The organism is Micromonospora sp. DT48, from assembly GCF_049844495.1.
In the GTDB taxonomy this organism is placed as follows: domain Bacteria; phylum Actinomycetota; class Actinomycetes; order Mycobacteriales; family Micromonosporaceae; genus Micromonospora.
Map to the genome: position 1 here is coordinate 1 of NZ_JBNCLE010000022.1, position 56,649 is coordinate 56,649.

Consider the following 56,649-nt stretch of genomic DNA (forward strand, 5'->3'; position numbering starts at 1 on the left):
GCGCCCGCTGGTTCCACCAACGCGCACGGCTAAGCAGGGACTACACCCTGGTCAGCTAGCAATTGGCGGCTGCCGTACTAGCAGGTTCTTGATCGCCTGGCTAATCTCGTTGGTGGTTTGGTCATCCTGGCCGCCGTGTCCGGCTCGCCGTCTGTTGTGGAACTGCCTGGGCGGCGATGCTGCAGCCGGGGTCGACCAAGTGCAGGCGCTGCCCTGCCACTGCCGAAAACCTAACCCGCCCCGGTAGGAGCCCGTGCAAGGGAGGTAACGGATATCGGTAGCGCTCGCTCGATGCGGCCTGTCGCGCGGCTGGCGATCACCGCGGCATGATGATCGACCGTCCTGCTGCGACTGGCGCGTACCCTTGCCGGATCCGATGGGCGTGACGATGCCCGCGGCCGACCACCTCAGGTTTTGCCAGGAGAAGAAGCCCTCCCCGTCCTCCTTCGCGGCGAGGGCTTGGAACGCGACATCCGGGTTGACGCGGTCGGCGTACATCACCGACATCGCCCCGACGAGCCCGTAGATGATCACGGCGCTGGTGGCGATGCTGTCCATCCGCTGGTCCTGGCGCGCCGGAGTGGAGAGCTTGTCGTACTCGGGGAGGACCTTCACCCAGGAAGTCCCAGGCGCTGATCAGCCAGCTGGACTGTGCTTCGACGTCCGCCTGGGTGACGAGCCCGCCCTTCCAGGATCTCGATCGCCCTGCTTATGGTGTTGTAGACGGTCATCTTGTGCGAACTGGCCGAAACCGAGTTCGACAGGCGATGTTGTCCTGGCCCAGATGCTCGCTGCCGTTGACGAGTCGACTCGGCTCACGATGGAGGTTCTTGATTACTGTCAGGCGCATTGACCTGCGGCTTCTCTGCGCCGAGCCAGGGATCCCACACTAAATCGATCGGCTGCCGGTTATGGCAAAGCGGGAGCGAGGACGAGCTTCGGCGGCGCAAACGACCGTAGCTGATCGCGCAACAGGGCTGGGTAAGCAGGTGGATGATCGCAGCGCACAAACGTGGATCGTTGCGAGTGCGGCAGTGACCGTCATGTCGGCGCTCCGATCAGCTGGGGCACCGGCGCGCCGTCCTGCTCGTTCTGATGTGGGTCCGTGGTGACGGCTTCGATCAACGGTAGCCACCGCGACGGGTAGCGGCGGAGAGATTCGCCGCGCCAGTTGGGCACGTCGGCGGTGACGGTGACGAGGAGGTCCTCCCGTGCCCTGGACGCCATGACATGAAGGACTGCGAGTTCGTCGCGGATCTGGTCCGGGTCGCTGGATTTGATCGCGGCGTAGTGGGGCATGAACGCCTCCTCCAGTCCCACGATGATGACCTTGGTGAACTGCTGGCCCTTGCCTGAGTGGCCGCTGAGCAGGTGCAGTCCGGCACCGGTGGGCAGGTCCGGGTCGCCGGCAACCCGGATGGCGGCAAGTGAGTCGGCCAGCGAGGTCTCGTCGGTGCGTTCGTGCAGGGACACGCAGGCGGAGGTGATGTCGTCGCGTAGGTCCAAGTCGTCGGGGTCGACGGCTTCGTGGCAGCGGCGCTGCAGCTCGTCGATGCGGGCTTCGTCGGTATCCGCGGCGGCAATGGCGGCCGGGGCGTGGGTGCGCAGTAGCTCGACAACGCGGGCGGAGTACATCGGGTCGTCCCAGATCTCGGCTGCGATCCCGGCGGTGCGGACAGCCTGGTCGACGTAGGCGCGGCGTGTGCCGGCGCGGGCCATCACTCCGATGCTGGCCGTCGGGTCCTCGGCCAGCCAGGTCTGGACCTGGTTGATCACCGCGTTGGCCTCGGCGTACACGTCGGGTGACCGAAGAATCGCGACCCGCCCGCGGCCCTGCCACTTGTCGGGCTCGGCGCACTCCAGCGGCTGCCCGCCGAGTTCCGTCGCGAGAGAGCTGACCGCGCCCAGGACGGCGGGTGATGAGCGGTGTGAGCGGTCCAGCCGTACGACGGTTGGGTTGCGGGCGCGGATCTGGGCGAATACCCAGTCGGGGTCGGCCCCGGCGAATCGGAAGATGCCCTGCGCTTGGTCGCCGCCGAAGACTATCTTGCCGCGGCCGAGTTCATGGACCATGAGGTACTGCAAGGGGTTCAGGTCCTGTGCTTCGTCGACGAGCACTGCGGTGTACCGGGCCCGGTACAGGTCGAGAACGGCCGGCAGCGCCAGCAGCCGGACGCCATAACGCAGTACGTCGTCAAAGTCGAGTCGGCCCTCGGCGTCCAGGCGCTCCTGGTAGGCCATCGCCGCCGGAAGCCCGCAGACGCCCAACCGGGCATGGACCTCCTCGTCGGTGATGAGGGCGCGCTTGGCGGCCACCAACGCGGCCGTGAGCACATCCACCTTGATGCCATGCACGCGGGCGGTGGCGCGGCACAGCTCTTTCAGCCATCCGTCTTGCGGAGCGAGGAGCAGCGGGTTCCCGCCGATGGTGGTGCCGTGGTTGCGAAACAGCCGGTGGGCGAACGAGTGAAACGTGACCACGTCGACGTGGCGGCGCGCCGCCACCGTACCGAGGTGCGTGCGGATCCGGCTGTCCAGGTTCGTCCGCGCCCGTTTGGTGAACGTCAGCGCGAGGATCTGATGGGGTTGGCGCACCTCGCCGGTGCGGACCATCTCGGCGGCGTGCAGCGCCAGGCGTTCGGTTTTGCCGCAGCCCGGCGCGGCGAGCAGTAGCACCTCGCCCACCGGCAGGCGAATCTCGTCCGCGTCGTCAAATTCTCGAGGGCGGGATGTCGCGGTCATAGTGCCCCAAGCCGTTTCATCAGGTCGACGATCACTGGGATGGCCGATGCATCCACGGCGGTGACCTGGGTGGCGAGCGCGGCGGCGACCTTGATCTTTCCCTGGCGACACCAGTCGGCCAGCGACTCCTCGGTTATGTCCTTCTCGTCCGAAACTCGGCACGCGCCCACAATTGCCCGCCGGGCATACATCCCCGACGCTTCCAGCGCGTCGAGAACGCGCGGGACACCCAGGCCGCGGACGTACTCGTCCTCCAGGTCGCTCCGGCTGATCAGGACGTTGTGCTGATCAAGGTCGGCGACGGCGCAGCCGAGCACGCCAGCGACAATCGCGGCCTCGGCCTCGTCGACGAGAGTGAACATGGCGATGTTGAACCCGGCCGGACCGAACAGCCTGAGCGGGGGACCGAAGTTGGTGGCGCCGTTGACGACGACCACGCTGATGCCCGCCTGATCCAGGTCCAGGGCGGAAGCACGAGCGAGGGCGTGCAGAAGGACTCGATCGGAGATGCCCTCCACCGCCACAAGCGCGCGGGCGGTCAGCGGTTCCAGCGTGGAGTCCAGCCACGAGTGCTGGCGAAACTTCCAGTCCTCGTCCAGGTTGAGTGGCACCTGACGGATCGCGCCGTCCGGGGCGAAGGCGACGATCTCAGAGGGCCGGAACGCGGCGAGCACTTGTGGAGACTGGGTGGCCAGAATCGCCTGCAGCGCCTCGGCCAGGACCGCGCCGATACGGGCCTGAGCACGCGGGTGCAGGTGAACCTCGGGCTCGTCGACCGCCACGATCCGCGCGGTGCGGCGGTGGACCTGGTGCAGCGCGATCGTGGTTAGGGCGCGGAGGCCATCGGACTGCTCGTGCAGCCGGACGGGGCCACGGTCGGTGCGGATGTGGATGTCCACATCGCCGAGCAGCGCGTCGCCGTCGACCTCGCGCAACTGCACGGACATGTCGTCGGGGCTGACCTGGCGGGGGTACACGGCTGACAGCGCGGTCGCGATACTCCCCCGCAAGGTCACCAGTGCGCTGGCCTTGTCCAGGACCGTCTGGTACTGCCCCAACGCGGTCCGCAAGTCGGCCGCTTCGCTGCCGAGATCCACCTCGGCAAGCAGTGCCCGGGCAGTGCCGGTACGCCCGCCACCGAGTTCACGGTCGGCGGACCGGTCGGCGGGCAAGTAGCTCCAGCCAATCGCGGAAAGCTGATTGGGGCGGACCGGCCGGGCCACACCCACCTTGACGAACTCCCGCTGGACCGTCTTCAGCTCGGGATCAATCTGATCGAGGGTGACGGTGAGCCGGATTGTCAGCCGCAACTGCGGCCCCGCCGAGGTCATCAGCACCTCGACATCGTCGGCGAACCACGCTTTGTCCTCGCTGTCGAGACCGCTCAGTGTCGCCTCGACGACCAGCGGCGCAGCCTGGTCCCGGAGCATGTCCGGCCCGAACCAAGCGTGCAACTGGCTCGTTGAAGCCTTCAGCAGCGCGTTCAGGGTCCGTATGACGGTGGTCTTGCCTACGGCGTTCGTACCCACAAGCACGAGATGACGCCGGACCTCGAAGTCGAGGTCCGGAACTCGGGCATGGTTGACGATGCGCACCCGCGAGAGTCTCACGGGATCCCCCCTGTGTGTCGAAGCCGGCACCAGCATCGGTGGCCCGATCGCTACTGAGCCGCACCCATCGATCGCAGCCGTCATCCCTGCCGTCAGGCCACGGGCGAGGTCGCCGGCCTGCAGAAGCCTGCGGCGGCCGGTGCCTCAGCTATCACACGGGACCGTACCAAGGGCATCGAGGTCTGCCCGGACGGCACGCCGGCCATCGCCGAGTTCGTGATCGACGTGGTCGTGCCGCCGTTCCGATGTTGTACGGATCCACCCCGGGGCACTACCTGCGCACGCGACCGGGAACGAAGCCAGCGTGGACCCGTTCCTCGATCAACGGGCTCCCGCCTGAGGCGCGCTAATGATCTGACTCAGGTGGCTGCTGGCCAAGGTGCACGGGGGGGCGCAGCAATCGCCGGGCTCGGCTCCGCCGACGAGCCGGTACAGGCCAACCCCAAGCGGAGGACGGTAATAGCGTCGGTCCTCCGCTGCCGTGGCAGCGGGCTGTAGTATCAGCGCATGCGCACTCAAAGTGCGCACCGATGCGGAAAATCTGTGTCCGAGGGGCAACACAGATCAAATCCCAACCGGGTCCGACGCTGTCGGCGTCGATCCCGTTGGCCTAACGGTGATCATCGGCGGTGTTCCACGTCGACAACTTGCGGTAGAGGCAGTTGGTGGGGCACCGCCTGCTAGGCCCTAAATGGATGCGTGTTTCCTCGCCAGCGGCGAACCGCCAGCGCCGGCGGCCGTCCGGCGGTGGATCACGTCATCAGCACAAGGTGCAGGCCATACCTCGATCCGATAGTGCTTGACCGGAGCCCGGACGGCCCCGTCGATGTCAGTGTCGCGGCCGTCGGCGTAGACACGAACGCGGTACGTGCCGGGACCCGCAGCGCCGAGGGTTGGCAGGGGTACGACGTCCTCGAATGATCTGATCCGCAGGTATCCGGTCGGTGCGGTGACGCTCACCTCGGCGACTTCCTGCCAGGGCCGGGAGTCGTCGATCCTGTCGTGTGGCTGCTCGCGGCTGACCGCTTGCACCTCAACAGGACCGGTGTGGATGCCCGCGTAGACCAACGCCCCGTGCCCGCACGGATGGACCAGGCCGTTGCCCTGGCCGGGATCGTCCAGGGGCCAGTCATCTCCATCCACGATCCCAAACGTTTGATACGTGACGACCAGCCGTCCGCCGTCGTTGTGTCTCTTTATCGCCACTGATCCTGCCGCAGGCGGCGTGGAGACCAGCCAGGCCGGCTGGACCCCACGGGGGGGCCGCACCCCGCCGCCGTCCCGCCCTTCGATCTCCGCTTGCCTATTTCCTACTTGTACTATAGGAAAACTGGGTGACTACGACAGTCCCCGCACCACCCGCTGCGGAAACCTCGGTCGGCGCGTCGACGACCGCCCGGGGAACACTGGCGCCTCGTGGCGTACGACGCCGCCGGGTCCTGCTGCGGCTACTCGCCCTCGTCGTGCTCTACGGGCTCTGGGAAGTCGCCGCCCGGGCCACGAGCAATCCGACCTTCATCCCCTCCCCCAGTGCGGTGTGGCACCAGTTGGTCCAGACCTCGACCACCCACGGTGGCATTCGCGGTTACAGCGGGCACCTGCTCATCGAGCATCTCGGCGTCAGCCTGCGGCGCATTCTGATCGGCTCCGTGATCGGCGTGGCCGGTGGGGTGCTCCTCGGTGTCGTGATGGGAACTGTCGGTTGGATCCGGGTGGTGATCGAACCGGTCGTCACCTTCGTTCGGGCCCTTCCGCCGCTTGCCTACTTCAGCCTCTTCATCATCTGGTTCGGCATCGACGAGACGCCGAAGCTCTGGTTGCTCTCCATCGCCGCGTTGCCGCCGGTGGCGGTCGCGACCGCGGCAGCCGTCTACTCCGCACCGACCGGTCTGGTGGAGGCCGCGCGGGCGCTGGGCGCCGGTCGCGCTCACGTGATCCGCGATGTGGTGCTGCCCCACGCGCTACCGGAGATATTCACCGGCATCCGGATCGCGGTCGGGGTCGCGTACTCCTCGGTGGTCGCCGCCGAGACGATCAACGGCGTGCCCGGCATCGGTGGCATGGTCCGCGACGCCCAGCGCTACTCCCAGACCGACGTCGTCATTCTCGGCCTGTTCGCCATTGGCCTGTCCGGCCTCATCATCGACGCCCTGCTACGGACCGCCGAAAACCGGCTCATCCCGTGGCGGGGCCAGATCTAGGAGACAACAGATGCGCAAGATAGTCGGCCTGCTCGCAGCCGTGTCCCTGCTGTTGAGCGCCTGCGGCGACGGCGCCGCCAGCGGCGGCGATCCGGGCCGCAAGACCATCCGCATTGCCTACCAGGCCTTCCCCAGCGGCGACCTTATCGTGAAGAACCAGGGACTGCTTGAGGATGCGCTACCCGACTACCAGATCACCTGGACCAAGTTCGACTCCGGCGCGAGCATCAACACCGCCTTCGTCGCCGGCAGCGTCGACATCGCGGCGATCGGGTCGAGTCCGGTGGCGCGCGGTCTCTCCGCGCCGCTGAACATTCCGTATCAGGTCGCCTTCGTTCTCGACGTGGCCGGCGACAACGAGGCCTTGGTGGCCCGCAACGGTTCCGGCGTCACCGACGTCGCCGGCCTGCGTGGCAAAAAGGTGGGGACCCCCTTCGCCTCCACCGCCCACTACAGCCTGCTCGCAGCCCTGGATCGGGCCGGCGTCAAGGAATCAGAGCTCACCATCGTCGACCTGGAACCCCAGGACATCCTGGCCGCCTGGACCCGGGGCGACCTGGACGCGGCCTACTCCTGGTTGCCATCGCTGGATGAGCTCCGGAAGACCGGTACGGTGCTGGTCACCAGTCGCGAGCTCGCCACCGCCGGCAAGCCCACGCTCGACCTCGGCGTCGTCGCCACGGACTTTGTCCAGGCGCACCCTGCTGCAGTCGACGCCTGGCGCAAGGCCCAGTCCCAGGCCCTGAACCTGATCCACGACGACCCCGCCGCGGCAGCGAAGTCGGTCGGCGCCGAACTCAACCTCAGCCCCGAGGAAGCGCAGCGGCAACTCTCGCAGGGTGTCTTTCTCAAGCCCGAAGACCTGGCCAGCCCCGAATGGCTCGGCACCTCCGCGGCCAAGGGCAAGCTCGCTGACAATCTCGTCAGCGCGGCACAGTTCCTCAAGGATCAGCAGAAGATCGACGCGGTGCCGGACCTGGCGACCGTACAGGCAGCGATCTACACCGAAGGACTACCTGATGCCCTCGGCTGAATCCCGCGACACCGCGGCGATCACCGTCACCGACGTCGAGCACAGGTACTGCGATGTCGTCGCCCTCGGCCCCATCGACTTGACGGTGCCGGCGGGCGAGTTCCTCGTGTTGGTCGGCGCGTCCGGGTGCGGGAAGAGCACACTGTTGCGGCTGATCGCCGGCTTCGAGCGGCCCACCACCGGCACGGTCCTGACCGGCGGCGTGCCACCGATCCCAGGGCGCGGCGCCGGCCTGGTTTTTCAGCAACCCCGGCTCTTCCCGTGGAGAACCGTCGGCGGCAACATCGAGCTGGCCCTGCGGTACGCCGGGCAGCCCACCGACGGCGTTGACGCGCTCCTCAACCGGGTCGGGCTGCACGACGTGGCAAAACGCCGCACCTGGCAGATCTCCGGCGGCCAGCAGCAGCGCGTCGCCATCGCCCGAGCCCTCGCCGCCGACCGCCCACTGTTGCTCCTCGACGAACCGTTCGCGGCGCTCGACGCACTCACCCGCGAACGCCTCCAGGAAGACCTCCGCACGGTCAGCACCGCGACCGGGCGCACCTCGATCTTCGTCACACACAGTGTGGACGAAGCGGTCTTTCTCGGCAGCCGGGTCGTGGTGCTCAGCCCTCGCCCCGGCCGGATCGTCCTGGACCTGCCCATCCACCTACCCCGCGCCGGCATCACCCCGGACGACCTGCGAGGCCTGCCCGACTACGCCGCCCTGCGCGCCGAGATCGGACACGCCGTGCGAAGCGAAGGAGCATCCGCATGACCATGGTTCACACCCAGCTCGACCTCGAACCGCTGGGACCACACTTTGGCGCTCTGGTCCACGGTCTGGATCTGGCCATCGCCACCGATGAGGAGATCGTGGCGCTGCGCGCCGCGCTGGTCGACCGCAAGGTGCTCTTCCTGCGCGGTCAGCGCCTCGACGACGATGATCAGGTGCGTCTGGGACGCCGGATCGGCGAACTGACCGCATCCCACCCCGTGGTCGGCGGCGTCGATGACGCACACCCTGAGATCTACGCCCTCGACAGCACGGACAACGGCTTCGCCGACGTGTGGCACACCGACGTCACCTTCATGAAGCGACCGCCACTCGGATCGATCCTGCGCGCCGTCATCCTCCCGCCGAGCGGCGGCGACACCAACTGGGCCGACGCGCAACTGGCGTACGAGTCGCTCAGCGCACCGGTACGGCGGCTTGTGGATCAACTCACCGCGGTACACGACGGCACCCGCGAGTTCGGGTACTACCTGGCCCAGCGCGGGGGCAACGTGTGGGAGGGCCAACGGGTGTCCCGGCTGGCCCCGGTCGAGCACCCGGTCGTCCGGGTCCATCCTGAGACCGGTCGTCGAGGAATCTTCGTGAACCCGGGCTTCACCTCGCACATCGTCGGCGTGTCCGACTTCGAGAGCCGGGCCATCCTGGACCTGCTCTACGCTCACCTCACCAAGCCGGAGCACCTCGTGCGACACCGCTGGTGTGCAGGGGACGTCGCGCTTTGGGACAACCGCAGTACCGCCCACTACGCCAACCGCGACTACGGATCCGCCCGGCGGGTCATGCACCGCATCACCCTGCGCGGCGACGTACCCTACGGACCGGAGGACCAGGAACGTCACCCGTGCCATTCCTTGGCCAGCAGCTCGTAGGAGTTGACCCGGTCGGCGTGTGAGTGGGTGATGGTGGTGATGAGCAGTTCGTTGGCAGAGGTGACGTCGCGCAGCGTCCGCAGGTGGCGCGCGACGGTGCTGGGCGAGCCGACGAACTGGGTGTCAACCCGCAGTCAGTCCACGTCGAGCAGTACCTTGCCGGCCACCCGGCGACCGAGCAGCGCCGCTGCGGCCTCGTCGAGGTCCCGCCAGGAGCCGCGCCAGCCCACCGGCGCCCGCAGGGCACCCTTATGCACGAGGTCCATCAGGTAAGCCAGGTCCTCGCCCGGCGAGGTGACATCGCCAAAGGACCGCAGGGACCGCGCAGCCCCGGAGGCGAAGGTGGAGTTCACCGGAAAGGTGGCGGGCTCACCGGAGGCCCACCCGATGCTGTGCAACACGCCACCAGGAGACAACAGCCGCCAGGCGGCCGGCAGGACGTCTCCACCCACCGTCTCAACGACCACGTCGACCTCATCGTCGATGGCGTCGATGCCGACCACGACCTCGTTCGCGCCGAGCGACACCAGGCCGGCAGCCCGACTGGCGGACCCGACCACCGCGATCACCTCGGCACCCTCACCGCGTGCCAACTGCACGGCAACACGACCCACTCCCCCGGACGCTCCGGTCACCAGCACTCGCCGCCCGTGAAGTGGCCCGGTGGAGCGCAGCGCGCGCAGGGCGGTCACCCCGACAGTCGGCAACACAGCCAACTCGGCGACGTCCATACCGGATGGGATCTCGGCAACGGCGTCGACATCGACGGCCACCCGGTTCGCCCAGGCCCCGGCGCCCAGGGCGATCACCCACGCGCCGACGCGTGGACCAGCGCCCCCGTCGGCGGCCCGTAGCACGCGCCCGACGGCGTCATGTCCGAGCACCGCGCCTGCCGGAAACGCTCTGGCATAGCGGACCTCACCGTGATTGACCGACACATGCTCGACGTTGATCAGGACCTGACCGGGACCGGCGACAGGCTCAGGAACCTCCTCCGGCCGATATCCCGGGCCGTCGTCAGGGGTGGCGATGATCGCGCGCATGAACTCCTCCAGGCTATCCGGACCGGCAGTCCGCTTAGCCTCGGATAATATCCGGACTGACGGTCCGTTTTGAAGGGGAGCCATGACCGAACGTGCCGACGCCGCCCGCAATCGGCAGGCGCTTCTGCGCGCCGCCGACGCGCTGCTACACGACCACGAGCCCGGGCACATCTCGCTCGACCAGGTCGCCGCCGCGGCCGGCGTCGGCAAGGGGACGGTCTTTCGCCGCTTCGGCAGCCGCACGGGGTTGTTCCAGGAACTGCTCGCCGAACGGGCGGCACGCCTCGGCGCGGCCATGGACAGTGGGCCACCACCGCTTGGCCCCGGGGCGCCACCCGGGCAGCGGCTCGTCGCCTTCGTCGACGAACTGGCCCTCCTGGCGGCGGAGAACATCCGCCTGATCTCCGCCCACGAGCAGGCCTGCGCCGCCGACCCGTACAGCGACCCGACCTACCAGAGGTGGCACCGGCACCTGCGCGCACTCCTCGGCGAACTGCGCCCGGACGGCGACGCCGACTTCCTGGCCCACGTCGTCCTCGGCGGATACGACGGCGAACTGGTCCGGCGAATCACCGCCGCCGGTGGTATGGCGCGGCTACGGCTCGCCGTGAGGGATCTGGCCCTGCGGGTCGCGGGCGTCGACCATGTCGCCTGACCCGCCAGCGCTCTGTCCTGATCGTGGGCGAGTTGTCCGCGACCACGGCGCGACTGGTCAGGCCGCGCGGCAGGTCGGTGGTTCGACGTGTTCGGCCAGGCCCGCGTACCGGCCTCGGTGGTAGAGCAGCGGTGAGCCGGCGCCGTGCCGCAGCAATTCCGGCTCGGCGAGGACGATGGCGTAGTCTCCGACGGCCATCCGGTCGACCACACAGCCAGGCAAGAGTGCCCTCGATCAGTGGCACCCCTTCGGGGCCGACCCGCCAGCGGGTCGGCGCGGCGAAGCGGTCGACCCCGCTGGTCGCGAAGGTTCGGGCCACGAAGCGACGCCGGATGAGGCGCATGCTCCGGTTCATGTGGCGACAGTAGAGGCCAGGGCGGCATCAGGGTCAGCACCGCGAAGCCCGTGCCCCATGGGCGAGAAGTCCTTTGGCCTTCCCGAGCCCTGCGAGGAACCCCGGCGATACATGCCCGGCACCCCTGTCTCGACATGCGGACTCATGCGGTGGCGCAGCACCCGCCCGGAGCGGCTGTCGGCGCAGCTCACCCCCCACAGCCGGGAGTCGCCAGGTGGCGGAACTCAGCACATCTTCCGGCTATTCCTATCGTCTTAGTAGGTTCTGGGGGCCAGTTGCCGCACGACCGAGGAGGGGCGTTTGAACGCCGCGCAGTCACCGCCGGTCCCCACCCTGCTCGACGTGCGTCGACGCCGGGCGGATCAGGCCAGGCAGGTCGCCGATGTGCTACGTCACCAGGCGCTGACCGGCTCGTTCGGCACCGGCGCGCTGCCCCGGGAGGACCACCTGTGCCGGGAATTCGCCGTTTCGCGGAACACCGTCCGAGAGGCGCTCTCCCTGCTCGTCGCCGAGGGACTCGTGGAACGGGTCCCGGGCATCGGCACCAGCGTGGTGACCGGCAAGTATCCCCACGGGCTGCACCGGCTCATGGGGCTGGCCGAGACCCTGCACGAGCATGGCGAGATCAGTAACGAGGTACGCGCGGTCGCGGTCATCCGGGCGCCGTCCGCGGTCGCCCGCCGGCTCCGGCTGCCCGAGGGTGAACAGGTCGTCTACCTCGAGCGCGTCCGCTACCTGGCCGGCGCTCCCCTGTCGCTGGATCTGACCTACCTGCCCCGCGACATCGGCGAGCCGCTGCTCGCCGCCGACCTGGCTCGACGCGACATCTTCGGCCTCATCGAACAGCTCACCGGACAGCCGCTGGGCACCGCCGACCTCTCGTTCGAAGCGGTGAACGCCGACCCGCACACCGCCGTCCTGCTCGACACCGCCGACCGGGCCGCTCTGCTGATGGTCGAACGCCTCACTCATCTCGCCGACGGTCGTCCGGTCGATCTGGAGTGGATCAGGTTCCGCGGCGACCGCATCACCATGCACGGCCCGATCCGCCGCGCCCAATCCCATCCCGCCTGAGGAGCAGGTCATGCCGCTGGTCCCGCAACGACTCGATGTTCCGGTCACGATCGACGCCAGCCGGTGTATCGACGGCTGCACTTTGTGCGTCGACATCTGCCCACTGGACTCTCTGGCCATCGATCCCGCCACCAACAAGGCGTACATGCACGTCGACGAATGCTGGTACTGCGGACCGTGCGCCGCCCGCTGCCCCACCTCCGCGGTGACCGTCAACATGCCCTACCTGCTCAGGTGAAGGACCCTGCCATGCGCAAAATCGCCGCCTGCATCACCGTCCTGGCTCTCACCGCCGGTGGCTGCTCCGTCGCCGGCGCCCGGGGCGACGACACCGCCGAGACCGTCGTGGTCGGCTACCAGTCGAAGACCATCAACACCGTCACTGCCGGCACGCTGCTCCGCGCCCAGGGCTACTTCGAGAAGCGGCTGGCCGAACTCGGCGCGAGGACCGGCAGGACGTACGCGGTCACCTGGCAGGACTACGACACCGGTGCCCCCATCACCGCACAGATGATGGCCGGGAAGATCGATATCGGATCGATGGGCGACTATCCGCTGCTGATCAATGGTGCGCGCGGACAGCAGGATGCCGAAGCCCGTACCCACCTGATCTCGATCACGGGGTACAACGCGCGCGGCGGGCTCAACAGCATCGTCGTGGCACCGAACTCTCCGGTGCACACCCTCGCCGACCTGAAGGGCCGCACGGTGTCCGCCAGCATCGGCTCGGCCGGGCACGGCCTGCTCGTGCAGGCCGCACGCAAGGCCGGCCTCGATCCAGGTAAGGACTTCAAGACCGAGAACCAGCAGCCACAGGTCGGCGCGACCGCCCTGGAGTCCGGCTCGGTGGCCGCCCTGTCTCAGTTCGTGGCCTGGCCGGGTCTGCTGGTTCATCAGGGCAGGGCGCGGCTGCTGTACGACGGCGGCACCCTGGGGGTGCCGACCTTCCACGGGGTCGTGGTGCGGGAGAGGTACGCGGCCGAGCGTTCCGACGTGGTGGAGGCGTTCCTGCGCGCCCAACTGGACGCCACCAACTTCCTGCACCGCTCGCCGCTGCAGGCGGCGCAGGTCGTCGCCGACGTGACCGGGTTGCCGGCCGAGGTCGTCTATCTCTACAACGGCCCGGGTGGGGTCGCCACCTTCGACCCGACCGTCAAGCCGGTGCTGCGCGAGGCCCTGGCCCGAGACGTGCCCTTCCTCAAGGAGGTCGGGGTGCTGCAGCAGGTCGACCTGGCCACGTTCGTCGACGACACCCAGTTGCGGGCGGTATACGGCGCGAACTACGACCAGGACGCCGGCACCACCGTCAACCCCGCCCCGATCAGCGGAAACGACCCGGTCTGTGACCGTCCGGTGAACGACCCGGCACTCGCCAGCGAGCTGTGGCCGGCCGACAGTGACCTCACGCAGCCGGCCGCCACACCCACGTGTCTGCTACGGGCTGTGCGGGCTGCCGGCACCAGGTCGCGGGCGGCGTACGTGCCGGACACCAGCACCGGCACCCGGTGGTTCGCGGACAAGTCCGTCTGGGTCCGCGACCCGGCCGCCCCGGAGCAGGAACGGTTCAAACCGTTCAGCACCGAGACCGCAGCGCAGTCCTACCTGGACGCACACGCCGGTTCGCATCGGCTCTCCTACGCCGAAGCGGTGGCTGGTGCGGCATGAGCACGCTGCTGCTGCCGGAGACGTCAGGTGAGGCGCCGACGGGGCCGAGCCTCCCGTCCCGCCGCGCCCGCCATGCGTACCCTCGTGGTGTCTCCTGGGCGGTGCGGGCCGGGTCAGTTACCGTCACGCTCGCGTTCTGGCAATGGGTCACCGCGGCCGACGTCAATCTCGGCATCCGCTTCGACCGGTTGCCCACCCTCACCGAGTTGGCCGCCTCGCTCGGTCATCACCTGGCCAGCTCCCAGTATTACCTGGACATCACACAGAGCCTGGTACGAATCCTGACCGGCTTCGCGCTGGCCGCCCTGGCCGGGGTGTCCGCCGGAGTCGCGGTGGCCCGCTCGCAACTGCTGTGCGACCTGCTTCAACCGCTCTTCGAGGTGGTCCGCCCGATACCTGCCATCGCGCTGGTGCCGGTGGCGATCCTGGTGTTTCCCACCAACGAGCAGGGCATCGTGTACATCACGTTCACTGCGGCGTTCTTCCCGATCCTGGTCAGCACTCGGCATGCCGTGGCCGCCCTGCCCACGGCATGGGAGGACGCCGTTCGCACCATGGGCGGTGGCCGGGTGCGAATCCTGGCCAACGTGGTGCTGCCCGGCATCCTGCCCGGCGTCTTCGGAGGGCTGTCGGTGGGGATGGGCGTCGCGTGGATCTGCGTCATCTCGGCCGAGATGATCTCCGGTGACTTCGGCATCGGCTACCGGACCTGGCAGTCATACACGATCGTCGACTACCCCGGGGTGCTGGTGGGCATGGCGACGATCGGAGTGTTGGGCTGGCTGACCTCCGGTGCGGTGGAACTGATCGGGCGGCGGGCCACCCGCTGGCTACCTGCCCGGGCACGGGGACGGCAGCAATGATCGGGCTACGCACCGAGGGTCTGTCCCTCGGCTACGACGGCAGCGCGGTGATCGATGGCCTCGACCTCGACGTGCGGGCCGGCGAACTGCTCGTCGTCGCCGGCGCCTCCGGATGCGGTAAGTCCACCCTGCTGCGAGCGCTGGCCGGACTGCTGCCGTCCCGCGCCGGCACCATCCGCGCCGACGGGGCCCCGGTTCACGGCCCTTCGCCGGACCGGGCCCTGATGTTTCAGGATGACGCGCTGCTGCCGTGGCGGACCGCCCGACGCAATGTCGAACTGCCCCTGGCTATCCGGGGCGTACCCCGTGCCCAGCGCCGCACCCGTGCCGACGAGTGGCTCGCACGGGTCGGACTCACCGGGCACGAGCACCGACTGCCCGGCCAACTGTCCGGCGGAATGCGGCAACGTGTTCAGCTGGCCCGCACCCTCGCCGGGCAGCCCCGGGCGGTGTTCATGGACGAACCGTTCGGCGCGCTCGACGCGCAGACCCGCGCCGCGATGCAACGACTGCTGATCGGGGTGCTCAGCGCGACGCCCGCCACCGTCGTGTTCGTCACCCATGACGTCGACGAAGCTCTGCTCCTCGGCGACCGGGTCGCCGTGCTCACCCCTGGCGGGATCCAGGAGTTGCTCGACGTTCCGTACCCCCGCGACCCGGCCGCCCGCGACGCAGTCGAGGTGGCCGCCGCCCGTACCCGCATCCTGGCCGCCCTGGAGGCACAACCATGCAGGTCCCGTCCCTGACCGACCGCCTGGAACTGGACTGTGACGTGCTCGTCGTGGGCGGCGGCACCGCCGGCACGATGGCCGCGATCTCCGCCGCCGAGGCTGGTGCCCGGGTCCTGGTGCTGGAGAAGGCGCACGTACGCCACTCCGGCGCACTCGCCATGGGTATGGACGGGGTCAACAACGCGGTCATCCCCGGCAGAGCCACGCCCGAGGAGTACGTCGCCGAGATCACCCGCGCCAACGACGGCGTCGTCAACCAGCGCACCATCTACCAGACCGCCAGCCGCGGCCACGACATGATCCGCCGGCTGGAACGCTACGGCGTGAAGTTCGAGAAGGACGCCCACGGCCAGTACGCGGTCCGCCAGGTGCACCGCTCCGGTAGCTACGTACTGCCCATGCCCGAGGGCCGCGACATCAAGAAGGTTCTCTACCGGGTGCTGCGGGAACGCTCGATGCGGGAGCGGGTGCGCATCGAGAACCGGGTCATGCCGGTGCGGGTGCTCACCGACGCAGGCCGCGCTGTCGGAGTAGCCGGCCTGCACACCCGCACCGGCGAATTCGTCACCGTGACCGCCGGCGCGGTGGTCCTGGCCACCGGAGCGTGTGGGCGCCTGGGTCTGCCGGCGAGCGGCTACCTCTACGGCACCTACGAGAACCCCACCAACGCCGGTGACGGCTACGCCATGGCCTATCACGCCGGCGCCGAGCTGTCCGGCATCGAATGCTTCCAGATCAACCCTCTGATCAAGGACTACAACGGCCCCGCCTGCGCGTACGTGGCAAATCCCTTCGGCGGCTACCAGGTCAACAACCGTGGCGAACGGTTCGTCGACTGTGACTACTGGTCCGGGCAGATGATGGCCGAGGTCGCCCGCGAGATCGCCTCCGCCCGTGGTCCCATCTACCTGAAGCTCACCCACCTGCCTGAGGAGACCATCTCCGCGCTCGAAGGCATCCTGCACAGCACCGAACGTCCCACCCGGGGCACCTTCCATGCCGGCCGCGGCCACGACTACCGCAGCCACGACGTCGAGATGCACATCTCCGAGATCGGGCTCTGCGGCGGGCACTCGGCGTCCGGCGTGTGGGTGGACGAGCACGGCGCCACCACCGTCCCGGGTCTCTACGCCGCCGGCGATCTCGCCTGCGTGCCACACAATTACATGATCGGCGCATTCGTCTTCGGTGACCTGGCCGGGACCCACGCCGCCGGCTCGTTCGTCACGCCGGCCGCCCTCCCGGCCGACCAGGTCGCCGCGGCCCACGCGCTTGTCTACCGTCCCCTCGCCAACCCCGACGGGCTACCGCAGCCGCAGGTCGAGTACAAGTTGCGTCGGATGGTCAACGACTACCTGGCCCCGCCGAAGACCGCGGCCAAGCTCGACATCGCCGTCGAGACCTTCGACCGGATGCGCGCCGAGATCGCCGCGTTGGGTGCGCGGACGCCACACGAGCTGATGCGCTGCGCCGAGGTGACCTTCATCCGTGACTGTGCCGAGATGGCAGCTCGGGCCTCGCTTGTCCGGACGGAGAGCAGATGGGGTCTCTACCACGACCGGGCCGACCTGCCACAGCGCAACGACGACGACTGGTTCTGCCACCTCAACCTCAGCCGAGACGCGCAGGGCACCATGCGATTCCGCAAGCGGCAGGTCGCGCCGTACCTGGTGCCGGTCGAAGGTTTCACCCCGCCGGCCGCCGGCATCGAGGAGGTCATCGCGATTCAGCCGGACCGTCCAGGACGCTCCGACCAGCACACCGTCGCCCACGGCGAGCCGGCTTCCGTGCCCGCCTCCGACGGCGCGGTGCTGGCCGTGCTCCGCCTCGCCGAGCAGCAGCCGAGCCTTGATGTGCTGGAGCCGTACCTACGCGACCCGGACGCCGACGTACGGCGCACCGCGCTGCTGACCCTTACCGAGTCCGCACCCGAGGGCACCGCGCCGGCACTGGTTGCCGCGCTCGCCGACGACGATCCCGGGGTACGCGTCGCCGCCGTTGCCGGCCTGCGGGAACTCGCCGACATCCTGCCGGCCGGCATCGGGCAGTCGCTCCGCGCGTACACCGCCAGCCCGGACGTCACCGTCCGCGCACTCGTCGTGGAACTGTTGCGGGTCACCGGGGCCGGTCAACGTGCCGACTTCACCGCCGCGCTGGACGACCCGGCCGCCACCGTGCGCGTTCATGCGGTCCGTGGACTGGTCCGCCACCACGACACCGCAAGCCTCGCGGCCGTCGCCGCCGATCCGTCCCGGGAGGTACGCATCGCCGTGGCGCACGCCCTCGGTGACCTCGCCGATTCGGCCGCGATCCCCGCCGTGTCGCGGCTGGCAGCCGACCCGGACGTGCTCGTGCGGGCCGCGGCGCTCCGCGCGGCCGCCGCGCTGTGCTGCCCCGAGCCGCTGGTCGCCGTGGCGGTCGCCGGCCTCACCGACGCCGCATGGCAGGTGCGTGAGGGAGCGGCGCTCGGCCTCGCCGGGGCGCCCGCCTCGGTCGCCGTGCCGCCGCTGCTCGACGCGGCGCATGACGGCAACCTCGACGTCCGGCGGGCCGCGGTTCGGGTCCTCGGTAACTGGACGGCCCGACCCGAGGTCGCCGCGCTGCTCCGGGCCGCCGCCGACGCGGACACCGACGCCGACGTCCGCGCATACGCACGCCGAGCCCTGGCCGCACCGGCACCAGTCGCACCCGGCTGAGATCCGGACTCGCAGGCCGCCGCTGGTGGTCGCAACCACCAGCGGCGTCCGGTTCGTCATCCGCGCAACAGCGGTAGAAGCTGGTCGCCCTGGCGTTTGATCTCCGGCAGGTACGGCGTGTCGGAGAGCACGAAGTGGGTGATGCCCAGCCCTTGGTACTTGCGCAGCGACGTCGCCACGTCCTCGGCCGAGCCCACCAGCCAGGTACTGCCCGCACCGCCGCCGCCGAACCTGCCGGGCGTGGTGTAGAGGTTGCCGTCGAGCACCTCGCCCCGGGCGGCGAGGGCGAGCAGCCGCTGCTGGCCCACCGCAGCCCGCCAGCGCGGACTGCACTGGATGTTCCCCACCCGGTCGGCGAGCTGCGCGACCTTCGCCTCGGCGTCGGCCCAGGCCTGTTCGGTGGTGTCCCGCACCAGCGTGGTGATCCGCAGCCCGAACTCCAGCGGGGCGTGCTCGCGCCCGAGCCTGTCACTGAGTTGCGTGAGCCGCTCGATCCGCTCGGCGACGCCGTCGAGCGGCTCACCCCAGAAGAGCTGGACGTCGGCCTCGGTGGCGGCGACCCGCTCGGCGGCGGACGAGGCACCACCGAAGTAGATGCGAGGGTGTTTGCGGTTGCCGCGTACGACCGGTCGGGGCAACACGGTGGAGTCGGCGACGATGAAGTGCCGGCCCTGGTAGGTGACGTTCTCCTGGGTCCAGAGCTTGCGCACGAGCTGGATGAACTCCTTGGTACGGGCGTAACGGTCGGCCTGGTCGCCGTCGCTGTCGCCGTATGCCGCCAGGTTGTCCTTGCCCGACACGATGTTGATCAACACTCGCCCACCGCTGAGCTGGTCGAGCGTCGCAGCAGCAGAGGCGAAGTTCGCCGGGTGCCAGTAGCCGGGGCGGATCGCGATCAGTGGTTGAAAGGTCGTGGTCCGGGCGGCCAGGGCGGTCGCGACCGTGAAGGTGTCGGGCCGCCCCCAACCGGTCCCGATGAGCGCGCCGCCCCACCCGTGGTCTTCAACCGCCTGCGCCTGCTTGGTGAGCGTGTCGAGGCTGTTGTGATTGTCGACGATGTCGTCGCCGCGGTGCCCCGGCTCGACCTGGTTCGGGATGTACCAGAGGAACTCGACGCTCATCAGCGGATCTCCTTGCCCTGTCGACGGTCGCTGTGGGGCTTGTGTCGAAGGCCTTCGCCGGCCTGGGCGCTTGGACTATGACCGGCAGTTCCAGGATTGGTCCGGCTGCGACGGCGCGCCGGACCAATCCCCGTGCTGCCGGCCGCCCACCCGGGCGTCGACACAGCCCTAGCGGAACAGCCGTGATGCGTTGCGGACGGCGTGCGCGGCGACGTCACGGCCGAGTTCGACGCCGGCCTCGTCCGCGGTGCGGGTGTGAATCCCCGACCAGACGCGGGCGTCGACGTTCTCCAACGTGGGACGCCGCCAGTCGCGGTAGGTCCGGGTGGCGCCGGGCTGGCTGGGGCTGTCGATCGTGTACGGCTCCCGCGCTCGCGGCCCGACCAGGGCGGTGAGCACCTGCTCGGCGGCGCCGGAGTAGGTGTTGTGTCCGCTCGGGTAGTCCGGGTGCGCGGGCGTCGTGTGCAGTGGCGTCCAGTCCGGGTCGGCGCCGGCCCGGATGGCGGTGACCGGTCGCCAGCGTAGATAGGCGTACTTGGCATCGGAGGTCGCGATCTGGGTGTCGACGAGCGCCACGTGGAAGATGGCTACGAGGCCTGCCCGCCAGGCGACCGACTGGGTGGACTGCGCGAGCGCGGCGCGGAGAATCCCCGTGTAGAGAGTCAGTGACGAGCCGAGCCAGAAGGTGGCCGTGTCGGTCTGTTGCGGTGTCCGTACCGCGCTGTCGGCGGCGCCGTACGCGCGGACCTCGGCAAGATCCGCGCGGTAGCGTTCCGAGTCGAGCGCGGGCGGCGGACCAGGCCGGTAGCGGTCAGCCCGGTCGAGCAGGAACGGCGTGGCGAAGCGGTTTCCGGCCTGCTGGGCGGCTCCGAAGTTCGGTGGGGTGGGTTGCCAGATCCCGGGTGCCGGTTCGGGCGCGGGGTATGCCGGGTTGACCGAGGCGGGATCGAGACCGTCACCGGCCCGCTGGGCGAGCAACGACCGCGCTTGCGCCTGGCCGGCGGCGATTCCTCGCTCCTCGGCGCGTCCGTCGGGGATCCGATTCAACGTGACCTGTAGGGCTGCGTCGAGGGTTGGGGTGGCTTCAGGTATCAGACTGCTCAGCGCGGTGTGGATCGCGGATGCGAGGGCGGCCTCCTGGTAGTGGCGTGCGGTGCCGATGGGCACGGTACGCACGGCGCGGGCGGCGGCGAGCCAGCCGATCGCCCACGCCCGGCTGTTCGTGACCTGCGGACGGGTACCGGTTGCGATGGTGGCCGCAGTGACGTCGTACCACTCCAGAACGGTGTCGACCTTCTTGGTGGCGGCGGCAGCCGGTGCGGCGGCGGGTAGGCCGACCAGAAGCACGGCGGCCGTGATCCCGGCGACACCACGACGCCACGCGCCTCCTGTCAGAAATGTCATGACTCTTGCACTCCTTCGGGAGATGGGGGAAAGGCTGGTCACCGGGCTCCTCCAGGGAGGGCCGCCGGCGTGGGACCGCGACGGCGAAGTGCCGGGTCGGTCAGGGACGGCGGCTGGTAGCCGGCGTCGGCTGGGTTCAGGGTGGTGCCGGGAGGAACGATGGCGTCGATGCGATCCAGCACGTCGCGGGACAGCGTGACCTTGGCGGCGTCGAGCTGCGATTCCAGGTGGGCCAGGGTGCGCGGTCCGATGATCGCCGAGGTGACTGCGGGATGTTCCAGGACGAACGCGATGGCCAGGTGGATGAGGGAGAGCCCGGCCTCCTCGGCGAGGGTCGCAAGCTGGTCGACGGCGGCCAGCTTGGCGGCGTTCGCCGGCAGGGTCGGGTCGAACCGGGCCGGGAACCGGTCGGCGCGCCGGGAGATCGCGGCGTCGAGCCCGCCGTGGTAGCGCCCGGACAGCCAGCCGCCGGCGAGTGGGCTCCACGGGATCACGGCCAGCCCGTACCGCTGGGCCACGGGCAGCACCTCGCGTTCGATTCCACGCGCCAGGATCGAGTACGGCGGCTGCTCGCTGACCACCCGCTCTCGGCGGCGTCGCTGCGCGATCCACTGGCCTTCCACGATGGCCGACGGCTCGTAGGTGGAGGTGCCGATGTAGCGAACCTTGCCCTGACGCACCAGGTCGGTGAGTGCGCCGAGGGTCTCGTCGAAGTCGGTGTCGGGTTCTGGCCGGTGCACCTGGTACAGGTCGATCCAGTCGGTGTTCAGCCGGCGCAGGCTGTTCTCCACGGCGCGGATGATCCAGCGGCGGGAGTTGCCCCGATGGTGCGGGTTGTCGCCGACCTGGCCGTGGAACTTGGTGGCGAGAAAGACGTCGTCACGACGACCGCCAGCGAGGGCCTTGCCGACGATCTCCTCGGATTCGCCGTGGGAGTAGACGTCAGCGGTGTCGATGGAGTTGATGCCTTCGTCGAGCGCCCGGTGGATGATCTGGATGCCGTCGGAGTGATCCGGGTTGCCCCGTTGACCGAAGTTCATCGCGCCGAGGGTCAGCGAGCTGATCTGGACACCGGTACGTCCGAAGGGCCGATAGTCGACCATGAGAGTCCTTTCTGTGGCTCAGCGCGAAACGGCGGAGAGCTGTTTGGTGTACTGGTTGGCCGGGCGGGGCAGCCCGTAGTGCTCGCGCAGGGTCGTTCCGGTGTAGTCGGTGCGGAACAGCCCTCGGCGTTGCAGGATCGGCACCACGTGGTCGACGAAGGCTTCCAGCCCGGACGGCAGCACCGGCGGCATGATGTTGAAGCCGTCGGCCGCGCCGCTGCGGTACCACTGCTCGATGGCGTCGGCGACCTGCTCCGGCGTGCCCGCGAAGGTGCGGTGCCCGCGCCCTCCACCAAGTCGGCCGATGAGCTGGCGTACTGTCAGTCGCTCTCGCCGGGCGAGGGTGACGATCAGGGTGTATCGGCTCTTGGCGCCCTCGATCTGGTCCTCGTCGGGCAGGTCGGCGGGGAGTTCCTTGTCCAGGTCGAGGTCGTCCGGGTCGACCCGCAGGGTGGTGGCGAGTTGCTGGCGGGCGTACTCCGGTTTGATCAGCCGGTCGAGCTCGTCCTCCAGCGCGCGGGCCTCGGCTTCGGTGGCGCCGATCGTCGGGACGATGCCCGGCAGGATCTTGACGGTGTCCGGGTCGCGGCCGGCCTGCTCGGTACGCCGCTTCAGGTCACGGTAGAACTCCTGGGCTTCGGCCAGGGTCTGCTGGGCGGTGAAGACGGCCTCGGCGTAGCGGGCGGCTAGTTCCTTGCCGTCCTCCGACGAGCCGGCCTGCACCAGCAGCGGGTGGCCCTGCGGCGAGCGGGGAACGTTGAGCGGACCGGCGACCCGGAAGTGTCGCCCCGAGTGGTTCGGCGGGTAGAGCAGGTTGTCGTCGCCCCACCGGCCCGCGTCCTTGTCGCCGAGCGGCGCGGTGTCGTCCCAGCTGTCCCAGAGCTTGAGCGACACCTCGACGAACTCCGCGGCCCGCGCGTACCGGTCCCGGTGGGCGGGTAACGCGTCGAGGTTGAAGTTGCGGGCCGCCTGCTCGCCTGCGGTGGTGACGATGTTCCAGCCGGCGCGGCCACCGCTGATGTGGTCCAGCGACGCGAACCGACGGGCGAGGTTGAAGGGCTCGTTGTACGTCGTCGAGGCGGTGGCGATCAGTCCGATGTGGTTGGTCGCGCCGGCGAGCGCGGCGAGCAGCACGGTCGGTTCGAGCGTGCCGCCCGGCCGCCGGCCGATGCTGTTCCACAGCACCGGGCTGTCGGCGAGAAACAGCGAGTCGAGCTTGCCCCGTTCGGCGATTCGGGCCAGGCGCTTGAAGTGCTCGACCTCGGTCTGCGCGAATGGGTCGCTCTCCGGCAGCCGCCAGGCCGCCTCGTGATGGCCGACGCCCATCAGGAAGGCGTTGAGGTGCAGCATGGGTCATCCTTCCGAGTGGTTGACGCCGAGGGCCTGCAGCAGCGTTTCGCGGTAGGCGAGGAACTGCGGCTGCCGGTGCGAGCGCTGCGCCGGGAGATCGATGGCGAGGTCGACGGCTATCCGTCCGCTGTCGAGCAGCAGCACGCGGTCGGCCAGGGTGATGGCCTCGTCGACGTCGTGGGTGACGAGCAGCACCGTGGGTCGGTGCCGGGCGTACAGTTCGCGCAGCAGATCGTGCATGCGCAGCCGGGTCAGCGCGTCCAGCGCGCCGAAGGGCTCGTCGGCCAGCAGCAGTTCCGGCTCGGACACCAGGGCCCGGGCCAGCGCCACCCGCTGCTGTTCGCCGCCGGACAGTTCATTCGGCCAGGCGTACTCCCGCCCCGCCAGGCCGACCTCGGCGAGGGCCGTCCGGCCGCGCTGGTGGGCGTCGGATCCGCGGAGGCCGAGGACGACGTTGTCCAGGACGTGCTGCCAGGGCAGCAGCCGGGCGTCCTGAAAGACGACCGAGCATTTCTCCGGCACGTCGATCAGGCCGGAGCCGTCGACATCGCTGTCGAGGCCGGCGAGTGCACGCAGCAGGGTGCTCTTTCCTGAGCCGCTGCGGCCCAGGAGGGCGACGAACTCGCCCGCGCCGACCTCAAGGTCGAATCCGTCCAGGACGGCACGACTACCGAAGCCGCGCACCAACTGGTGGACTCGCACCGTGCCGGTGGAGGTCAATCCGCCAGGGTTCGTCGCCACGACAACGCCCTCCTCTGCGCGAGCCGGACGGCGCCGTCGGACAGCAGCCCGAGAAGGCCGTACAGCACGAGCCCGACGATGATCACATCGGTCTGGCCGTACTCGCGGGCCAGTTGCATCATGTAGCCGATCCCGCTCGTCGAGTTGATCTGTTCGACCACGACCAGGGAGAGCCATGCGCTCACCACCGCGAACCGCATGCCGAGCAGGAAGCCGGGCAGCGCGCCGGGCAGCACGATCCGGCGGATGAAGACGACTCGCGGTAGCCGCAGCGACTCACCCAGTTCGACGTACCGGCTGTCGATGCTGCGCAGTCCGTTGTGAGTGTGGATGTAGACCGGCACGAACACGCCCAGCGTGATGGTGATGACCTTCATCTGCTCGCCGATGCCGAACCAGAGGACGAGCAGCGGCAGCAGCGCCAGCGCCGGGATGGCCCGCTTGATCTGGATCGGGCCGTCGAGAAGCGCCTCGCCCCACCGGCTGAGGCCGGCGATAAGCGCGAGCACGGTGCCGATGGCGGTGCCGATGAGGAGACCCAGGCCGGCCCGTTGGGCCGAGATGGACAGGTTGTCCTGAAGGCGGCCGTCGACGATGAGGTCGCCCGCCGTCGTCACCACCGTCCACGGTGCCGACAGGGTGCGAGGGTCGATCCAGCCGGCCGCCGAACCGGCCGCCCAGACTCCCAGGAGCAGGAACGGGCCGATCGCCGCCCCGAACGGGATGGGGCGGCGAGGCTTCAGGCGACGACTCGCCTTGTGGGCGGGCGCCGTCGCCGACTGCCGGGGACGGGTGAGAACCGAGGCCGTCATCGGGCGCTCTCCGCGGCGAGTGCGTCCGCGGCCACGGATTCGTACCGCCGGTCGTACAGGTCCTCGGCTTCGAGCCTGTTGTTCCCGGTTTCCTTGGCCAGCAGGTCGATGGTCTGCTGATGCCGGGCGATGGCCTCGGTCCAGTTCACCGGGATGTCGGCCACGCCGGCGTTCTCGACCAGCCACCTGCCATCCTCGGCGCTGAGTCCCTGGTCCTTGACGTAGTAGCGCTCGATCCACTCGTCCGGGTTGGCCTCCCGCCACCGCCAGGCCCGTGCCCAGGCCTGCACGTACTCGCGGATCGCGGCCGCCTTTCCCGGATCGGTGAGGACAGTGGCCGGCACGTACAGGTGACCCGGGTCGTCCCGCAGACCGTGCGCGATGGTGGTGGCGCCATCGCGGCCGTACTTGGTCTCGTAGCGCTTGACCTGCACGCCCCCGATCGGTGCGACGTCGACCTGGTGACTAGCGAGTGCGGTCGCGTAGACGTCGCCGGTGCTCGGCAACTCCACCAGTTTGACGTCCTCCTTGGTCAATCCGGCCTTGTGCAGCACCCGCAGGACCAGCGCGCCCTGTGCCTGTCCCGGGCTGTAGGCGACCTTCTTGCCGCGGATGTCGGCCAGCGTGGCGACCGCGACACCGGGTGCGATGCCGAGGCGGTAGATGGGGTGGTTCAGTGGGTCCTGACGAAACTTCGCAGCGACGATCTTGGTCGGGATGTTCGTCCAGTGGGAGTGGATCGGCGGGATGTCGGCGACCGAGCCGATGTCGAGGGCCTTGGCCCGGAACGCCTCCAGGGTTTGCGGGCCGCCGCTGATGTTGGCCCACTCCACCTCGAACGTGAACTTCTCCGCCTCGCCGGAGAACTCGATCGCCTTCTGGTGCTCCTTGTCGCCGACGACCAGCTTGGTGCCCTTCGGCACCGAATCGGGCAGCGGCGCGCCCACGGCTAGGGCCGCCTGAGGCGCGTCATCGCCGGCGCAAGCGGTGACGCCGAGCGCGACCGCGCTGAGGGCGGCGGACAGCAACGCCCGACGGTCCAGGATGATTGGCGGCTTCACCTATGACTCCTTCGTGGAGGGGTTGAGGGCGGCGTACCGCCCCTCGTGGTAGAGCAGGGGGGTGCCCTCGCCGTGGCTTCCGGTCAACGGCTGGGCCAACACGATCGCGTGGTCACCGGCGACCACCCGCTGGTGCACCCGGCACAACAACCAGGCGATCGGCGCGTGCAGCAGCGGCACCCCGTGCGGGCCGTACTGCCAGTCGGAATGAGCGGCGAACCGGTCGATGCCGCTGGTCGCGAACGTCCGCGCGACATCCTGTTGGTGCTGACCGAGCAGGTGCACCGCCACGTGCTCCGCTCTGGCGACGGTCGGCCAGCTCGACGACGATCGGGCCAGGCAGAACGACACCAGCGGTGGGCGCAGCGACACCGACGTGAACGAGGTGGCGGTGAATCCCACCGGCGGGTCGCCCGCAACGGTGATGACGGTGACCGATGCGGCCTGTCGCCGCAGCAGACTACGGAAGGTTTCGGGATCGACCGGAACGTCCCGTTCGACAATGACGGCCATGACGTCCTCCTGTTGAGGTACGACGAGCGCGCGCCGGGCAAGCGTGGGCGCGGCGCGTTACAGGGGTGGAACAGGTACCGAGACCTAGCCGGTCGTCGTCGAGCCGGCAGCGCGGTGCGAACGGATCAGGATCGGGCGCTCAGCGGCAGCAGCCGCGCGCACTGGTCCAACCACGACAGCACCCCCGCGACACCGCGACCGCGGTGCCGTCGAGCGGGGTTCCCTGGCTGGCCACACCGGTACCGTAACCCTTAAAACCTACAGACTAAATAGGGATTTCAATGACTGGGACGCCATGCTCCCATGAGCGGTCCGACGGACGTGCTGGCCGCACTCAACAGTCCGCCGGCACACCTGGGCGAAATAAGCAGACACACGTCGGGCACCATCCGGACTTCGCCGGTATCGCCCACGACCAGTTCCCCAGGCGCATTACCGGGCCTCGATCATCGGCGGGGCGAGATGCGCGGTCAGGCGAACGCACCCTTTCGGTGCCGTTACCCGTCCACCGGCACGCGGCTCCAGATGTCGTCGCACTCGGCGCAGACCGCCTCGGGGATCCATCCGGTCCGCATGAGCCCCGCGAAGATCGCGCAGCCCACACAGAACGCGAAGACGGACTCGAGTGTCGCCGCCACGATCACCGCACCGAGGACGAGATACGCCGCGAGGTGCTGCCCGAACCCGAGCGCCAGCACAGCGGCGGTCAGCGTGAGCACAGCGCCGATCCCTTGGGCGAACCGCTTGGGCGGTCCGGCGACGAGCTTGGCCCGTACCGGTAGCCGCGGCGTGATCACCCGTGTGACGAGCAGGCCAAGAGGACTGAGCCTGGGGCCGGCGAGCACCCGGGCGACGAACCCGTACGCGATCAGCGCGATCAGCCAGGGCTGATCCAGCACGATCGTCACCGTGGACAGGATGACCACCCCACCGGCGACGAGCCGGGCGGACACCTCGTTGACAGGGTTGGGGAAGCTGAACAGCGTGCCGGCCATGGCGGCATGCTACCCACCATTCCTATAGATTGAGTAGCCTAACCGCCCTGGAGCTGGTCGGACCGGCTGTCATGTGGTTGCCTCGTGCCGGGTCCGCAGGAAAGCCGCGACGAGCGGTCGCGTGGCCGTCAGCCAGTCAGCGTAGGCCGCAGGGTCGTCGTGCTGACGGTCGATGACGAACAGTCCCCGCCCGGGGACGGTCGCGCCGATCTCGGTGAGCACCGGCCGCAGGGTAAGCTCCGCGGCCAGGTGATGCTGCGGTGCAGCGCCGACGAGCAGCGGGACGGCGAGCCCGCGCAGCCCGGTCCCGCCAGCGAACCGGTCGAGGAAGAGCTTGAGCAGCCCCGTGTAGGTGCCCTTGTACGTCGGGCTCGCCACCACCACGAGGTCGGCCGCACCGACCTCGGCCACCAGGGCGGCCACGCCCGGATCGTCCCAGTCCAGCAGGGCCGGGCCCAGGGTGGCAAGATCGACGGTCAGGTCCGGCTCGCGGCCGGCGAGCTGCCGGGCGACGTACCCCGCCGCGCCGAGGGTACGGCTGGCCGGTCGAGGGTTACCGACCACGACCGCGACCCGGGCGGTCACCGCGTCACCGACTTCTCCGCGAGCGGCGCCGCGCCGAAGGGTACTGCCGGTGCCGCCTGCCGGACCGGCGCCGGGTGCTGCCAGAGACCGCGGCGGGACAGCTCGGGCAACACGCCCTCGCCGAACCGGTACGCCTCCTCCAGATGCGGGTAGCCGGAGAGCACGAACTCGCTGATCCCCGCCTCGACGTACTGCTCGATGAGGTCGGCGACCTGCTGATGGTCGCCGACGAGCGCGGTGCCGGCGCCGCCACGTACCAGCCCGACACCGGCCCACAGGTTCGGATGGATCTCCAGCCCGTCCTTGGTGCCGCCGTTGAGGGCGAGCATCCGGCGCTGACCCTCGGACTCGCTGCGGCGCAGACCTGCCTGGACCTGGCGGATCTGATCCTCGGAGATGCCGGACAGCAGCCGGTCGGCCTCCGCCCAGGCCTCCTCGGCGGTGTCGCGGGCGATGGTGTGCACCCGCAGACCGAAGGCGAGGGTCCGGCCCTGTCGCTCGGCGAGCTCGCGGACCCGGCGCACCTTCTCGGCCACGGCGGCCGGAGGTTCACCCCAGGTCAGGTAGACATCGACGTGCCGGGCCGCCACGTCCAGAGCCGCCGGTGACGAGCCGCCGAAGTAGACACGTGGCAGCGGGTCGGGGATCTGGGTCAGGACCGCGTCGGCGAGCTGGAAGTGCGTGCCCTCGACGTCGACGGGCTTGCCCGACCACAGCGCGCGGATGATCTCCAGGAATTCTCCGGTGCGCTGGTAGCGGGCGTCCTTGTCGAGAAAGTCGCCGTACATCCGCTGCTCGTGGCTCTCGCCCCCGGTGACCACGTTGAGCAGCAGTCGGCCGCCCGAGAGGTTCTGGAAGGTGCCGGCCATCTGCGCGGCGAGGTACGGCGACGTGAGGCCGGGCCGGAACGCGACGAGGAACTTCAACCGCGCCGACACGCTGCTCAGCATCGCGGTGGTGATCCAGGCGTCCTCGCACCAGGCACCGGTAGGGGTCAGCGCGGCCTCGAAGCCCAACTGCTCCGCCGAGCGGGCGATCTGCCCGAGGTAGGCGACAGAGGCTGCCCGGGCGCCCACGTCGGCCGGGGTGCCGTGTCCGCCGCCGACGATCTGCCGGCCGTCGCCGCCGTTGGTCGGTAGGAACCAATGGAACTTCAGTTCGGTCATGAGTTCACACCTGTCCGTGGTTGGGGGGTGGGGTGCCGTCGACGGCCCAGCGACCGAGGTGCTGGAGCTTCCACGCCGCGGGATCGTGCAGGGTGTGGGTACGCGCGTTGCGCCAGTGCCGGTCAAGGTTGTGGCTGGCGCTGGCGGACCGGGTGCCGGCCACCTCGAACAGCCGGCTGCTCGCCTCCAGGGCCGCGTGGGTGGTGGCCGCCCGGGCCGCGGCGACAGCGAGGGATGCGGCCGTCGCGGACTGCGCGGTCAGGTCGGCATTGGCCCGGTCGATGGCCCGGGCCGCCTCGGCCAGCAGCGCCTCGCTGCCGCGCACGGCCAGTTCCACCTCCCCGAAGGCGCGGACCACCAGTGGGTCGTCGGTCGCCCGGTCGACGTGCGCGTCCGGGTAGGGTCGGCTCTTCTCCCGTACGAACCACGCCGCGTCGTGCAGTGCCGCCCGGGCGATGCCGGCGTCGATCGCCGCGTGCAGCACCTGCGCGAACGCGCCGTAGGTCTGCGGCTCCTCGAAGGTGACCGCGAACGGCGTGACGAGGTCGTCGGGCACTGCCACGTCGCGCAGCACCACCGACCCGCTGGCAGTGGTGCGCTGACCCAACGCGTTCCAGTCGTCGATCACCTCGACGCCCTCGTCGTGCCGGCCTACCCACGCGACGTGCAGCGGACCGTCCGGCCCGAGGTGGGCGAGGACGGGGATCCGGTGCGCCAGCAGCGCGCCGGTGGCGTAGAACTTGCGGCCGTTGAGCCGCCACCGCCCGGGGGCCTCGGCGGTCAGCGTGGTGGTGATGTCGCGGACGTGTCGGGTGTTGGCCTCCGACTGCGCGTTGCCGAACCGGCCGCCGGTCAACACCTCGCCGAAGAGGAACTTCTGCTGGCCGTCGGTGCCCCGCAATCGCAACTGGTTGACGTAGACGAAGTGGCTCTGCGGGATCTGGCCGATGTTGGGGTCGCCGGCCGACAGCAGCCGGAACACCTCCACGACCGTCTCCACCGGCAGGTCGGCCCCGCCATGCCGGGCGGGGACGGTGATGGCCAGCAGCCCGGACCCGCTGAGTCTGTCGACCTCCGCCAGCGGCAGGATGCGTCGCGCGTCGCGGTCGGCCGCGTCCCGGGAGAAGTCGGCGGCAAACTCGGCGGCGAGCGCGATCGCCTGCGCCGAGGACAGGACGGGAACATTCGTCATGCCGACTCCCATGGCACCGCGGTGCAGAGCCACCGCGGGTACCGATGCCGAGGTGCCGCGATGACGTCCTCGCTGGGTGCGTGCTCGACGATCCGGCAGTCCTTCGTGACCGTGACGCGGTCGCTCATAGGGATGGATCACTTGGTCGTCTGAGATGAAGGGTGGCGGACGCCCTGGGCGGCAGTTGCAGGAGAACGTGGTGCACCACCGCTGCCGGCCCTCAACGCACTGACCACCCGATGCCAGTCGTCAGGCTGCGGCCGGTACGCCGAGGCGGTCGAGCAGGTGCCGGCGCAGCGCGCCGAAACCAGGGTCATCCGGCGCACGCGGATGAGTCAGCGGCACCGGCGTGTCGTCGACGACCCGACCACCGGCCAGGACCAGCGTGCGGTCCGCGAGCAGCAGCGCTTCCTCGACATCGTGGGTGACCAACAGCGCGGCGAAACCATGCTCAGCGCGCAACCGGCCGAACAGGGCCTGCATCCGCAGCCGGGTCAGCGCGTCCAGCGCACCAAACGGTTCGTCGAGCAGCAACAGGTCCGGCTCGCGGACCAGGGCCCGCGCCACCGCGACACGCTGGGACTGGCCACCCGACAGCTCGGCCGGCCAGGCCCGCTCCCGACCGGCCAGGCCGACCTCGGTCAACGCCGCAGCCGTGCGGCGCGAAACGTCGGAGCCAGGCACACCGAGCGCCACGTTGTCGGCGACCCGCTTCCAGGGCAGCAGCCGGTGCTCCTGGAAGACCACCGCCAGGTTGCCGCGCACCTGCCAGTCGCCGGTCGCGTCCTGGTCGAGGCCGGCGAGTATCCGCAGCAGGGTCGTCTTGCCTGACCCGCTGCCGCCGAGCAGTGCGACCACCTCACCGGAACCGATCGTCAGCTCGATGCCGTCGAGGACCACCGTGTCCCCGAAGACACGTCGTACGCCGGTGGCGGTGACTACGTCGCCTGTAGGCCGCGTCGCCACGTCAGAGTCCTCCTCTCGACCGCCCGCAAGATCAGATCCGACAGCAGCCCGAGCAGGGCGTAGACGAACAGGCCGACGAGGACGACGTTGGTCTGGCTGAACTCGCGGGCCTCCATCATCAGGAAGCCGATGCCGCTCTGGGTGGCGACCGTCTCGCCCACCACCAGGCTCAGCCAGGCGGCCCCGGTCGCCAGGCGCAGTCCGAGGAACAGTGACGGCAGTGTGCCGGGCAGCACGACGTGTCGGATGCGGGCCACCGCACCGAGGCCACAGGTGCGTGCCGCCTCGACCAGCCGCTCGTCGATGTCACGGATGCCGGCGTAGAGGTTGAAGTACATCGGATAGAACACACCCAGGGCCACCAAGGTGACCTTCAGCGACTCGCCGATACCGACCCAGATGATCAGCAGCGGCACCAGCGCGAGGTGTGGCAGCATCCGGGCCATCTGCACAGGCGGGTCGACCAGATCATCGCCGAGCCGCAGCAGACCCGCGATCGATCCGAGCACCAGCGCGAGACCGACGCCGATAGCCAAACCGGCACCGGCCCGGGTCAGCGAGTCGAGCAGATGGGTGGCGAGCGTGCCGTCCTCGGCAAGCTGCCATCCGGCGCGTACCACCTCACTGATCGGAGGGAGTTTCTCCTCCGGTAGCACGCCCACGCGCGACGACGTCTCCCAGAGCACGACGAGCACGACGGGGGTGGTCAGGCGCCGCCATCGCCGACGGTTGGACCGTGCTGCCGGTCGCGCGGTCTTCGGCACGGTGGCCGGCGGTCGGGTGGCCAGCTCCGTCATGTGAAGACCCCGGCGAACTGGGGGTCGACGCGGGCCTTGATGTCGATGGGCTCGGGGATCAGCTCCAGTTCGGCGAAGCCGTCGGCGATCGCCTGCAACTCGTCGCCGATCGCCGCCGAGACTGGGGCCAGCGACTTGGCGCTGCGGTCCAGCGAGCGTTTCGCCACGTCTTCGGGGATCTTGAGTTCGGGCGCGAGCACCCGAGCCCGTTCCTCGGGGTTGTCGATGCCCCACTGGGTGGTGGTGTTGAGTTGGGTCAGCAGGTCGCGTACCTGGTCTGTTTTCTTCTCGACGGCGTCTGGAGCGGCCAGAATGTACTGCCGGTTGCTCGCCAGCCCGGTAGCGTCGGCCAGCACCTTGACGCCGGGCTGCTCGGCGAGGGCGAAGTAGGGATCCCAGATGATCCAGGCGTCGACCTGCCCGGCGTCGAAGGCGGGCCGGCCTTCGGCGGGTTTGAGGTACTGGACCGTGATGTCCTGCAGGGTCATGTTGTTGGCTTCGAGCAGCTTGACGAGCAGCCAGTGCACGTTGGAGCCCTTGTTCAGCGCGACCGTCTTACCCTTGAGGTCGGCGAACGTCCGGAACCCGCTGCTCTCCTTGACCAGCACGGCCTCGCCCTGCGGCACCTCGTCCGAGGTCGCCACGATCTTGAAGGGAATCTTTCCGGCGGCCGCGAAGATGGGCGGAGCCTCCCCGGTCTCGCCGATGTCGATCGATCCGGCCTTGAGCGCCTCGGTGAGGGCCGGTCCGCTCTCGAACAACGACCAGGTCACCCCGGGCGCCTCGTTGCGGGCCTTGAGCAGGCTCAGGCTGCCGTAGCGCTGGTAACCCACTCGCAGCGGCCCATCACCGCCCCCACTGTCCTCCGCATCGCCGCAGGCAGTGAGCGCCCCGGCAGCGACCAAGATTGCTCCGAACGTGGCGAGCGCGCGGCGGCGCCATAGGGACCTGTGCATGCCGCAAAGTCTACTGAACCTATGGGAAAAATGGGAAGTGCGTTCGCCTCGCAGAGTTTCACCAGTTGAGTGCCGGGTCAGCCGGGTCCGAATCGGCCCGAGTCCAAACAATCGGAGATTGTCGACCGCGCTGCCGGTGAAGACGGCGCTCGCTGAAGTCCTGCCCCACTCCCAACCCGGACGACATTCTCGGCGTCGACGGCCAAGGCGCACTCCGCTTTTCCATGACCGCCGTCACCCCGCGCTTCGGCGCGCGGTGTTACCGGCCGCTGCCACCGAGCAAGGTCCCTCATGCAGGTCCCTTGCGCGATCAAGCCCCGCCTCAACCTCCCGGGAAGGCTCAGCTGACCGCTGCCGTGGCTTCGTTGATGAGTGCGTCGACGCGGTCTGACTGGAAAGCATGACCAGGTGAGAGGAGGCGTCGGTGAATCAAGGCTGAGTGACTGAATGGCCGGTCGGTCGCAGGGGCCAATGGTCGGATCGACCCGAGCGACCCTGTCAACGGGTCTGGGGCGTTGGGCTGATCCCTTCAATCGCCAGGTGCAGCAGCCGGTCCGTCTCGGCGGCCGGGTCCGGGTGGTGTTCGGTCGCCAGCGCGAGACCGGTGACCAGCGTGAGCAGGTCCGTGATGGTCACGCCGGTCGCCACCGCGCCGTCCTGGGCGGCGCGCCGGACCAGTGGGTCACCAGCCTCGGTGAGTTGCGCGGAGGCGCAGTGCGCGTGCGCCGCGCCGGGTTCGGTCGCGCAGCTGCGGGCCAGCGCGACCGCCAGTCCCCGGATGGTCGCGGTGGAAGCGGTGACGGCGCCCAGCCAGGTGAGCAGCGCCGTTCGGGCGTCGGACGAGTCGGCGAGATCGCGGGCGTGGTCGCGGAGGGTCTCGATGCGGGCGCGGAAGACCGCCTCCAGCAGTGCATGCCGGTTAGGAAAGTGCCGACGTACGGTGCCAGATCCCACCCCTGCCCTGCGGCCGATCTGCTCCATGGACGCTTCAGCGCCGTACCGGGCGATCTCCTCTTCGGCAGCGGTGAGTAGGAGCGCGTAGTTGCGCCGAGCGTCCGCTCGCTGACCGGGCATGAGGCACCTCACGATTGCTAAGTGGCGGGGCCCGCCGTATCGTACCAGGAATAAACGGCGCACCCCGCCGTTTAGCTTGACCTGCCACGAGGAGACCATGTGTCCATCGATTCCGCACCGGTCCTGGTCGTCGGCGCCACCGGACAGCAGGGTGGAGCCACAGCCCGCGCCCTGCTCGCCGCGGGCGTACCCGTCCGGGCGCTGGTCCGCGACCCCGCCACCGAACGGGCCAAGACCATCGAGGCGTTCGGCGCCGAACTGCGTGCCGGTGACCTGGACGATTGCGACTCCCTGACCAGTGCGGCCCAGGGCGCCCGAGCGGTCTTCTCGGTCCAGAGGCCCCCGATGAAGGACGGCGGACTCGACTTCCCCGGCGAGCACCGCCAGGGCCTCAACCTGATCGAGGCCGCAATCGCCGCAGGCGTACCGCAGTTCGTGCAGACCACGGTCTCCGGCGCCGGGCAGCACACCGAGTTCCCCGGCTGGGCGGAAGGCCGCTGGGCGCCCATGGAGCCCTACTACACCGCCAAGGCGGGAATCCAGGACCGGGTACGCGAGGCCGGTTTCACACACTGGACGCTCCTCAAGCCGGGCTTCTTCATGGAGAACCTGCTGCCCGCGGCGGCGTACCTGTTCCCGCGCGGCGTCGAGGGCGGCCTGGTGACCGTGCTGAAGCCGCAGACCCGACTCTCCCTCGTCGCGGTCGAGGACATCGGCCGGGCCGCCGCCGCGGCGATCGCCGAACCAAAGCGGTTCGACCGGGTCGAGTTGGAACTGGCCAGCGACTACCTGGCGATGAGCGAGATCGCCGAGATCCTCTCCCGCGCCCTGGGCATCGAACTGACCGCGCCCGACATGACGGCCGAGGAGGCTGTCGCCGCGGGCATGCCGGACTGGGCAATCATCGGGCACGAACTCACGGAGGCTGTGGGACAGCCGGCCCGTCCCGAGTACGCTCGCGCACTCGGCATCCCGCTCACGACCTTCGAGGAATGGGCGAACCGACACCTACGGTCCGCGACCTGACCGACAAGACCCAGGGTTGCCGCCACGACCGCAGGTCGCGGACCACTGGAGGTGTGGGACAACCTCGCCGAGGCTGGCGCTCCAGTTGATCTATCCATTCGGCGATCCGCGCGGATGACGCGGCTCGTGGACCAGGGTCTGGCCAGGTGGTGTGCACCGACGGTCGCGCTGGTGTCCTGGTCGGCCAGTTCTGTGGCTGGTCAGGTGACAGGTAGGCCGGCCAGTCCGGCGGCGAGGCCGAGAAGGGCGCTGACTCCGAGTACGCGCAGCACGGACCACTTGAACCGGAAGATCAGCACACCGGCGATAACAGCGATGCCCAGCGGTATCCACCGCACCGTGGCCATCTCCGGCAGTTCCAGGCGCAGCGGCCCACCGGTGACCGTGCGGCTGTCGACGAACAGGGTATGGACCGTGAAGTACAGGCCGAGGTTGGCGATCACGCCCACGACGGCGGCGGTGATGCCGGTCAGCGCGGCGGAGAGGCTGTGGTTGGTACGCAGGCGTTCGACGTAGGGCGCGCCGAGCAGAATGAACAGGAAGCAGGGCACGAACGTGACCCAGGTGGTCAGCAGCGAACCCACGACTCCCGCGACCCACGGGTCGAGGCTTCCCGGGTGATGGTAGGCGCCAAGGAACGCGACAAACTGCACCACCATGATCAGCAGCCCGGGGGTACTCTCGGCCAGCGCCAGACCACGAACCATGTCTCCGGCGGAGAGCCAGCCGTAGTCCTCGACTGCCCGTTGGGCTACGTAGGCCAGGACGGCGTAGGCACCGCCGAAGGTGACCACCGCCGTGCCGGAAAAGAACAGGCCCTGCTGGGTGTAGACGCTGCCGATGCCGGTGGTGGCGGCGACCAGCGTGACCGGGGCGAACCAGGCGACGAGTCCGACGGCGAGGATCGTGGCGGCCCGCCGGGCGGACGGGCTGTCGTGGTGCAGGGCGTCGTCGCGGATCAACGGCGCCGGGCCGTCGGTGCCGTTGCCGCCGTGCCCACCCGCGGTGACGAGGTGCGATCGCCATCGGTGCACGGCCCAACCGGCGAGCGCGGCGAACGCGATGACGACCGGGAACGGCACGCCGAACGCGGCGAGGGCGACGAACGCGACGACGGCGAAGCCGACCAGAACCTTGTTGCTGAGGGCTCGGCTGCCGACCCGCCACACCGCCTGAGCGACGATTACGACCACGGCCGGGGCGAGGCCGGCGAACACGGCGGTGACGGCGTGAGTGTCGCCGTAGCCGACGTAGACCGCCGACAGGGCCAGCAGCGCGAACAGCCCGGGAAGCACAAACAGGGTCCCGGCGACCAATCCGCCTCGGAAGCCGTTGAGGAGCCATCCGACGTAGATCGCGAGCTGTTGGGCCTCGGGACCGGGCAGGAGCATGCAGTAGTTCAGCGCGTGCAGAAACCGGCGCTGCCCGATCCAGCGGCGCCCGTCGACCAGGTGGCGCTGCATGACGGCGATCTGCCCGGCCGGGCCGCCGAAGGTCTGCAAGGAGAGCGTGCGTCCTAAGAGCAGCGCGCGGCGGTAGTACTCGTCGAGCCCGTCGAACTGCGGCCGGTCACAAGTTGGAGCGCAGGTCGGCATGACCGGATCTTTGGATTTGGTCTATGACCTGTGCGAGGTGGTGCGAGGTAGCCCATGCGCGCCAGTTTGAGGCGTTGCCGGGCCCGCCGACGCCCTTCGCCCGCGCCGCAATCTGATGGTCGCCCCAGGAAAAGTCTCGTCCTTCTGGATGCCAGTGGTCGGAGGCCACCAGCGCGTTGCACAGGTCGTACATCGCAGGTCTGTCGGTCTTGCCTTGTGGCCAACGGTAGATCCACCACACCTCATCGTGGGTGTAGCGCAGACTCGGCATAGGTCGCCAGGCAGCTCCGGCCGCTCCTGGATGGGCGATACCGTAGTCCGCGTAGTGGATGCCGAGGTCCCGCACGCGCTGCCACAGTTGCAGGTCCCAGCGCCGTAGCGGTGTGGGCGTGTAGACCGGGAGGTGCGAGATGCTCTGCGGCATGGCGCCGGCGGCGACCGTAATCGAACGCCAAGGGTAGCGCAGAGCCCAGGACACGCATTTGCGGACGATCGGCTCGACTCTGGTCAGATCGCGTTCGGATCGCACTTCGAACACGTCAAGGACCAGGTGGCAATGCTCGATGGTCAGGCCCATCTCATTACGAAGGCGATCCAACGCCTCCTCGGCTTCCCCGTCGTCTGGGTCGCGGGTGTCGCTGCCCAGCCGGAGAAGGGTGTGGCCGCTATGAAGGTCGGCCGCGTGCCACACATCGGCCACCCGCGCCTCAGTGTCGTACAGGTGTAGGACTGGCAGCATCGGGACTCCCCAGGCCGCGAGGTCGTCAGCGATGTCGCGCATGGGCCGACGCACACCCTCGGTTGGATCGGCGAGATGCCGCACATCAACCGCGATCGTCAGATCGGCAGGCACCGACTCGCATACCTGCTTGCCGAATCGGTAGGCATCCTTGGTCGGGCCGTTGACAGTCGGGACCACCTCAAAGATCGGCAATACATGCCGCACCAGTGCAGCGGGCAGGTGCGCGAACGCTCTGAACTCGCCTTCCCGGCCTTTGAGGATGGGCATGTACGTGACCATGAGTCCGTTCCTGCCGGCCTTGCCCCCAGTCAGTCACCTCCATCTATGGTCAACGTTAGGTGACCGATTGACAACTCCCCGTCCTTGCTCTGGGCAGTCGAGACGTCGCGAGCCCAAGGACTTTCGTTCACCACGAAAGCCGATTGAGTCGGCCTCGGCCCCGCAAGACGTTTAAGCCAACGGCCACTGGCACATCCCGGAGCCAAACGTCAGGCGCGCCATGGGTCGAATTTGATCTTTGAGTCCGCTGTTCACGGCAGTGAGCGACTCCGTTAGCGCGGGGGTGGTCAACAGCGAGGTTGCTGAGGTGTCCCTGCTGTCGTAGAGCGGTTGATGTGTTTCCCGGTCTGACTGGTCCAGACAGGTCATCGGTACGTGCGTGGTTCGTTGGACAGGATGAGGTGTCGCATCGAGGTGATCTCCATGGGCGCTACGGCGAGAGTCAACCAGCCCGATCTCCTGGCCGGATGGCTGCACAACACGCAACCCCGAGTCCGAGGGCACCGGCCACCACCTGCTGTCGGCGGTTTGCGGTTCGCGTTCTACGGGCGGATCTCCACCGCCGACTACCAGGACGCCGCCTCGTCACGGGCTTGGCAACTCGACTCGGCACATCGGACCATCACCTACCAGGGGAAGATCGTCGCCGAGTACTTCGACATCGGCTGCTCCCGGCGGGTGCCGTGGCACGCCCGCCCGCAAGCCGCCGCACTATTGACCGCCGCCACCGGGCAGTGCCGGATGTTCGACGCGGTGATCATCGGCGAGTACGAACGCGCTTTCCACGGTGACCAGCTCACCCACGTCGCCGCCATGCTGGCCGCTCACGAGATCCAACTGTGGCTCCCCGAGACCCGCGGACCCATCGACCTGAACGACCCCACCCACCAAGCCCTGGCCATGCTGCTCGGACACCAGTCGAAACGGGAGGTCCTGCGCGCCCGGTTCCGCACCACGATGGCCATGCGCGCCCAAGCCCGCGACCAGGGCCGCCACCTCGGCGGACGACCACCCTACGGCTACCGCCTCGCCGACGCCGGACCCCACCCCAACACCGCACACGCCCGCTGGGGCCGCCGACTACACCGACTCGACCCCGACCCGATCACCGCACCACACGTACGATCGATCTTCGCCCAGCGGATCGCCGGAACCAGCGCCGCCGGTATCGCCCGCACCCTCAACCACCAGGGTGTGCCATCCCCATCGCAGTACGACCGCACCCGCAACCCGCACCGGACAGCAGAAGGCTGGACCGTACGCACGGTCGCGGAAATCCTCGCCAACCCCCGCTACACCGGACGGCAGGTGTGGAACCGGCAGTACACCGACCACCAGGAAACTGAGCCCGGAGACCGGCGCACCAGCCGAGGATCGGTACGGCGATGGAACCCACGAGACCAGTGGATACTGTCCACACGGTTGGTCCACCCGCCGCTGGTCAGCGAGACGGACTTCGTCCAAGCCCAAACCGTCAACGCCGTCGCCACACCCGAGGACGGCCAACCACGCCGGTACCTACTCACCGGACTGGTCATCTGCCGAACCTGCGGCCGACGGGCCGACGCACACTGGATACACGGACGATCCGGCTACCGGTGCCGACACGGCCACACCAGCGCCAGCCCGCCACAACCTGGCCGGCCCAAACCGCTGTACCTCCGCGAAGATCTGCTCCTCGCCCGCATCGCACGGCAACTCGACGACCGGACGACAGAAGCCGACGACGGCCCACGAGCCATCGCCGCCTATCTGCGGGCGAACCAGATCACCATCACCTGCGATGCCGACACCATCACCCTCGGCCGCCAGCCGTCGCCAGCAGGAATCCCGCGCCAAAAGCAACGACCCCCACCCGAACCGCTCGAAAACATGAACGGCTTTGGTGGGGGTTAACGTGTCCGAGGGGGGACTTGAACCCCCACGCCCTATACGGGCACTAGCACCTCAAGCTAGCGCGTCTGCCATTCCGCCACCCGGACCTACTTGCCCAGCCTACCGCGCCAGCCTCGGTGTCTCATCACCCGTAGGCTGCCCGGTGGGCTGCACGGGGAGTTACTGTACACGCCGCAGATGGATCATGCACATCGGTACCGGGGCCTGTCCCGCGGATCGCACGCGAGCTCGCGGCGAGCCGTCGACGGCTGGGTAGCGTCGAGGTGCCCGTACCCGGCAGCATGGGCGTCGTGCCCCATGCTTCTCCCCTGGCCGTCGCTCAGCAACGGGCCCTCGCGCTGCGTGCTGCGGGTAACCTCGCTGCCGCCCGTGACCTGCTGACCGACGCGGTCGAGTCCGCTCAACCGCCCTTCAGCAAGGATCATCCGGACATGCTCAGCACCGCGCATCTGCTGGCCAGGCTGCACCGGGAGGCGGACGACCCGAGCGCGGCCCGACGGGTGTTGGAGGAGGCGTTCGCCGCCGGGGAACGCCGCTGGCCGCATGCCGATCCGTTGATGCTGGCGTTGGCCTTCGAGTTGGCGTCCGTCGCCGACGAGTTGGGCAACCGCCACGAGGCGCGCCGGAACTACACCCGCGTGGCCGCCGCCGGGCCCGCCGTGCTCGGCGCCGACCATCCGGCGGTACGCACCGCACGGGAGTACCTCGGCGATGCCGCTCCCGCGCCTCAGCCTCCCCCCCCTGCGGCCTCCCCCACTAGCCCGGCGAACCAGCCGGGCCGGGGTGCGCTGGACGAGCCGACAGTTTCTCTGGCTGCGCTTTCCACGATGTGGAAACCCCATGATGCGTCCACGGCCGCGCCGGCTCGCTCCGTCTCGGCCGCCACGCCGACCGCCGCCCATCCGACTCCCGGTGGCCCCGGAGCCGCTGCCGCCTCTCCTGTTTCCGGCCCAGCATCCGGGTCTACCGCACCGGCCCAACCGGTCGCGCCCTTGCCACCGTCGGTCGCAGTGGAGGCAGGGCCACCCGCCCCACCCCAGGTTCCGCCGCCGCCGATCACGGCCCCGCGGATTCCACCGCCGCCCCCCGTACCACCAACCACCACCCCGCAGATCCCGCCGCCCCCGCGGATTCCGCAGCCCGCCGCGCCGCCTGACCCGTCTCGAGGTCCGGTGACTGCGCCAGGACCGGCTGCCCCATCACAGGTCCCGCCGCCTCCCGTGGTGCCGCAGGCGCGGACCCCCTTCCATGATCAGTCGGCTGGGTCCGTCGCGTCTCCGGTTGATCAGGCCCGGTCGGTGGCGGTGCCACCCGCGCCGGTGGTGCCGCCGGTTCCGGCCACCGCCGTGACCGGGCAGCCGGGCGACACGCCGCACAGCGCACCGCCCGCGAGCGCACCGCCGCACACCGCACCGTCGCCTTCGCCGCACACCGCGCCGTCGGCTCACGCGGAACCGGCGCGGACAGCGGAGGCAGGACCGGCTCCGCGCGAGTTGCCAGCTCCGCGTGAGTCGATGGAGGAGGACGAACCGACCGGCGTGCTGCGGCCGTTCCCGGCAGCGGACGGCCCGGCCTCGGCCGACGCCGCGGCTGCCGCGGCCGGGCATCCCGGGTGGTCCCGGCCCACCATCCGGGTCCAGCAGATCGGCCCCCTGTTGGAAGAGGAAGCGGCGCGCAGCGGCCGTGGAGCTCAGCCTTCGGCGGAAGCCGCCGGCCCACAAACGCCGGTGAGCACCTCCCCGGCCCCGTCGGCGGTCACCGAGCCGTCGCCCCCGGGACAACCGGTCAGCGCCCCGCCCGTCAGCGCGCCACCCACCAGCGCGCCACCCACCAGCGCGCCACCGACCAGCACCGCGTGGAGCCACACCGAACCGACGAGCGTGCTACCCACACCGGGCCACCCCACCGGCACCGCATGGAGCCACACCCAACCCACCAGCGCCCCGCCGGTCAGCGCACCACCGACCAGCACCGCATGGAGCCACACCCAACCAACCAGCGCACCGCCGGTCAGCGCGCCACCGGCCAGCGCGCCACCGGCCAGCGCGCCACCGGCCAGCGCGCCACCGGCCAGCGCGCCACCGGCCAGCGCGCCGCCCGCGCTGGCCAGTCCGACGGCGGGTCCGTACGAACTGACCGCGCCGTTGCCTCAACCCGGCCCGACCAGCGCCCCGTCCGGGTACGCGCCGACCAGCGGCACCGGCTACGCGCCGCCGACCAGTGGAGCACCCACCGGTGGACCGGCGGGCTACCTGCCGCCCGGTGGATCCCACCCGGCACCCGCCCCGTACGGCCCGGTCGGCGGCACCAACCCGCCCGGCCCGGTCGGCGGTGCCCACCCGTCCGGCCCACACCCGCAGCTCGGCGGTGCCAGCCCGTCCAGCCCGCACGGTCAGGTCAGCGGTCCGTCCGGGTCGGTCAGCGGTGCCGGAGCGTACGGTCCGGGGGGCGACCAGCAGGATGGCCCACGGCCGCAGGATCCGGGTCATGGTTTCCAGCCGCAGGGTTCACCGGGATACTCACAGCTTGGCGGCCACGGCGCTGCCCCGCCCTATCCCGGGTCTGCCACGCCCCCGGCCTGGGGGCAGCCCGGTTCCCAGCCTCCGGGGGTCGGCTCGCCGTACCGGGAGCCGTCGTCGGGCCGTAACCGGGTGGCGATCGTGGTGGCGGTGGTGGCGGTCCTGGTGGCCCTGGCCGCGGTGATCGGGGTGGGTCTGTTGGTCCTGGACCGACGGACCGCGCAGCCTCCCGCGCCACCGGCCACCCCGTCGGCGTCGCCGGACTCGGTCGGCCCGCCGCCGGGGAACCTGACGATGCGCGACGACACCACGACGATCACGTTGACCTGGACGGATCCGTCGGACGGGCTGGTGCCGTTCATGGTGGCCGGTGGGCGGACCGGGCAGTCGCTCGGCATGATGGCCACGGTGGATCCGGGGCGGACCAGCTACACGGTCAACGGATTGAGCACCCGGGTGAACTACTGCTTCGCGGTGCTCGCCGTCTACGACACCGATCAGTTCGCCACGTCCGACCAGGTGTGCACCTCTCGGGAGACCGACCCGAACGACTGAGGCTCCCGGTCGGACAGACGTGGCGGGACACGCCGACGACACGCCACGCTGGGTGTCCACAGCCGGACGGTGCGGGTTCCCGAGGTCAACGGGGTGCCCATATGATGGCTCCCGGCTCAGGGGAGGGGTCGCCGTACGGGGGCGCCACCTGCCGAGATGACACGGGAGGCTGCCGGCTGTGGCGAGCATCGACGAGGCCGTTCCGACCCGCACCCCGCGATCCCGATCCCGGGTACGCGGTGGTCTCGTCACCGTGGGCACGGTGGTGGCGCTGCTGGCGGCGATGGGTTTGACCGTGCTCGGTCTCGGTTCGGCGGACAACGCGGTGGCCAGCTTCGACGCGAGTTCCTGGTTGTGGAGCGCGGCGCGTAGTGAGTTGGCGCGGGTCAACGGGGTCACCGCCCGGGTGGACACCCGGATGGAGGTGCCGGCGGCGCGGCAGCATCCGATGCAGGTAACGCAGACGGACCGGTTGCTGGTGCTGCGGGATCTGAACACGGGTCAGATCAGCGCGTTGGATCTGGCCACGTTGCAGATCACCGCGACCACACCGACCACTCCCGGTCTCGGGGTGAGTGTGGCGTTGCACGAGGACGCGGCGTTCGTGGTGGACGCGGTCCAGGGTGTGGTGCGGCAGCTGAACCCGCAGACGTTGGCCCCGGTGGGCGAGCCGGTGCGCTACCCGCCGGGGATCACGGGTGGCACGTTCGACGGCGCGGGCCGGTTGTGGATCGCGGTGCCGGCGGAGGGCACGGTGTCGGCGATCACCCCGGCGGTGCTGCCCTCGGGCGGCGCGGACACGCCGGTGGGTTCGCCCCGGGTCGAGTCGTACGACGTGGCGGAGGCGAGCCACGAGCTGGTGGTCTCCACGTTGGATGACGGTGTGGCGGTGTTGGACCGCACGGCCGGGGCGTTGGTGACGGTCGTCGACGGTAAGACTCGACGCACGGCGCTGACCTCGACGTTGACCGGGCCCGGCATCCTGCCGGTGCGTACCAGCGGGCCGGTGGTGCCGGTGACGGTGCCCGGGCAGCGGCAGGTGCACGCGATCGCGGACTCCGGCGAGGTGCGGTCGTTCACCGTGCCGGGCGATGGTGACCGGCTGGGTCCGGCGGTGGCCTGGGCAGGGCGGTTCTACTGTGCGGACGAGGCGGCGGGCGCGGTGTACGCGTTCGACGCGACGGGCCGGCTGACCGACACGATCCGGGGCAGGTGGAACGGCCCGCTGGAGTTGGAGGTGCGGGAGAACTACCTGTTCATCAACGCGCCGGACGCGGCGACCGCGCGGGTGGTCGATGATTCGCACCTGGTGCGGGAGGTCGACAAGTACGCCAACGACGTGCTGGGTGGTGATCCGCCGCCGGAGCCCGCGCCGCCGCCACCTCCGCCGCCGAAGAAGCCTCAGGTGAGCAAGCCGGGTGCGCCGCGCAACGTGACGGCGGCGGCCGGTGACGCGCAGGCCCGGGTGAGTTGGCGGCCTGCGGCGGCCAACGGCGCCGAGATCATCCGGTACGTGGTGGAGGGTGCCGGGCAGCGGTTGGAGGTCGGGGCGAACCAGCGGTCGGTGGATGTCAAGGAGCTGACCAACGGTGAGACGTACCGGTTCACGGTGCACGCGGTGAACGCGAAGGGTGCGGGGCCGTCCCGGACGAGTAATCCGGTGACGCCGACCGCTGACGTGCCGGACTCGCCGACCGAGGTGACCGCCGAGGCGCGGGCGGACGGCACGGTGGTGGTGAGCTGGCCGGAGGCGAACGGGCAGGGCAACACGATCGCCCGGTACGCGGTGTCGGCCACGTCGGCGGGCACGAACGCCCCGGTCGGTGAGGCGACCGGCACCGAGTTGGTGGTCAAGGCCGGTGAGCTGGAGTACGGCACGCAGTACGCGTTCACGGTGGTCTCGGTCAACGACAAGGGCGCGGCGTCGGAGGCGTCGCCGGTGAGCAACACGGTGGTGCCGTTCACGGTGCCCGGTGAGCCGTTGGAGTTGCGGGCGAGCACGGTGGCCGACAAGCCGGGAACGGTGGCGGTGCAGTGGGCTGCCGCGGTGGCCAACGGTCGACCGGTGACCGGTTATGTGCTGGAGGTGGGTGGCCGGCGCAGCGAGGTCACCGACACCCGGGCGACTGTGGGCGGGCTGGGTGACGGGCAGAACGTCACGGTGCGGGTCCGGGCGGTCAACGAGGCCGGTGAGGGTGCGGAGGCGACGACGACGGCGCGTACGGTGGCGGTGCCTCGGGTGACGGTGACCGGGTCGTCGGCGACCGCGACGGCGGCGACGGTGACGTTCACCGTGGACGCCGGTGGTGGCCAGGCCACCTGCACGTTGTCCCGTTCGGGTCAGCAGGCCAAGAGCGGCCCGTGTTCGAGCATCACGATGAGCGGGTTGACGCCGGGCACCAGCTACACGTTCACGGTGACGGCGACCAACGCCGCCGGCAGCGGCACCGCCACCAGGGCGCAGCAGACCGACGCCCTGTACGGCATCGCCACCTGCAACAACGGTAGTTCGGGTGCCGAGGCCACCTACTGCGACCGGGACCGGGACGGCCGCAACGGCAACGAGATCTTCTCGGTGACCCGGCAGGACAACGACCGGCAGGTCGGCTGGGCGAAGCCGGGCACCCGGTTGAAGGCGTACTGCAAGCAGCGGGGCGAAGAGGTGTACGCGTACATCTACAACAATGACAAGCGCAGCACCTGGTGGGTGCAGGTCGAGTACAGCGGACGCAACTACATCCCCTGGGCCTGGCTCAACCTGGAGGGCGGGGACGACATCAACGTCCTACCCACCTGCTGATCGACCCAGCCGAGGAGCACCACCGTGAACAGCCAGGAACCGCTCACCCAGCAGGAGGTGCAGGGCTTCGCCGCCCTGGCCGCCCGGCTGGCCGAGAACGTCAACACGGTGGTGCTCGGCAAACCGCAGGTGGTGCGGCTGGCTTTGACCGCGTTGTTCGCCCAGGGGCACGTGCTGCTGGAGGACGTGCCCGGGGTGGGTAAGACCACCCTGGCGCGGGCGCTCGCGGCGACGGTGAAGGGGCAGTGGCGGCGCATCCAGTTCACGCCGGACCTGCTGCCCTCCGACGTGTCCGGGGTGACCATCTTCAACCAGGCCACCCGTGGCTTCGAGTTCCACCCCGGTCCGGTGTTCGCCAACATCGTCATCGCCGACGAGATCAACCGAGCGTCGCCCAAGACGCAGTCGGCGCTGCTGGAGGTGATGGAGGAGCGGACGGTCACCGTCGACGGGGTGCGTCATCCGGTGCCGCAGCCGTTCCTCGTGGTGGCCACGCAGAACCCGGTGGAGATGGACGGCACGTACCGGCTGCCGGAGGCGCAGCTGGACCGGTTCCTGGTGAAGTTGTCGGTGGGGTACCCGGACGAGTCGGTGGAGGTGGAGGTGCTGCGCGGGGCGACGGTCCGCTCCCCCGAGGCGCTCGCGGCGATAACCGACACCGCCACCGTCGGTGAGATGGTCCGGATGGCCCGGCGGGTACACATCGCCGAGCCGTTGTACGCGTACGCGGTGCGGCTGGCGGCGGCCACGCGAACCCATCCGCAGGTCCGGGTGGGTGTCAGTCCTCGTGGGGTGATCGCGTTGACCCGGGCGGCGTGCGCGTACGCGTTGATCGACGGCCGGGGTTGGATCATGCCGGAGGATCTGAAGGCGCTCACCGAGCCGGTCTTCGCGCACCGGTTGCTGCTCACGCCGGATGCTCAGGTGCGCGGGGTGACCGCCGCCGACGTGCTGCGGCAGGCGGTCGCGTCGGTGCCGGTGCCGCTGCCGTCGGGGCAGCCGGCCCCGGCGCACCGCTGATCGGCGGGGTCGGGCGTGGGGATCACCGCCCGGGGCATCGGTCTGCTCGGCGCGGCTGTGCTGCTGCTGGGGGTCGGTTTCCGGTTCGGGTACCCGGAGTTGACGCTGCTCGGCGCGGCGGCCGGTACCGCCGTGGCGGTCGCCCTGGTCGCTGCGGCCCGGCGGCCTCGGCTGCTGGTGTCGCGGCAGGCCGATCCGGATCGGGTGGCGCGGGGCGAGCCGGCGGCGATGACGTTGACCGTGCACAACGCGGGTCGGGTGCGGGCGGTGAGCATGGTGGCCACCGACCGGTGCGGCGACCTGCCGGTGCCGGTGCCGGTGTTGCGGTTGCGGGCGGGCGCGGACACCACGGTCAGTTACGCCGTGCCGACGAGCCGGCGTGGGGTGGTGCCGGTCGGGCCGTTGCGGGTGACCCGCCGCGATCCGCTCGGTCTGGTGGTGCTGGCCCGCTCGTACGGCGGGGTCGTGCCGGTGTGGGTGCACCCGCGGATCCATCCGCTGCGGGCGGTGCCGACCGGCGCGGGCCGCAGTCTCGACGGGCGGGTCGACGCGGTGCCGCACGGCTCGATCACCTTCGACTCGCTGCGGGAGTACGTCGTCGGTGACGAGCTGCGTCGGGTGCACTGGCGTACCAGCGCCCGGGTGGGTGAGCTGATGGTGCGGGAGAACGTGGACACCAGCCTGCCCCGGATCGTGGTGCTGGTGGACAACCGGGCCGTCGCGCATCCGGACCGCGTCCGTGGGGTGGCGGAGTCCTTCGAGTCGGCGTGTGAGGCGGCGGCGTCGGTGGTCACCGCGGCGGTTCGGGAGGACCTGCCGGTGGTGTTGCTGTTCGTGGCGGCCGAGGAGGCCGGCGCAGGTGGTGCGGCATCGGGTGCCGACGGGGCGGATGAGCCCGACGGGTCGGGTACCGGTCCGACCGGGCCGTTGGACCGGTTGGCGGCGGTGACGCTGACCGGCGAGGGCACATTGGAGGCTGCGGCGGCGCGGTTGCGCCGTGACCGGCTCGGTGACACCCTCGTCGTCCTCACCGGGCCGGGTGCGGCCGAGGATCTGGGGCATCTCGGCGCGCTGCGTCGCGCGTACCCGTCGGTGGTGGTCGGGATCTTCGGGGCGGCGCAGCCGACGCCGCCGGACGCGGCGGGCCTGGTCGTCATCGACGCGGCCGACGGGGCGGCGTTCGCCGCCGAATGGGACGGGGTACGCCGGTGGTGAGGCTGCTGCGGGCGACCGTGGTGCCGGTGACGCTGGTCGTGATGATCGCGCTGGCCGGTGTGGTGCTCGGTCGGGTGTACGCGGGGTCGCTGCTGACCATGCTGGTGGCGGGCGCGGCGGTCGGGTCGGTGGCGGTCAGTGTGGTGACCCGTCGGTTGCCGTCCTGGCTGGTGGCGCCGGTGTCGGTGCTGGCCATGTTCGGGTGGACGGTGGTGAGCCTGCGGGTGGCTGCCACGCAGGCGCAGGTGCCCGGCGGGTTCGTCGAGGTGGCCGGTGACGCCGCCCGCAACGCCATCCCCCGGCTGCTGACCGCGATGATCCCGGTGGAGCCGACGCCGGACACGATCCTGTTGCCGGTGGTCGCCGCCTGGCTGGCCGGGTTGGCCGCTTCGGAGGTGGCGCTGCGGGCCGGGCGGGTGTTGCTGGGTTACCTGCCGCCGGTGCTGCTCCACGTCGGCGCGGTGTACGTGGTCGGACCGAACGCCGAGCCGGCGATCGGTGCGACGGTGGCGCTGGTGGTGGCGGCGGCGCTCGGGTTGGCGGTGCCGTCGCGGGCAGCGGGCGACGATCCGGTCGACGGGCTCGATCCGACGGCGCGTTCCGGGGTACGCGCCCGGCTGGCGGTCGCCTCGGCCGCCGGTACGGCCGTGGTGGTGGCGTCGGCGGCGCTGCTCGGCCCGGCGGTGGCCGCCCTGGTGGATTCCCGGCCGGTGGATCCGCGCCGTTACGTGGAGCCGCCGCAGGTGGAGACGCTGGACGAGAATCCGCTGATCCGGATCTCCGGTTGGGCGCTGAACCCGGAGCAGCAACTGTTCCAGGTGGCGACCGAGCGCCCCGATGCCCCTGACTCGACGGCCCCGGCCGACGGGCCGCCGGATTCGGCGGCGGGCGGCGGTGGGGTGCGGATCCGCCTGGCGGTGCTCAGCGACTACGACGGGGTCACCTGGCGGGTGGGCGCGACCTACCGCAACGCGGGCCGGATCCTGCCCGCCACCGAACCGGCCCCGTACGCCACTGTCGAGACCGTCCGGCAGGAGATCACCGTCGGTGACCTCAGTGGGCGGTTGCTGCCCGCGGTCCCCACCCCGCGTGAGGTCAGCGGTGCCCGGGTCGCCTACGACCCGGGCACCGGCACCCTGATCCGTCCCGACGGTCTCGTCCCGGGTTTGCGCTACACGGTGACCTCGGCTCGGGAGCGTCCGGACGTCAACCTGCTGGCCACCGCCAGCACCCCGGCCGGTGACGCGGTGGCCCGGGTGCTGCACGTCCCGGACGGCGCGCCCGAACAGTTGCGGCGGCTCGCCACGCAGTTGGCTGAGGAGAACGGCGCCCCGTACGCGAGGGCGGCGGCGATCGAGCAGTGGCTGGCGGAGCACTACCGGCTGGTCGCCGACGCGCCGAGTGGCCACGCCTACCCGAACCTGGCGTTCTTCCTGTTCGGCCCGCGTAACGGTGGTGGCCAACGTGGCACGTCCGAGCAGTTCGCGGCGTCGTTCGCGGTGCTGGGTCGGCTCGCCGGGCTGCCGACCCGGGTGGTGGTCGGGTTCGCCGCTGCCGAGTCGGGTCCGGTGCGGGCCGCCGACGCGTACGCCTGGCCGGAGGTGCTTTTCGACGGCCTCGGCTGGGTGGCGTTCGACCCGTTGCCCCGACCGGACGACGAACCGCGACCGGTGGAGGAGGATTTCCGTCCCAAGCCGGAGGATCCGCCGCCGTCGGAGCAGCCGGAGCCCACCCTGGAGCCGACCGCCTCGCCACCGGCACCGGCCGCTGCCGGTGATGCGGCGGACTCCGGAGGCGTACCGGTGCCGGTGCTGGCCGGTGGTGCCGCTGGTGGCCTGCTGCTCCTGGTCGGGGCGGCGCTGGTGGTCCTCGCCGGGCTACGTCGGGCTCGGACCCGGGCCCGGCTGCACCGGGGTGATCCCGCGCAGCGCATCGCCGGTGCCTGGCGGGAGCTGACCGACGCGCTGCGGCTGGCCGGCCGACCAGTAGCCGCCGACCTGTCCGCCAGCGAGGTCGCCACGGTGGCCCACCACGCTTTGACCGAAGCGTTCGACCGGAGCACCACCACCGCCGAGGCTGGCGGTGGCGGTGACGGGCCGGTGGCGGCGCACCGGGCGGTCGACGACCTGGCCCGGTTGATCAACCAGGTCGGCTTCGCACCGGGGGCGGCCACCGTGGAGCAGGCCGGGGCAGCCGCCGAGGCGGCCACCACCTACAGCGGGGCGCTACGTGCCGCCCGCTCCCGCTGGCGGCGGGTCCTCTGGTCCGTGCACCCGGGCCCCCTGCGCTGGCCCCACTGACGCTAGGCGGTGGTCAGGCGGCGGATGAGTTTGCGGAGGCCGGACTGCCAGCCGTCGGGGTCCTCGGCACGGCGGCGGGCGTAGTCGGCGACCTCGGGGTGCGGCAGGATCAGGAACCGTTCCTCCGCCATCCCGGCCACCGCCGCCGCAGCCACGTCGTCGGGGCTCAGCACGGTGCCGGAGGCCGCGATGACCCGGGCGCCCAGGTGCCCGGCGGCCAGCCCGTCGGCCAGCATCGGGGTGTCGACGCCTTGCGGGCACAGCGCGCTGACCCGGATCCCCCGGTCGCGGTAGGTGACCGACAGCCATTCGGCGAAGCCCACCGCGGCGTGTTTGGTGGTCGTGTAGGCGGCGTCCCCGACGGCGGTCAGCACGCCCGCCGCCGAGCAGGTGTGCAGCAGGTAGCCACTGCCCCGGTCGAGCATCGCCGGTAGCACCGCGCGGGCGGCGTAGACGTGGGCGAGCACGTTGACCCGCCAGGCCCGGTCCCAACCGGCGTCGTCGACCTCCACTCCCCCGCCGGTGGTCACCCCGGCGTTGGCGCAGAACACGTCGATCCGGCCGTGGCGGCGTTCGGTGTCGGCGACCAGGTCGCGTACCTGTTTTTCGTCGGTGACGTCGACCGCGACCCCACGGGCCGACGGGCCCACCTCTGCGGCGACCGCCTCGGCGGCGGCGCCGTCCAGGTCGGCCAGGATCACCGCCGCCGCCCCCTCGGCGACGAACCGTCGGGCCAGCGCCGCGCCGATGCCTCCGGCCCCGCCGGTGATCACCGCTACCCGGTCGGTGAGGTTCACGCCGCCTCCTTCGCGTCCAGCCCGAGCCGGGCGATCAGCGTGGCCAGGGCCACCGGGTCGGCGGCGGTGAGCTCCGGGGTCGGCAGCAGCGCCAGGATGGGCACGTCCACCCCGGCGTCGGCGTAGCGCCTCGCCTGGTCGCGGCACTGCTCGGGCGAGCCGTGCAGGATCAGCGCGTCGACCACCTCGTCCGGGATCGCGGCCAGGGCACCGCGCCGGTCCCCGGCCGCCCACGCCGACCACATGTCGGCCAGGGCCTCCTGCCGACCGAGCCAGCGGTGGAACTCCGCGTACGCGGGCACGGTCAGATAGCTGGTGATCATCCGTCGGCCGAGGGCGCGGGCGTACGCGGCGTCCTCGGTGGGGCAGACGAAGATCCGGGCGGACACCTCGAACTGCTCGTGCCGCTGCCCCAGCTCGGCCATCGCCCGGGGTACGTCGGTGGCGGCGAGCCAGTTGAGGATGACTCCGTCGGCCTCGGCGGCGGCCAGCCGCAGCATGCCGGGCCGCAACGCGGCCAGCACCAGCGACGGCGGCACCGCCGGGGGGCGTTCCAGGGTGAACCGGCGTACGGCGAAGGTGTCGAAGGCGCCGTCGACGGTCTCTCCGCGCAGCGCCGACCGCAGGAAGCGCAGCACGTCACGGGTGCGCTTGAACGGTTCGGTGAACTCGACGGCGTTCCAGTCGGAGACCACCACCGGCGACGACGCGCCGATGCCGAGGGCGAACCGGCCGGGGGCGATGTCGGCGAGCGCGGCGGCGCTCATCGCCAGCAGACCGGGTCCTCGGGTGAAGGCCGGTGTGATCGCGGTTCCCAGCCGCAGTCCGGGCTGCCAGGCAGCGGCCAGCGTCAGCGGGGTGAACGCGTCGTACCCGTTGACCTCGGAGGACCACACGTCGGTGTAACCGGCGTCGGCGAGGGCCGCGTACACCGCGGCGTGGTCAGCGAGCGGGATTCCGCTCAACGGCACCGTCATTGCCCATCGCGTCGTCATCGGTCGATGGTGCCCGCCGTCGACGTCGTCGGGCAAGGTCACGGCACGGTCGTCGGGAAAGATCACTGGCTCTCGTCGGGGCCGGTCACGGCGGCGGCAGCGGGGCCGTCACCAGCGCTAACCTTCCAGGCGTGACGTTCTCGCTCGTGGCCCGCTCCGACGACGGTCGGCTGCACGGTGTCGTCGTGGCCAGCCGTTTCCTGGCCGCCGGTGCCCTGGTGCCGGCGGCGGCGGCCGACGTCGGCGCGCTCGCCACCCAGGCGCACGTGAACCTGGCCTACCGACCGCAGGGGCTGGCGTTGCTGCGGACCGGTGTCTCCGCCGCCGGGGTGGTCGCCAGCCTGGTCGCCGCCGACCCGGAGCGCGATCACCGGCAGCTCGGTGTGGTGGCCGCCACCGGGCCGGGTGCCACCTGGACCGGGGAGCACTGCCGGGGTTGGGCCGGTGGGCAGGCCGGTGACGGCTGGGCGGCGCAGGGGAACATCCTCACCGGTCCGGAGGTCGTCGACGCGTTGCGTGACGCCTGGCTGGCCGGCACCGACCTAGGGTTCCCGCAGCGGCTGCTCGCGGCGTTGCGGGCCGGTGAGGCGGCCGGCGGTGACCGGCGCGGCCGGCAGAGCGCCGGGCTGCTGGTGGTGCGCCGAGGCGGCGGGTACGGCGGCACCGGTGACGTCATGATCGACCTGCGGGTCGACGACCACCCCGACCCGATCACCGAACTCGACCGGCTGCTCTCGGTGCACACCCTGCTGTTCAGCCGACCCGACCCGGCCACCCTGCTGGAGCTGACCGGCGCGTTGGCCGCCGAGGTCGCCGGCCTGTTGACCGCGCTCGGTCATCCGGCCGACCCGGCGGAGCCCGAGGACGCGTTGGTCGACTGGGCCGGGCTGGAGAACCTGGAGGAGCGGCTGGCGCCCGGCCGGATCGACCCGGTGGTCCTGGCCCGGCTGCGGTCCGCCGCCCCGCACGTGCCGGCACCCCGCACCGCCGTCTGACTCGGGGACCGGGTCGCTGCGGGTGGCGTCAGCCGCTGAAGGAGAGCAGGCGGATGCCGGCGGCGTCGAGGGCGTCCTGCTCGGCTCGGCTGCGTGGGCTGCGGCCGGTGGCCTTGCGGATCAGGGTCAGTCGGTCCCAGTGGAGGTCCGCCGGGAGTGCCTGCCCGCCGGTGAGCAGGTCGGCGATCAACCGGGCGGCGGCCGGGGTCAACCATGGTGGCCGCTCCAGCGCTTCGGCCAGGTCCAGGCCGTGCACCCCGACCTCCACCACCCGGGTACGCAGGAACTCCGTCACCGTCATCGCGTCACCGTGCCGGGTGCGGACCACCCGGTCGGCGGGGTGGGCGTCGACCGCGCTGAGGGTGGCCCGCCAGGCCCGGTCGAAGTCAGCGTCGAGCACCGTGCCGGGCCGGGTGGGCGGCGCGGCGTCGCGGTGTCGGGCGGCCTCGGACTGGGCGGACTCGATCCGGTCGGCGTCCACCTGCCGGGTGAACTTCGCCGCGCCGAAGTAGCCGGCGGCGTCGACCTGGGCGGGGCCGGGCGGCGTGTCGCCGAGCATGTCGGCCAGCCGGGCGACTCCGGTGCGGATGTGGGCCAGCAGGTCGGCCGCCGTCCACGGCGTGCAGCGGGTCGGACGGTCCAGGTCCGCCCGGTCGAGGGTACGCAGCACCGTGCCGAGCCGGTCGCACTCGTCGTGGAACGCCGCCCGTACGGCGATCAGTTGGTTCATCCCTTGTAGCGGGGGACGAGACGGTGCACGGCGGTGAGGACCAGCGCCATCACCACCGCCATGGTGCCGGCGATGCCGGCGGCGCTGCCCGCGTACCCGACGAACAGCGGTCGGCGGGACAGGTCCGTCACCGGGGTGGACCGCACCCCCATCAACCACCACAGGGCCAGGGCACAGCCGACGACGGCCAGCAGCCCGACCACGCCCAGCAGCAGGGCGGTGAGCCGGTGCGCGTCGCCGGGGGCGACCTCCGCCCGTTCCCGTTGGGTGATCAGCAGCAGCAGACCGGCCAGCGCCGCCCAGATGCCGACCACCAGAAACGCGGCGACCGCGTCACTGGGCCGGTGCCAGCCCGCCGACAGGGTCGCCACTCCGGCGGCGGCGGCGTACCCGGCGCCGATCACGGCGGCCACCGCCCGTGCCTTCGGCGGCAGCACCAGTACCAGGGCCACCGCCACCGAACCGGCGACGGTGGTGTGCCCGCTGGGCAGGCTGTTTCCGACGTACGCCCGCTCCAGGTCGATGCCGTAGTCGGGGCGACCCAACCCGTACTTGAGCAGTTGGGTGGTGACGTTGGCGCCTGCGATCAGCAGGGTCGCCGCCACGGCCAGGGCGACCCGACCTCGGATCAGCGCGATGAACCCGATCGTCACGGTGGCTGCCAGCAGGGACACCACCGACATGGCGTTGAGGAGCCGGTCGACCGGTTCCTCGATGTGGTCGCGGCCGATCCGGTTGCCGGTGAGGGCGACCGTGTCGATCCACTGGCCGACCTCCGTGTGGAGGGCGAATCGCCAGACGGCGAGGAAACCCGCCATCTGGATCAGGGCCAGCACGACCAGCCAGACCGCAGTACCACCCCGGGGCGTCACGCGCACTCGCACAACTTAGCGGCACCCGCCGGGCATCCGAGCGGTGGCCTGCCCGTGGCGTGGCGATAGGTTGGCCGCAGGTGAAGGAGGATCTGGTGACCGGTACGTCGGAGCGGGAGGTGACCGCCCTCGGGCGCTCCGAGTCGTTGGCCGACCTGCTCGGCGGGCGTCGGGGTGCCGTGGACGCCTCCGTGCCGCCGGTCGCGTTCACGGCGGGCTGGCTGGTCGCCGACCGGTCGGTGCCGGTCGCGGTGGTGGCGGCCCTGGTGGCCGGGGCGGTGGTGGCCGGTTGGCGGCTGCGTCGCGGTGACCGACCCCGGTCGGTGCTGGTCGGAATGCTCGCGGTCTGCGTGGCCGCGTTGGTGGTGGTACGCACCGGGCGGGCCGAGGACTTCTTCCTCGTGCAACTGCTGGCCAATGCGGCCAGCGCGTTGGGGTACGCGGTGAGCATCGTGGTGCGGTGGCCGCTGCTCGGGGTGGTCGTCGGCACGGCGCTTCGACAGCGTGGGCGCTGGCGACGTGACCCGGCGTTGCTGCGGGCGTACGGCCGGGCCAGTTGGGTGTGGGCGGGGATCTACCTGCTGCGGGTGGCGGTGTTCCTGCCGCTGTATCTCGGCGGTCATGTGCTCGCCCTGGCCGGGGCCCGGGTGGGGCTGAGCTGGCCGCTGGTCGCGGCGGCGCTGGCGGTCAGTTGGGCGGTGCTGCGGCGGTCGTTGCCGGCCGGGCATCCGGGGCTGCGTCACCCGGTGTCGCAGGTCGCACCGGCCGGGCCGACGCCGGATCGGGACGATCCACGGCCGGGACAATAAGGGAGAGGCCGCCACGGGGGGAGCGGCCTCTCCGGTGATGTACGTTACTCCGTCCCGGGCCGGGTTGTGATCCCGGGGCGGTCACTTTTTTTCGCGATGTGCGCGCCGTGCCCGGCGAGTCGGGGGTGGTGGGGTGGGCCGACCGCTCCGCTGCGTCGGCCAGAGGGCCGACCCACCCCGGCCTGACCGTGGGTGTCAGGCCGTCAACCGGACCTGCCTCTACCCCCGAGGCCCGACCGGTGCCTCCGGGTGGGACAGTGCCCACCCGGAGGAGTTCGTTCAGCCGTTGGGGAACAACTTCCCGTAGTCGGCGTAGGCCATGGCGACGTCCGCCTGGGCCCAGAACCGGTGGTAACGGAACTCGGGCTCCGGCCCACCGTCGAGGTACGCCTGCACCTTCGGCCAGTCCGGGTCGTTCTTGTAGAACGACCGGATGTCGATGAAGCTCTTGCCGGGGGCGATGACGTCACCGTTGGGCATCTCACCGGTCCAGCCCTGCGGGATGTACAGGCCCTGCCCGGTGGAAGCGTCGTAGACGTCGTCGAAGCGCCGGTAGTCGCCACGCTTCTCCACCGTCGAGACACCCTGGGCGTCGCTGTGCTCGTGCAGCGCGTCCAGCAGACCCTTGGCGGTGGCCTTCGCCTCCTCGTCACCCGACTTCGCCGCGTAGGCGATCAGCGTGCGGGCGTAGGCGGCGGCGACGCCGACGTCCTGGCCCTGGACCGTCACCTCGACGTGCAGGTTGTTGTTCGGCTGCGGGTTCTCCGGGTCCCAGTTGTTGGGCTGGCCGGTCCACTTCAGGTCCGACGGGATGGACCAGTCCTCACCGAGCTCGGTGTGCTCGATGGCCCACGGCACCCACTTGTCCAGCAGCGCCTTGGCCTTGGCGTTGCCGGTGACGAGGTACAGCTCGGCGATGCGCTGCATCGACCAGGCCTGCATGCCGAACCACTGGTTCGACGGCGGGTCGTTGTAGACCGGGTCCTCGTCGTAGAACATGCCGTAGAAGGTGGCCGTGCCGGCCGGCGGCTGGCCGTAGTGGCCGCCCCAGCTGTTGGTCGCGCCACCGGCGATGCCACCCTCGGCCGACTGGAGCCAGGTGTAGAGCTCCAGCTGCCGGTTGAGGCTGTTGGTCCAGTCCGCCGCCGCGGTCGGCGAGCGCGGCTTGAGCTCGTCGACGTTGGTCAGCGCCCAGGCCGCGAACGGGTTCTGGTAGCCGAAGTGGCTGTGGCTGGAGCCGATCCGCCAAGACCAGTTCTGGCTGGTCTCGTACGCGCCACCCCAGGCGTAGTACCAGGAGAGCAGGTAGTGGGCGGACTCGCGGTTGCTACCCGCCGGGCAGGTGCTGGCCCCGAC

General features: G+C 70.5%; 51 protein-coding genes, 1 tRNA gene and 1 pseudogene (1 of these 53 only partly in view). 21 read left to right on the top strand and 32 right to left on the bottom strand.

Going from position 1 to position 56,649, the window contains the following annotated elements:
• Positions 1–51 precede the first annotated feature (51 nt).
• From ACLQ2S_RS22985 to ACLQ2S_RS23000, 4 genes are all read right to left on the bottom strand, one after another.
• Positions 52–615, bottom strand: a complete 564-nt coding sequence (locus ACLQ2S_RS22985) for a hypothetical protein (protein ID WP_425702766.1) — start codon at positions 613–615, stop codon at positions 52–54.
• Positions 616–1,041: 426 nt separating this feature from the next.
• Entirely contained in the window at positions 1,042–2,853 is a 1,812-nt protein-coding gene (locus tag ACLQ2S_RS22990) for a UvrD-helicase domain-containing protein (RefSeq protein ID WP_425702768.1), read from the bottom strand.
• The gene (locus ACLQ2S_RS22995; RefSeq protein ID WP_425702770.1) at positions 2,739–4,337 is read right to left on the bottom strand and encodes an ATP-dependent nuclease; all 1,599 of its coding nucleotides are present in this window, start codon (positions 4,335–4,337) and stop codon (positions 2,739–2,741) included. Before ACLQ2S_RS22995 ends, ACLQ2S_RS22990 begins: the two co-directional genes overlap by 115 nt.
• 702 nt (positions 4,338–5,039) lie before the next feature.
• On the bottom strand, positions 5,040–5,558 hold the full coding sequence (locus tag ACLQ2S_RS23000) for a hypothetical protein (protein WP_425702772.1): 519 nt from the start codon (positions 5,556–5,558) through the stop codon (positions 5,040–5,042).
• A 128-nt stretch (positions 5,559–5,686) separates the two neighbouring features.
• Here ACLQ2S_RS23000 and ACLQ2S_RS23005 point away from each other — a divergent pair, with 128 nt between their 5' ends.
• Genes ACLQ2S_RS23005 through ACLQ2S_RS23020 form a run of 4 tightly spaced genes read left to right on the top strand, consistent with a single transcriptional unit; the run spans position 5,687 to position 9,230 of the window.
• Complete coding sequence (locus ACLQ2S_RS23005; RefSeq protein ID WP_425702774.1) at positions 5,687–6,553, top strand: ABC transporter permease; 867 nt, start codon at positions 5,687–5,689, stop codon at positions 6,551–6,553.
• A gap of 10 nt (positions 6,554–6,563) precedes the next feature.
• Positions 6,564–7,586: an ABC transporter substrate-binding protein gene (locus tag ACLQ2S_RS23010; protein WP_425702776.1), complete on the top strand. Its 1,023-nt coding sequence runs from the start codon at positions 6,564–6,566 to the stop codon at positions 7,584–7,586.
• Positions 7,573–8,343, top strand: a complete 771-nt coding sequence (locus ACLQ2S_RS23015) for an ABC transporter ATP-binding protein (protein WP_425702778.1) — start codon at positions 7,573–7,575, stop codon at positions 8,341–8,343. The genes ACLQ2S_RS23010 and ACLQ2S_RS23015 overlap by 14 nt, the downstream gene beginning before the upstream one ends.
• Positions 8,340–9,230: a TauD/TfdA dioxygenase family protein gene (locus tag ACLQ2S_RS23020; protein ID WP_425702780.1), complete on the top strand. Its 891-nt coding sequence runs from the start codon at positions 8,340–8,342 to the stop codon at positions 9,228–9,230. Before ACLQ2S_RS23015 ends, ACLQ2S_RS23020 begins: the two co-directional genes overlap by 4 nt.
• 134 nt (positions 9,231–9,364) lie before the next feature.
• Here the strand turns inward: ACLQ2S_RS23020 and ACLQ2S_RS23025 are convergent, their stop codons facing one another.
• Positions 9,365–10,273 (bottom strand): zinc-binding dehydrogenase, encoded by a 909-nt coding sequence (locus ACLQ2S_RS23025; RefSeq protein WP_425702782.1) that lies wholly within the window; start codon positions 10,271–10,273, stop codon positions 9,365–9,367.
• A gap of 82 nt (positions 10,274–10,355) precedes the next feature.
• On the opposite strand from ACLQ2S_RS23025, the gene ACLQ2S_RS23030 reads away from it, so the two are divergent.
• Positions 10,356–10,928, top strand: coding sequence for a TetR/AcrR family transcriptional regulator (locus tag ACLQ2S_RS23030; RefSeq protein ID WP_425702784.1), 573 nt, complete (start codon positions 10,356–10,358; stop codon positions 10,926–10,928).
• Between the two features lie 57 nt (positions 10,929–10,985).
• Here ACLQ2S_RS23030 and ACLQ2S_RS23035 read toward each other — a convergent pair whose 3' ends face one another.
• Positions 10,986–11,126, bottom strand: a complete 141-nt coding sequence (locus ACLQ2S_RS23035; protein ID WP_425702786.1) for a hypothetical protein — start codon at positions 11,124–11,126, stop codon at positions 10,986–10,988.
• A gap of 457 nt (positions 11,127–11,583) precedes the next feature.
• On the opposite strand from ACLQ2S_RS23035, the gene ACLQ2S_RS23040 reads away from it, so the two are divergent.
• From ACLQ2S_RS23040 to ACLQ2S_RS23065, 6 genes are read left to right on the top strand one after another with little or no spacing between them, the layout of a single operon-like run.
• The gene (locus ACLQ2S_RS23040) at positions 11,584–12,357 is read left to right on the top strand and encodes a GntR family transcriptional regulator (protein ID WP_425702788.1); all 774 of its coding nucleotides are present in this window, start codon (positions 11,584–11,586) and stop codon (positions 12,355–12,357) included.
• Positions 12,358–12,367: 10 nt separating this feature from the next.
• A complete protein-coding gene (locus ACLQ2S_RS23045) occupies positions 12,368–12,595 on the top strand; it encodes a 4Fe-4S dicluster domain-containing protein (protein ID WP_204014186.1) in 228 nt (75 codons plus the stop codon).
• 11 nt (positions 12,596–12,606) lie between these two features.
• Positions 12,607–14,022 carry an ABC transporter substrate-binding protein gene (locus ACLQ2S_RS23050; RefSeq protein ID WP_425702790.1) on the top strand — a complete coding sequence of 472 codons (1,416 nt, stop codon included), beginning with the start codon at positions 12,607–12,609 and terminating at the stop codon, positions 14,020–14,022.
• Complete coding sequence (locus ACLQ2S_RS23055) at positions 14,019–14,885, top strand: ABC transporter permease (RefSeq protein ID WP_425702792.1); 867 nt, start codon at positions 14,019–14,021, stop codon at positions 14,883–14,885. The genes ACLQ2S_RS23050 and ACLQ2S_RS23055 overlap by 4 nt, the downstream gene beginning before the upstream one ends.
• Positions 14,882–15,631 carry an ABC transporter ATP-binding protein gene (locus ACLQ2S_RS23060; RefSeq protein WP_425702794.1) on the top strand — a complete coding sequence of 250 codons (750 nt, stop codon included), beginning with the start codon at positions 14,882–14,884 and terminating at the stop codon, positions 15,629–15,631. The genes ACLQ2S_RS23055 and ACLQ2S_RS23060 overlap by 4 nt, the downstream gene beginning before the upstream one ends.
• Positions 15,613–18,312 carry a fumarate reductase/succinate dehydrogenase flavoprotein subunit gene (locus ACLQ2S_RS23065; RefSeq protein WP_425702796.1) on the top strand — a complete coding sequence of 900 codons (2,700 nt, stop codon included), beginning with the start codon at positions 15,613–15,615 and terminating at the stop codon, positions 18,310–18,312. Before ACLQ2S_RS23060 ends, ACLQ2S_RS23065 begins: the two co-directional genes overlap by 19 nt.
• Before the next feature lie 56 nt (positions 18,313–18,368).
• Here ACLQ2S_RS23065 and ACLQ2S_RS23070 read toward each other — a convergent pair whose 3' ends face one another.
• The 16 genes from ACLQ2S_RS23070 to ACLQ2S_RS23145 form a co-directional block, all read right to left on the bottom strand.
• Positions 18,369–19,433, bottom strand: a complete 1,065-nt coding sequence (locus ACLQ2S_RS23070) for an LLM class flavin-dependent oxidoreductase (RefSeq protein ID WP_425702798.1) — start codon at positions 19,431–19,433, stop codon at positions 18,369–18,371.
• A 168-nt stretch (positions 19,434–19,601) separates the two neighbouring features.
• The gene (locus ACLQ2S_RS23075) at positions 19,602–20,837 is read right to left on the bottom strand and encodes a vanadium-dependent haloperoxidase (RefSeq protein ID WP_425702800.1); all 1,236 of its coding nucleotides are present in this window, start codon (positions 20,835–20,837) and stop codon (positions 19,602–19,604) included.
• A gap of 38 nt (positions 20,838–20,875) precedes the next feature.
• Entirely contained in the window at positions 20,876–21,940 is a 1,065-nt protein-coding gene (locus ACLQ2S_RS23080; protein WP_425702802.1) for an aldo/keto reductase, read from the bottom strand.
• 18 nt (positions 21,941–21,958) lie between these two features.
• The gene (locus ACLQ2S_RS23085; RefSeq protein ID WP_425702804.1) at positions 21,959–23,290 is read right to left on the bottom strand and encodes an LLM class flavin-dependent oxidoreductase; all 1,332 of its coding nucleotides are present in this window, start codon (positions 23,288–23,290) and stop codon (positions 21,959–21,961) included.
• 3 nt (positions 23,291–23,293) lie between these two features.
• Positions 23,294–24,031 (bottom strand): ABC transporter ATP-binding protein, encoded by a 738-nt coding sequence (locus ACLQ2S_RS23090; protein WP_425702806.1) that lies wholly within the window; start codon positions 24,029–24,031, stop codon positions 23,294–23,296.
• Positions 24,007–24,843 carry an ABC transporter permease gene (locus ACLQ2S_RS23095; RefSeq protein ID WP_425702808.1) on the bottom strand — a complete coding sequence of 279 codons (837 nt, stop codon included), beginning with the start codon at positions 24,841–24,843 and terminating at the stop codon, positions 24,007–24,009. The genes ACLQ2S_RS23090 and ACLQ2S_RS23095 overlap by 25 nt, the downstream gene beginning before the upstream one ends.
• The gene (locus ACLQ2S_RS23100) at positions 24,840–25,904 is read right to left on the bottom strand and encodes an ABC transporter substrate-binding protein (RefSeq protein ID WP_425702810.1); all 1,065 of its coding nucleotides are present in this window, start codon (positions 25,902–25,904) and stop codon (positions 24,840–24,842) included. Before ACLQ2S_RS23100 ends, ACLQ2S_RS23095 begins: the two co-directional genes overlap by 4 nt.
• On the bottom strand, positions 25,905–26,417 hold the full coding sequence (locus ACLQ2S_RS23105; RefSeq protein WP_425702812.1) for a flavin reductase family protein: 513 nt from the start codon (positions 26,415–26,417) through the stop codon (positions 25,905–25,907).
• 497 nt (positions 26,418–26,914) lie between these two features.
• A complete protein-coding gene (locus tag ACLQ2S_RS23110) occupies positions 26,915–27,412 on the bottom strand; it encodes a DUF4395 domain-containing protein (RefSeq protein ID WP_425702814.1) in 498 nt (165 codons plus the stop codon).
• 69 nt (positions 27,413–27,481) lie between these two features.
• Entirely contained in the window at positions 27,482–27,997 is a 516-nt protein-coding gene (locus tag ACLQ2S_RS23115) for an NADPH-dependent FMN reductase (RefSeq protein ID WP_425702816.1), read from the bottom strand.
• A complete protein-coding gene (locus ACLQ2S_RS23120) occupies positions 27,994–29,163 on the bottom strand; it encodes an LLM class flavin-dependent oxidoreductase (RefSeq protein WP_425702818.1) in 1,170 nt (389 codons plus the stop codon). Before ACLQ2S_RS23120 ends, ACLQ2S_RS23115 begins: the two co-directional genes overlap by 4 nt.
• Before the next feature lie 4 nt (positions 29,164–29,167).
• Positions 29,168–30,355: an SfnB family sulfur acquisition oxidoreductase gene (locus tag ACLQ2S_RS23125; RefSeq protein ID WP_425702820.1), complete on the bottom strand. Its 1,188-nt coding sequence runs from the start codon at positions 30,353–30,355 to the stop codon at positions 29,168–29,170.
• Between the two features lie 249 nt (positions 30,356–30,604).
• Positions 30,605–31,321 (bottom strand): ABC transporter ATP-binding protein, encoded by a 717-nt coding sequence (locus tag ACLQ2S_RS23130; protein ID WP_425702822.1) that lies wholly within the window; start codon positions 31,319–31,321, stop codon positions 30,605–30,607.
• Positions 31,294–32,118, bottom strand: a complete 825-nt coding sequence (locus tag ACLQ2S_RS23135) for an ABC transporter permease (protein WP_425702824.1) — start codon at positions 32,116–32,118, stop codon at positions 31,294–31,296. Before ACLQ2S_RS23135 ends, ACLQ2S_RS23130 begins: the two co-directional genes overlap by 28 nt.
• Positions 32,115–33,074, bottom strand: a complete 960-nt coding sequence (locus ACLQ2S_RS23140) for an aliphatic sulfonate ABC transporter substrate-binding protein (RefSeq protein WP_425702826.1) — start codon at positions 33,072–33,074, stop codon at positions 32,115–32,117. Before ACLQ2S_RS23140 ends, ACLQ2S_RS23135 begins: the two co-directional genes overlap by 4 nt.
• Positions 33,075–33,572: 498 nt before the next feature.
• Positions 33,573–34,148 carry a TetR/AcrR family transcriptional regulator gene (locus tag ACLQ2S_RS23145; RefSeq protein WP_425702828.1) on the bottom strand — a complete coding sequence of 192 codons (576 nt, stop codon included), beginning with the start codon at positions 34,146–34,148 and terminating at the stop codon, positions 33,573–33,575.
• A gap of 99 nt (positions 34,149–34,247) precedes the next feature.
• Between ACLQ2S_RS23145 and ACLQ2S_RS23150 the strand changes: the two genes are divergently transcribed.
• Positions 34,248–35,174: an NmrA family NAD(P)-binding protein gene (locus ACLQ2S_RS23150; RefSeq protein ID WP_425702830.1), complete on the top strand. Its 927-nt coding sequence runs from the start codon at positions 34,248–34,250 to the stop codon at positions 35,172–35,174.
• A 200-nt stretch (positions 35,175–35,374) separates the two neighbouring features.
• Here ACLQ2S_RS23150 and chrA read toward each other — a convergent pair whose 3' ends face one another.
• Both chrA and ACLQ2S_RS23160 read right to left on the bottom strand, forming a co-directional pair.
• A complete protein-coding gene (gene chrA, locus ACLQ2S_RS23155; protein WP_425702832.1) occupies positions 35,375–36,769 on the bottom strand; it encodes a chromate efflux transporter in 1,395 nt (464 codons plus the stop codon).
• Positions 36,744–37,790: a beta family protein gene (locus tag ACLQ2S_RS23160; protein WP_425702834.1), complete on the bottom strand. Its 1,047-nt coding sequence runs from the start codon at positions 37,788–37,790 to the stop codon at positions 36,744–36,746. Before ACLQ2S_RS23160 ends, chrA begins: the two co-directional genes overlap by 26 nt.
• 423 nt (positions 37,791–38,213) lie before the next feature.
• Between ACLQ2S_RS23160 and ACLQ2S_RS23165 the strand changes: the two genes are divergently transcribed.
• Positions 38,214–39,686, top strand: a complete 1,473-nt coding sequence (locus ACLQ2S_RS23165) for a recombinase family protein (RefSeq protein ID WP_425702836.1) — start codon at positions 38,214–38,216, stop codon at positions 39,684–39,686.
• Between the two features lie 2 nt (positions 39,687–39,688).
• Here ACLQ2S_RS23165 and ACLQ2S_RS23170 read toward each other — a convergent pair.
• Positions 39,689–39,772, bottom strand: a tRNA-Leu gene (locus ACLQ2S_RS23170).
• A gap of 195 nt (positions 39,773–39,967) precedes the next feature.
• On the opposite strand from ACLQ2S_RS23170, the pseudogene ACLQ2S_RS23175 reads away from it, so the two are divergent.
• Positions 39,968–40,450, top strand: a pseudogene (locus tag ACLQ2S_RS23175) (tetratricopeptide repeat protein); the annotation flags it as partial.
• A 521-nt stretch (positions 40,451–40,971) separates the two neighbouring features.
• On the opposite strand, the gene ACLQ2S_RS23180 reads toward ACLQ2S_RS23175, so the two are convergent.
• Both ACLQ2S_RS23180 and ACLQ2S_RS23185 read right to left on the bottom strand, forming a co-directional pair.
• Positions 40,972–41,094 carry a hypothetical protein gene (locus ACLQ2S_RS23180; protein WP_425702880.1) on the bottom strand — a complete coding sequence of 41 codons (123 nt, stop codon included), beginning with the start codon at positions 41,092–41,094 and terminating at the stop codon, positions 40,972–40,974.
• A gap of 282 nt (positions 41,095–41,376) precedes the next feature.
• Positions 41,377–41,577: a hypothetical protein gene (locus tag ACLQ2S_RS23185; protein ID WP_425702882.1), complete on the bottom strand. Its 201-nt coding sequence runs from the start codon at positions 41,575–41,577 to the stop codon at positions 41,377–41,379.
• Here ACLQ2S_RS23185 and ACLQ2S_RS23190 point away from each other — a divergent pair.
• From ACLQ2S_RS23190 to ACLQ2S_RS23210, 5 genes are all read left to right on the top strand, one after another.
• Complete coding sequence (locus ACLQ2S_RS23190; RefSeq protein WP_425702884.1) at positions 41,567–42,760, top strand: hypothetical protein; 1,194 nt, start codon at positions 41,567–41,569, stop codon at positions 42,758–42,760. The two genes, ACLQ2S_RS23185 and ACLQ2S_RS23190, sit on opposite strands and share 11 nt — an antisense overlap.
• Before the next feature lie 187 nt (positions 42,761–42,947).
• Positions 42,948–45,560 (top strand): fibronectin type III domain-containing protein, encoded by a 2,613-nt coding sequence (locus tag ACLQ2S_RS23195; protein ID WP_425702876.1) that lies wholly within the window; start codon positions 42,948–42,950, stop codon positions 45,558–45,560.
• 24 nt (positions 45,561–45,584) lie between these two features.
• A complete protein-coding gene (locus ACLQ2S_RS23200; RefSeq protein ID WP_425702838.1) occupies positions 45,585–46,580 on the top strand; it encodes an AAA family ATPase in 996 nt (331 codons plus the stop codon).
• A 15-nt stretch (positions 46,581–46,595) separates the two neighbouring features.
• The gene (locus ACLQ2S_RS23205) at positions 46,596–47,795 is read left to right on the top strand and encodes a DUF58 domain-containing protein (RefSeq protein ID WP_425702840.1); all 1,200 of its coding nucleotides are present in this window, start codon (positions 46,596–46,598) and stop codon (positions 47,793–47,795) included.
• Entirely contained in the window at positions 47,771–50,095 is a 2,325-nt protein-coding gene (locus tag ACLQ2S_RS23210) for a transglutaminaseTgpA domain-containing protein (protein WP_425702842.1), read from the top strand. The genes ACLQ2S_RS23205 and ACLQ2S_RS23210 overlap by 25 nt, the downstream gene beginning before the upstream one ends.
• Positions 50,096–50,097: 2 nt before the next feature.
• On the opposite strand, the gene ACLQ2S_RS23215 is transcribed toward ACLQ2S_RS23210, so the two are convergent.
• Both ACLQ2S_RS23215 and ACLQ2S_RS23220 read right to left on the bottom strand, forming a co-directional pair.
• Positions 50,098–50,892, bottom strand: a complete 795-nt coding sequence (locus ACLQ2S_RS23215) for an SDR family oxidoreductase (RefSeq protein WP_309223289.1) — start codon at positions 50,890–50,892, stop codon at positions 50,098–50,100.
• Positions 50,889–51,869, bottom strand: coding sequence for an LLM class F420-dependent oxidoreductase (locus tag ACLQ2S_RS23220; protein ID WP_155218573.1), 981 nt, complete (start codon positions 51,867–51,869; stop codon positions 50,889–50,891). The genes ACLQ2S_RS23215 and ACLQ2S_RS23220 overlap by 4 nt, the downstream gene beginning before the upstream one ends.
• A gap of 149 nt (positions 51,870–52,018) precedes the next feature.
• On the opposite strand from ACLQ2S_RS23220, the gene ACLQ2S_RS23225 reads away from it, so the two are divergent.
• Positions 52,019–52,882: a DUF1028 domain-containing protein gene (locus ACLQ2S_RS23225; protein ID WP_425702845.1), complete on the top strand. Its 864-nt coding sequence runs from the start codon at positions 52,019–52,021 to the stop codon at positions 52,880–52,882.
• A gap of 28 nt (positions 52,883–52,910) precedes the next feature.
• On the opposite strand, the gene ACLQ2S_RS23230 is transcribed toward ACLQ2S_RS23225, so the two are convergent.
• A complete protein-coding gene (locus ACLQ2S_RS23230) occupies positions 52,911–53,612 on the bottom strand; it encodes a maleylpyruvate isomerase N-terminal domain-containing protein (RefSeq protein ID WP_155218264.1) in 702 nt (233 codons plus the stop codon).
• Positions 53,609–54,496 carry a phosphatase PAP2 family protein gene (locus ACLQ2S_RS23235; RefSeq protein WP_425702847.1) on the bottom strand — a complete coding sequence of 296 codons (888 nt, stop codon included), beginning with the start codon at positions 54,494–54,496 and terminating at the stop codon, positions 53,609–53,611. The genes ACLQ2S_RS23230 and ACLQ2S_RS23235 overlap by 4 nt, the downstream gene beginning before the upstream one ends.
• Positions 54,497–54,579: 83 nt before the next feature.
• On the opposite strand from ACLQ2S_RS23235, the gene ACLQ2S_RS23240 reads away from it, so the two are divergent.
• Entirely contained in the window at positions 54,580–55,293 is a 714-nt protein-coding gene (locus tag ACLQ2S_RS23240) for a DUF3159 domain-containing protein (protein WP_309223292.1), read from the top strand.
• A 279-nt stretch (positions 55,294–55,572) separates the two neighbouring features.
• Here the strand turns inward: ACLQ2S_RS23240 and ACLQ2S_RS23245 are convergent, their stop codons facing one another.
• Positions 55,573–56,649, bottom strand: partial view of a glycoside hydrolase family 48 protein gene (locus tag ACLQ2S_RS23245; RefSeq protein WP_196222536.1) — the final stretch only. It continues 1,815 nt past the right edge of the window; 1,077 of the gene's 2,892 nt are visible here — the last part of the coding sequence; its start codon lies beyond the right edge, outside the window; the stop codon is at positions 55,573–55,575.

Bases quoted from the DNA above. Each gene is read 5' to 3' on its own strand.
- ACLQ2S_RS23035 (WP_425702786.1), bottom strand. From the start codon at position 11,126: ATGGCCGTCGGAGACTACGCCATCGTCCTCGCCGAGCCGGAATTGCTG.
- ACLQ2S_RS23015 (WP_425702778.1), top strand. From the start codon at position 7,573: ATGCCCTCGGCTGAATCCCGCGACACCGCGGCGATCACCGTCACCGAC.
- ACLQ2S_RS23210 (WP_425702842.1), top strand. From the start codon at position 47,771: ATGGGACGGGGTACGCCGGTGGTGAGGCTGCTGCGGGCGACCGTGGTG.
- ACLQ2S_RS23080 (WP_425702802.1), bottom strand. From the start codon at position 21,940: ATGGTCGACTATCGGCCCTTCGGACGTACCGGTGTCCAGATCAGCTCG.
- ACLQ2S_RS23140 (WP_425702826.1), bottom strand. From the start codon at position 33,074: ATGCACAGGTCCCTATGGCGCCGCCGCGCGCTCGCCACGTTCGGAGCA.
- ACLQ2S_RS23095 (WP_425702808.1), bottom strand. From the start codon at position 24,843: ATGACGGCCTCGGTTCTCACCCGTCCCCGGCAGTCGGCGACGGCGCCC.
- ACLQ2S_RS23030 (WP_425702784.1), top strand. From the start codon at position 10,356: ATGACCGAACGTGCCGACGCCGCCCGCAATCGGCAGGCGCTTCTGCGC.
- ACLQ2S_RS23160 (WP_425702834.1), bottom strand. From the start codon at position 37,790: ATGGTCACGTACATGCCCATCCTCAAAGGCCGGGAAGGCGAGTTCAGA.
- ACLQ2S_RS23075 (WP_425702800.1), bottom strand. From the start codon at position 20,837: ATGACATTTCTGACAGGAGGCGCGTGGCGTCGTGGTGTCGCCGGGATC.
- ACLQ2S_RS23220 (WP_155218573.1), bottom strand. From the start codon at position 51,869: ATGACGGTGCCGTTGAGCGGAATCCCGCTCGCTGACCACGCCGCGGTG.
- ACLQ2S_RS23145 (WP_425702828.1), bottom strand. From the start codon at position 34,148: ATGCCCGGTCAGCGAGCGGACGCTCGGCGCAACTACGCGCTCCTACTC.
- ACLQ2S_RS23060 (WP_425702794.1), top strand. From the start codon at position 14,882: ATGATCGGGCTACGCACCGAGGGTCTGTCCCTCGGCTACGACGGCAGC.
- ACLQ2S_RS23070 (WP_425702798.1), bottom strand. From the start codon at position 19,433: ATGAGCGTCGAGTTCCTCTGGTACATCCCGAACCAGGTCGAGCCGGGG.
- ACLQ2S_RS23120 (WP_425702818.1), bottom strand. From the start codon at position 29,163: ATGACCGAACTGAAGTTCCATTGGTTCCTACCGACCAACGGCGGCGAC.
- ACLQ2S_RS23020 (WP_425702780.1), top strand. From the start codon at position 8,340: ATGACCATGGTTCACACCCAGCTCGACCTCGAACCGCTGGGACCACAC.
- ACLQ2S_RS23045 (WP_204014186.1), top strand. From the start codon at position 12,368: ATGCCGCTGGTCCCGCAACGACTCGATGTTCCGGTCACGATCGACGCC.
- ACLQ2S_RS23065 (WP_425702796.1), top strand. From the start codon at position 15,613: ATGCAGGTCCCGTCCCTGACCGACCGCCTGGAACTGGACTGTGACGTG.
- ACLQ2S_RS23135 (WP_425702824.1), bottom strand. From the start codon at position 32,118: ATGACGGAGCTGGCCACCCGACCGCCGGCCACCGTGCCGAAGACCGCG.
- ACLQ2S_RS23105 (WP_425702812.1), bottom strand. From the start codon at position 26,417: ATGGCCGTCATTGTCGAACGGGACGTTCCGGTCGATCCCGAAACCTTC.
- ACLQ2S_RS23230 (WP_155218264.1), bottom strand. From the start codon at position 53,612: ATGAACCAACTGATCGCCGTACGGGCGGCGTTCCACGACGAGTGCGAC.
- ACLQ2S_RS23050 (WP_425702790.1), top strand. From the start codon at position 12,607: ATGCGCAAAATCGCCGCCTGCATCACCGTCCTGGCTCTCACCGCCGGT.
- ACLQ2S_RS23085 (WP_425702804.1), bottom strand. From the start codon at position 23,290: ATGCTGCACCTCAACGCCTTCCTGATGGGCGTCGGCCATCACGAGGCG.
- ACLQ2S_RS23165 (WP_425702836.1), top strand. From the start codon at position 38,214: ATGGGCGCTACGGCGAGAGTCAACCAGCCCGATCTCCTGGCCGGATGG.
- ACLQ2S_RS23055 (WP_425702792.1), top strand. From the start codon at position 14,019: ATGAGCACGCTGCTGCTGCCGGAGACGTCAGGTGAGGCGCCGACGGGG.
- ACLQ2S_RS23010 (WP_425702776.1), top strand. From the start codon at position 6,564: ATGCGCAAGATAGTCGGCCTGCTCGCAGCCGTGTCCCTGCTGTTGAGC.
- ACLQ2S_RS23125 (WP_425702820.1), bottom strand. From the start codon at position 30,355: ATGACGAATGTTCCCGTCCTGTCCTCGGCGCAGGCGATCGCGCTCGCC.
- chrA (WP_425702832.1), bottom strand. From the start codon at position 36,769: ATGCCGACCTGCGCTCCAACTTGTGACCGGCCGCAGTTCGACGGGCTC.
- ACLQ2S_RS23110 (WP_425702814.1), bottom strand. From the start codon at position 27,412: ATGGCCGGCACGCTGTTCAGCTTCCCCAACCCTGTCAACGAGGTGTCC.
- ACLQ2S_RS23025 (WP_425702782.1), bottom strand. From the start codon at position 10,273: ATGCGCGCGATCATCGCCACCCCTGACGACGGCCCGGGATATCGGCCG.